General features: G+C 74.5%; 49 protein-coding genes (2 of these 49 only partly in view). 18 read left to right on the top strand and 31 right to left on the bottom strand.

The genetic code is table 11. From position 1 onward, the window contains the following. On the top strand, positions 1–585 hold the 3' portion of the coding sequence (locus ACI78S_RS11910) for an SDR family NAD(P)-dependent oxidoreductase (RefSeq protein ID WP_456973443.1). It extends 117 nt beyond the left edge of the window; the window shows 585 of its 702 coding nt (coding positions 118–702); its start codon lies off the left edge, out of view; the stop codon is at positions 583–585. A 167-nt stretch (positions 586–752) separates the two neighbouring features. Here the strand turns inward: ACI78S_RS11910 and ACI78S_RS11905 are convergent, their stop codons facing one another. The 6 genes from ACI78S_RS11905 to ACI78S_RS11880 all read right to left on the bottom strand — a co-directional run bounded on the left by ACI78S_RS11905 (position 753) and on the right by ACI78S_RS11880 (position 8,281). Next, entirely contained in the window at positions 753–2,024 is a 1,272-nt protein-coding gene (locus tag ACI78S_RS11905) for an LVIVD repeat-containing protein (protein WP_456973441.1), read from the bottom strand. A 1-nt stretch (position 2,025) separates the two neighbouring features. Beyond that, entirely contained in the window at positions 2,026–3,060 is a 1,035-nt protein-coding gene (locus ACI78S_RS11900; protein WP_456973439.1) for a zinc-dependent alcohol dehydrogenase, read from the bottom strand. Between the two features lie 127 nt (positions 3,061–3,187). Further along, positions 3,188–4,051, bottom strand: a complete 864-nt coding sequence (locus tag ACI78S_RS11895) for a sugar phosphate isomerase/epimerase family protein (protein ID WP_456973437.1) — start codon at positions 4,049–4,051, stop codon at positions 3,188–3,190. Between the two features lie 172 nt (positions 4,052–4,223). Beyond that, a complete protein-coding gene (locus tag ACI78S_RS11890) occupies positions 4,224–5,321 on the bottom strand; it encodes an ABC transporter permease (protein ID WP_456973435.1) in 1,098 nt (365 codons plus the stop codon). Next, positions 5,321–6,916 carry a sugar ABC transporter ATP-binding protein gene (locus ACI78S_RS11885; RefSeq protein ID WP_456973433.1) on the bottom strand — a complete coding sequence of 532 codons (1,596 nt, stop codon included), beginning with the start codon at positions 6,914–6,916 and terminating at the stop codon, positions 5,321–5,323. The genes ACI78S_RS11890 and ACI78S_RS11885 overlap by 1 nt, the downstream gene beginning before the upstream one ends. Positions 6,917–7,030: 114 nt before the next feature. After that, positions 7,031–8,281: a substrate-binding domain-containing protein gene (locus ACI78S_RS11880; RefSeq protein WP_456973431.1), complete on the bottom strand. Its 1,251-nt coding sequence runs from the start codon at positions 8,279–8,281 to the stop codon at positions 7,031–7,033. Positions 8,282–8,599: 318 nt separating this feature from the next. On the opposite strand from ACI78S_RS11880, the gene ACI78S_RS11875 reads away from it, so the two are divergent. Continuing rightward, the gene (locus tag ACI78S_RS11875) at positions 8,600–10,567 is read left to right on the top strand and encodes an AMP-binding protein (protein ID WP_456973429.1); all 1,968 of its coding nucleotides are present in this window, start codon (positions 8,600–8,602) and stop codon (positions 10,565–10,567) included. An 85-nt stretch (positions 10,568–10,652) separates the two neighbouring features. Continuing rightward, complete coding sequence (locus ACI78S_RS11870; RefSeq protein WP_456973427.1) at positions 10,653–12,545, top strand: helix-turn-helix domain-containing protein; 1,893 nt, start codon at positions 10,653–10,655, stop codon at positions 12,543–12,545. A 16-nt stretch (positions 12,546–12,561) separates the two neighbouring features. On the opposite strand, the gene ACI78S_RS11865 is transcribed toward ACI78S_RS11870, so the two are convergent. From ACI78S_RS11865 to ACI78S_RS11835, 7 genes are read right to left on the bottom strand one after another with little or no spacing between them, the layout of a single operon-like run. Next, on the bottom strand, positions 12,562–13,083 hold the full coding sequence (locus tag ACI78S_RS11865) for a pyridoxamine 5'-phosphate oxidase family protein (RefSeq protein WP_456973425.1): 522 nt from the start codon (positions 13,081–13,083) through the stop codon (positions 12,562–12,564). A 39-nt stretch (positions 13,084–13,122) separates the two neighbouring features. Then, a complete protein-coding gene (locus ACI78S_RS11860) occupies positions 13,123–14,121 on the bottom strand; it encodes an LLM class flavin-dependent oxidoreductase (RefSeq protein WP_456973423.1) in 999 nt (332 codons plus the stop codon). 53 nt (positions 14,122–14,174) lie between these two features. Then, the gene (locus ACI78S_RS11855; RefSeq protein WP_456973421.1) at positions 14,175–14,936 is read right to left on the bottom strand and encodes an ABC transporter ATP-binding protein; all 762 of its coding nucleotides are present in this window, start codon (positions 14,934–14,936) and stop codon (positions 14,175–14,177) included. Further along, on the bottom strand, positions 14,933–15,679 hold the full coding sequence (locus tag ACI78S_RS11850) for an ABC transporter ATP-binding protein (RefSeq protein ID WP_456973419.1): 747 nt from the start codon (positions 15,677–15,679) through the stop codon (positions 14,933–14,935). The genes ACI78S_RS11855 and ACI78S_RS11850 overlap by 4 nt, the downstream gene beginning before the upstream one ends. After that, complete coding sequence (locus ACI78S_RS11845) at positions 15,676–16,731, bottom strand: branched-chain amino acid ABC transporter permease (RefSeq protein WP_456973417.1); 1,056 nt, start codon at positions 16,729–16,731, stop codon at positions 15,676–15,678. The genes ACI78S_RS11850 and ACI78S_RS11845 overlap by 4 nt, the downstream gene beginning before the upstream one ends. Further along, positions 16,728–17,588, bottom strand: coding sequence for a branched-chain amino acid ABC transporter permease (locus tag ACI78S_RS11840; RefSeq protein ID WP_456973415.1), 861 nt, complete (start codon positions 17,586–17,588; stop codon positions 16,728–16,730). The genes ACI78S_RS11845 and ACI78S_RS11840 overlap by 4 nt, the downstream gene beginning before the upstream one ends. 33 nt (positions 17,589–17,621) lie before the next feature. Next, on the bottom strand, positions 17,622–18,881 hold the full coding sequence (locus ACI78S_RS11835) for an ABC transporter substrate-binding protein (RefSeq protein WP_456973414.1): 1,260 nt from the start codon (positions 18,879–18,881) through the stop codon (positions 17,622–17,624). A 183-nt stretch (positions 18,882–19,064) separates the two neighbouring features. On the opposite strand from ACI78S_RS11835, the gene ACI78S_RS11830 reads away from it, so the two are divergent. Then, positions 19,065–20,084 (top strand): LLM class flavin-dependent oxidoreductase, encoded by a 1,020-nt coding sequence (locus tag ACI78S_RS11830; protein WP_456973412.1) that lies wholly within the window; start codon positions 19,065–19,067, stop codon positions 20,082–20,084. Further along, a complete protein-coding gene (locus tag ACI78S_RS11825) occupies positions 20,081–20,926 on the top strand; it encodes an amidohydrolase family protein (RefSeq protein ID WP_456973410.1) in 846 nt (281 codons plus the stop codon). Before ACI78S_RS11830 ends, ACI78S_RS11825 begins: the two co-directional genes overlap by 4 nt. A gap of 5 nt (positions 20,927–20,931) precedes the next feature. Here ACI78S_RS11825 and ACI78S_RS11820 read toward each other — a convergent pair whose 3' ends face one another. Continuing rightward, positions 20,932–21,684, bottom strand: a complete 753-nt coding sequence (locus tag ACI78S_RS11820) for an SDR family oxidoreductase (RefSeq protein WP_456973408.1) — start codon at positions 21,682–21,684, stop codon at positions 20,932–20,934. Positions 21,685–21,803: 119 nt separating this feature from the next. On the opposite strand from ACI78S_RS11820, the gene ACI78S_RS11815 reads away from it, so the two are divergent. Next, positions 21,804–22,670, top strand: coding sequence for a hypothetical protein (locus tag ACI78S_RS11815; protein ID WP_456973406.1), 867 nt, complete (start codon positions 21,804–21,806; stop codon positions 22,668–22,670). 7 nt (positions 22,671–22,677) lie between these two features. On the opposite strand, the gene ACI78S_RS11810 is transcribed toward ACI78S_RS11815, so the two are convergent. Genes ACI78S_RS11810 through ACI78S_RS11800 form a run of 3 tightly spaced genes read right to left on the bottom strand, consistent with a single transcriptional unit; the run spans position 22,678 to position 25,659 of the window. Further along, complete coding sequence (locus ACI78S_RS11810; RefSeq protein WP_456973404.1) at positions 22,678–23,466, bottom strand: SDR family NAD(P)-dependent oxidoreductase; 789 nt, start codon at positions 23,464–23,466, stop codon at positions 22,678–22,680. After that, positions 23,463–24,443, bottom strand: coding sequence for a cyclase family protein (locus ACI78S_RS11805; RefSeq protein ID WP_456973402.1), 981 nt, complete (start codon positions 24,441–24,443; stop codon positions 23,463–23,465). The genes ACI78S_RS11810 and ACI78S_RS11805 overlap by 4 nt, the downstream gene beginning before the upstream one ends. A 16-nt stretch (positions 24,444–24,459) precedes the next feature. Next, positions 24,460–25,659 (bottom strand): FAD binding domain-containing protein, encoded by a 1,200-nt coding sequence (locus ACI78S_RS11800; protein ID WP_456973593.1) that lies wholly within the window; start codon positions 25,657–25,659, stop codon positions 24,460–24,462. A 146-nt stretch (positions 25,660–25,805) separates the two neighbouring features. Between ACI78S_RS11800 and ACI78S_RS11795 the strand changes: the two genes are divergently transcribed. Further along, positions 25,806–27,191, top strand: coding sequence for a PucR family transcriptional regulator (locus tag ACI78S_RS11795; protein WP_456973400.1), 1,386 nt, complete (start codon positions 25,806–25,808; stop codon positions 27,189–27,191). A 20-nt stretch (positions 27,192–27,211) separates the two neighbouring features. On the opposite strand, the gene ACI78S_RS11790 is transcribed toward ACI78S_RS11795, so the two are convergent. The 4 genes from ACI78S_RS11790 to ACI78S_RS11775 are packed head-to-tail and all read right to left on the bottom strand — an operon-like array spanning position 27,212 to position 30,579. Then, positions 27,212–28,198, bottom strand: coding sequence for an NAD(P)-dependent oxidoreductase (locus ACI78S_RS11790; protein WP_456973591.1), 987 nt, complete (start codon positions 28,196–28,198; stop codon positions 27,212–27,214). After that, complete coding sequence (locus ACI78S_RS11785) at positions 28,093–28,878, bottom strand: alpha/beta fold hydrolase (RefSeq protein ID WP_456973398.1); 786 nt, start codon at positions 28,876–28,878, stop codon at positions 28,093–28,095. Before ACI78S_RS11785 ends, ACI78S_RS11790 begins: the two co-directional genes overlap by 106 nt. Next, complete coding sequence (locus ACI78S_RS11780; protein ID WP_456973396.1) at positions 28,875–29,456, bottom strand: carboxymuconolactone decarboxylase family protein; 582 nt, start codon at positions 29,454–29,456, stop codon at positions 28,875–28,877. Before ACI78S_RS11780 ends, ACI78S_RS11785 begins: the two co-directional genes overlap by 4 nt. Position 29,457: 1 nt before the next feature. Further along, positions 29,458–30,579, bottom strand: coding sequence for an LLM class flavin-dependent oxidoreductase (locus tag ACI78S_RS11775; RefSeq protein ID WP_456973394.1), 1,122 nt, complete (start codon positions 30,577–30,579; stop codon positions 29,458–29,460). Positions 30,580–30,804: 225 nt separating this feature from the next. On the opposite strand from ACI78S_RS11775, the gene ACI78S_RS11770 reads away from it, so the two are divergent. Continuing rightward, positions 30,805–31,953 (top strand): flavin reductase, encoded by a 1,149-nt coding sequence (locus ACI78S_RS11770; protein ID WP_456973392.1) that lies wholly within the window; start codon positions 30,805–30,807, stop codon positions 31,951–31,953. Positions 31,954–31,964: 11 nt separating this feature from the next. Here the strand turns inward: ACI78S_RS11770 and ACI78S_RS11765 are convergent, their stop codons facing one another. Continuing rightward, positions 31,965–32,972, bottom strand: coding sequence for an asparaginase (locus ACI78S_RS11765; protein WP_456973390.1), 1,008 nt, complete (start codon positions 32,970–32,972; stop codon positions 31,965–31,967). Between the two features lie 86 nt (positions 32,973–33,058). Between ACI78S_RS11765 and ACI78S_RS11760 the strand changes: the two genes are divergently transcribed. The 5 genes from ACI78S_RS11760 to ACI78S_RS11740 are packed head-to-tail and all read left to right on the top strand — an operon-like array spanning position 33,059 to position 38,914. Further along, positions 33,059–34,441 (top strand): dihydroorotase, encoded by a 1,383-nt coding sequence (locus ACI78S_RS11760; protein WP_456973388.1) that lies wholly within the window; start codon positions 33,059–33,061, stop codon positions 34,439–34,441. Between the two features lie 57 nt (positions 34,442–34,498). Next, a complete protein-coding gene (locus ACI78S_RS11755; RefSeq protein WP_456973386.1) occupies positions 34,499–36,034 on the top strand; it encodes an aldehyde dehydrogenase in 1,536 nt (511 codons plus the stop codon). After that, positions 36,034–36,747: an enoyl-CoA hydratase/isomerase family protein gene (locus tag ACI78S_RS11750; RefSeq protein ID WP_456973384.1), complete on the top strand. Its 714-nt coding sequence runs from the start codon at positions 36,034–36,036 to the stop codon at positions 36,745–36,747. Before ACI78S_RS11755 ends, ACI78S_RS11750 begins: the two co-directional genes overlap by 1 nt. Further along, positions 36,744–38,237 (top strand): CoA-acylating methylmalonate-semialdehyde dehydrogenase, encoded by a 1,494-nt coding sequence (locus ACI78S_RS11745; RefSeq protein WP_456973382.1) that lies wholly within the window; start codon positions 36,744–36,746, stop codon positions 38,235–38,237. Before ACI78S_RS11750 ends, ACI78S_RS11745 begins: the two co-directional genes overlap by 4 nt. 2 nt (positions 38,238–38,239) lie before the next feature. Next, complete coding sequence (locus ACI78S_RS11740; RefSeq protein ID WP_456973380.1) at positions 38,240–38,914, top strand: GntR family transcriptional regulator; 675 nt, start codon at positions 38,240–38,242, stop codon at positions 38,912–38,914. A 24-nt stretch (positions 38,915–38,938) separates the two neighbouring features. Here ACI78S_RS11740 and ACI78S_RS11735 read toward each other — a convergent pair whose 3' ends face one another. Next, positions 38,939–39,979: a 3-isopropylmalate dehydrogenase gene (locus ACI78S_RS11735; RefSeq protein ID WP_456973378.1), complete on the bottom strand. Its 1,041-nt coding sequence runs from the start codon at positions 39,977–39,979 to the stop codon at positions 38,939–38,941. A gap of 15 nt (positions 39,980–39,994) precedes the next feature. After that, entirely contained in the window at positions 39,995–41,608 is a 1,614-nt protein-coding gene (serA, locus tag ACI78S_RS11730) for a phosphoglycerate dehydrogenase (protein ID WP_456973376.1), read from the bottom strand. A gap of 152 nt (positions 41,609–41,760) precedes the next feature. Here serA and ACI78S_RS11725 point away from each other — a divergent pair, with 152 nt between their 5' ends. Both ACI78S_RS11725 and ACI78S_RS11720 read left to right on the top strand, forming a co-directional pair. Then, the gene (locus tag ACI78S_RS11725; protein ID WP_456973374.1) at positions 41,761–42,426 is read left to right on the top strand and encodes a hypothetical protein; all 666 of its coding nucleotides are present in this window, start codon (positions 41,761–41,763) and stop codon (positions 42,424–42,426) included. A gap of 145 nt (positions 42,427–42,571) precedes the next feature. Further along, complete coding sequence (locus ACI78S_RS11720; protein WP_456973372.1) at positions 42,572–43,135, top strand: hypothetical protein; 564 nt, start codon at positions 42,572–42,574, stop codon at positions 43,133–43,135. A 113-nt stretch (positions 43,136–43,248) separates the two neighbouring features. On the opposite strand, the gene ilvC is transcribed toward ACI78S_RS11720, so the two are convergent. The 6 genes from ilvC to ilvD all read right to left on the bottom strand — a co-directional run bounded on the left by ilvC (position 43,249) and on the right by ilvD (position 54,280). Further along, positions 43,249–44,277: a ketol-acid reductoisomerase gene (gene ilvC, locus ACI78S_RS11715; RefSeq protein ID WP_456973370.1), complete on the bottom strand. Its 1,029-nt coding sequence runs from the start codon at positions 44,275–44,277 to the stop codon at positions 43,249–43,251. Positions 44,278–44,332: 55 nt separating this feature from the next. After that, positions 44,333–44,860 carry an acetolactate synthase small subunit gene (ilvN, locus tag ACI78S_RS11710; protein WP_456973368.1) on the bottom strand — a complete coding sequence of 176 codons (528 nt, stop codon included), beginning with the start codon at positions 44,858–44,860 and terminating at the stop codon, positions 44,333–44,335. Positions 44,861–44,956: 96 nt separating this feature from the next. Beyond that, the gene (locus ACI78S_RS11705; protein ID WP_456973366.1) at positions 44,957–46,825 is read right to left on the bottom strand and encodes an acetolactate synthase large subunit; all 1,869 of its coding nucleotides are present in this window, start codon (positions 46,823–46,825) and stop codon (positions 44,957–44,959) included. 220 nt (positions 46,826–47,045) lie between these two features. Beyond that, on the bottom strand, positions 47,046–49,745 hold the full coding sequence (locus tag ACI78S_RS11700; protein WP_456973364.1) for a putative bifunctional diguanylate cyclase/phosphodiesterase: 2,700 nt from the start codon (positions 49,743–49,745) through the stop codon (positions 47,046–47,048). Beyond that, complete coding sequence (locus ACI78S_RS11695; protein ID WP_456973362.1) at positions 49,742–52,303, bottom strand: putative bifunctional diguanylate cyclase/phosphodiesterase; 2,562 nt, start codon at positions 52,301–52,303, stop codon at positions 49,742–49,744. Before ACI78S_RS11695 ends, ACI78S_RS11700 begins: the two co-directional genes overlap by 4 nt. A 264-nt stretch (positions 52,304–52,567) precedes the next feature. Continuing rightward, positions 52,568–54,280, bottom strand: coding sequence for a dihydroxy-acid dehydratase (ilvD, locus tag ACI78S_RS11690; protein ID WP_456973360.1), 1,713 nt, complete (start codon positions 54,278–54,280; stop codon positions 52,568–52,570). A gap of 63 nt (positions 54,281–54,343) precedes the next feature. Here ilvD and ACI78S_RS11685 point away from each other — a divergent pair, with 63 nt between their 5' ends. After that, the gene (locus ACI78S_RS11685) at positions 54,344–54,715 is read left to right on the top strand and encodes a PH domain-containing protein (protein WP_456973358.1); all 372 of its coding nucleotides are present in this window, start codon (positions 54,344–54,346) and stop codon (positions 54,713–54,715) included. Here ACI78S_RS11685 and ACI78S_RS11680 read toward each other — a convergent pair. After that, positions 54,709–55,665 carry a 2-hydroxyacid dehydrogenase gene (locus tag ACI78S_RS11680; RefSeq protein ID WP_456973356.1) on the bottom strand — a complete coding sequence of 319 codons (957 nt, stop codon included), beginning with the start codon at positions 55,663–55,665 and terminating at the stop codon, positions 54,709–54,711. The two genes, ACI78S_RS11685 and ACI78S_RS11680, sit on opposite strands and share 7 nt — an antisense overlap. Before the next feature lie 63 nt (positions 55,666–55,728). Between ACI78S_RS11680 and ACI78S_RS11675 the strand changes: the two genes are divergently transcribed. Together ACI78S_RS11675 and ACI78S_RS11670 are read left to right on the top strand one after the other, a co-directional pair. Next, a complete protein-coding gene (locus ACI78S_RS11675; protein WP_456973354.1) occupies positions 55,729–56,211 on the top strand; it encodes a cation:proton antiporter regulatory subunit in 483 nt (160 codons plus the stop codon). After that, a protein-coding gene (locus ACI78S_RS11670; protein WP_456973352.1) for a cation:proton antiporter crosses the window boundary here: on the top strand, positions 56,208–56,565 show its beginning. The gene runs 857 nt beyond the window's last position; 358 of the gene's 1,215 nt are visible here — the first part of the coding sequence; it begins with the start codon at positions 56,208–56,210; the stop codon falls past the right edge of the window. The genes ACI78S_RS11675 and ACI78S_RS11670 overlap by 4 nt, the downstream gene beginning before the upstream one ends.

Raw genomic sequence — 56,565 nt, 5'->3', positions numbered from 1 at the left:
GAGGTGGCGGAGGCGACCGGGGCCCGGCCCCTCCGGGCCGACGTCACCGACCTCGACTCCGTCCGGGCGGCCGTCGAGGGCATCGAGTCCCTCGACGCCCTGGTGACCGCCGTGGGTGCCTGGCCCCAGCTGGAGATCGACGAGCTGACGATGGACGACTGGAACCAGCAGATCGCGATCAACCTGACCGGGGTCTTCGTCGCGGTCAAGGCGCTGCTCGGTCCCCTGCGCGCCGCCCGCGGCTCGGTCGTGAACTTCTCGTCGTCGGTCGCCCTGAAGGGCTACGCCGAGATGATCCCGTACGGCGCCGCGAAGGCCGGCGTCATCGGGTTGACCCGGTCGCTCGCCGTCTCGCTGGGCCGGGACGGGATCAACGTCAACACCGTGATCCCCGGCGGCATGCTGACCGAGAGCAACCACAACCTCTCCCCCGAGGTCCTCGAGGAGATGCGCACCGCGCGCGCCATCGCCCGCGACGGCTACGCCACCGACCTGGTCGGCGCCGTCCAGTTCTTCGCCTCCCCCGCGGCGGAGTTCGTCACCGGCCAGTCGCTGGTGGTCGACGGCGGGTTCCTCTTCCACTAGGCACCTCGCTCCCCGGATCGGACGACCGCCCGGGTGTCGGGATCGGTTCCCGGCGCCCGGGCGGTCGTCCCCCCGGGGCACCTGGCGCCGCTCCCCGGCAGCGGTCGGCCCCGCCGGCGCGTCGGCCCGGCGCGCACCGCTCCCCGGGGGTGCGGTCCGCCCGCGGGTCACAGGCAGGTGCGGCCGTCGAGCCCGAGGATGTGCAGGCCGGTGTTCTTCTCGGACACGTAGATGACCCCGCGGCGGTCCACGAGCACGTCCTCGACCTGGGTGACGAGCGTGCTCGGGAGGGGGCCCCGGCGGACCGGCGGGTCGTCCGGGATGTACGAGGCCGTGATGAAGGGGTCCCGCGGCTCGCTGATGTCGTAGATCTGCAGCCCCGCGTTGAAGTAGGTCAGGTACACCAGGTCCGAGGAGGGCTGCAGGCAGGGTTGTCCCTGGGGCTGGTGCTGGTTGTGCGGGCCGAACCGGCCGCCCCTGGCGCAGAAGGTCCGCGTCGGGTAGCCGTCGGGGACCCGTGGCTGCGGGAACAGCGAGATCAGCATCGGGTCGGACTCGTCGGAGACGTCGACGATGCCGGCGAAGTTGACCGGCTCGTCGCAGTTCTCCCGCAGCGCCTCGCTGTTGACCAGCACGAGGTCCCGGTCGGGCAGCGGCACGGCGGTGTGCAGGGCGATCGTGCTGCCCAGCGGTGGGTGGACCGGCAGGTGGGACACCATGGTGGGAGCGGTCTGGTCGGAGATGTCGAGGATGACCAGGCCGGCCCGCATCCACGGGCAGTAGGCCCGGTCCCCCGAGACGTAGGCCCCGCCGTGGAGGGAGAGGGCGTGCTGCTCGTGCCCGTGGGCCGGGAAGGGGTTGCCCCGGGTGATGCGGCGGCGATCCACCGGGCTGTAGGCCTCACCGCCGTCGCGGTGCTGGCCGGGCCACCACCACCGGCCGACGACGGCGGGGGCCTCCGGGTCGCTGATGTCGACGGCGACGTACAACTGGCCGTCGAAGCCGGGCAGCGCGCTCGTCGCGTGGACGATCGGCCCGCCCGCGTAGAAGTTGCGGTGGGTCCCGGTCGAGCCGCTCCGCCAGGTGCCGAGGCGGACGGGCTCGTCGGGGCAGGTGACGTCCCAGATGAGGAAGCCGTCACCGGGCACGGCGTCCGTCGGTCCGTTCGCCCACCCGGCGGGGATGTGCTCCATCCCCATGATCATCTTCCCGTCGGCCACCTGCACCTGGATCGTCCAGGTGTTCGGCGGGCCGTCCAGCCACCGGACGAGCTGGGGGCGCGTCGGGTCGGTCACGTCGAGGATCGACAGGCCCGGCTCCCACATCGCCGCCACGTAGATGAAGAAGCGCCCGTCCACCTCCTGCATGGCCAGCTTGAAGCCGGGACGGTCGGCCAGGTCGTGGTAGCCGATGAGCTCGGTCCCCCGCGTGAAGGGCATGTCAGGCACCCGCCGTCGCGCCGTCGTAGCTGAGGAGGACGCCCATCTCCTGCTCCGGGTGCTCGTCCAGCACGCGGTACGCCTCGGCGGCCTCCCCGAAGGGGACCCGGCGCGACACCGTGGTCTGCAGCCACGGCTGCGCGAGCAGGCCGAACACGGTCTCCATGCGCCGTTCCATGGTCCAGCGCGGCTGCAGCCCCGAGCCGATCGTGCTCACCTGCGAGCTGATGACCCGTTGCCGGCGGTAGTGGAACTCGGGGGACAGGACCAGCGGGACGGTCTTGCCGCCGAAGAAGGAGACCACGGCGACCGTCCCTTCCTGCCCGGTCGTCGAGATCGCGGCCTGGAGCGCCGCCGGAGCGCCGGACGCCTCGATGCTGATGTCGGCGCCCCGCCCCTTCGTGAGCTCGTCGATGACCCCGGCGGCGTCCTCCGGGGCGACGGCGGCGTCCGCCCCCCAGCCCAGCGCGTTCTCGCGCCGCCCGGGGATCGCGTCCACCACGACCAACGTCCCGGCGGTGCGTCGGGCCAGCTGCGCGCAGAAGCTGCCCACGACACCCTGCCCGTGCACCACCACGCAGTCGCCGTGCCGCACCGGCACGTCGAGGGTGCAGTTCAGCGCCACGTCGAGCAGGTTGGCGAACGCCGCGCGCTCGGGTGCCAGACCGTCAGGCACGTGGAACAGGAGGATCGGGTCGTTCCGCATGGTGAACAGGTCCTGGTGCGGGTGGCGGGCGAAGACGACCTGACCCGGCGAGTAGCCGGTCCCGGTGCCGGCGTCGACGACCTCCCCCACGACCTGGTAGGCGTACTTGACGGGAAAGCCGAAGCTCCCCCTGCAGGTCTCCAGCCCCAGGTCGTCCCCCGCGGGGATCTGCCCGCGGTACACGAGCATCTCCGTGCCCGCGCTCACCAGGGAGGTGAGGGCCCTGATGGTGACCTGGTCGGTGCTCGGCGGCGGGACGTCCTCGTCCAGCAATTCGGCCCGGCGGGCGGCCGTGAACCAGAGCGCCTTCGCACGGCGTGTCGTGGTCATCGCTCGTCTCCCATCTCCGATGTCGAGGGCGTCGGAACGGCGTCGGTCACCGGGACGGTGCGCCCGGCTCCCGTTCCGTCGGCCGGAGCGCACCGGCGTGGTCCGGGCGGGCCCCGGCCGACGCGGTTCAGGCGGCGTCGTGGCGCGTCCGCCACAACTCGAGCGTCTGCGCGACGGCGGCGCGGGACACCTCGTCGGCCGGGCGGTGCCACACCGAGTCGGGGTAGTCGTTGCCGAAGAGACCGTTGTCGGAGAAGACCTCGATGTCGTACCAGCCGTCGAACCCACCGGCCTCGAGCGCGCGGAACACCGCCCGCAGGTCGATGGTGCCGTCCCCGGGCAGGACGCGATCGCACCAGTTGCGCGTGGGCTCGCGCCAGTCGTTGAGCTGCACACCGACGAGCCGGTCGGCGTACTTCTCGAGGTCGGCGTGGATCCCGGGGATGTCCCAGAAGTGCCAGGTGTCCATGATGACCTGGACGTTGGGGGCGCCGATCTCGTCGACCATCTCCAGGGTCTCGACCAGCGTCGTGACCAGCGTCCCGGACGTCTGCCGGTAGGGCTCGAGGCCCAGGGTGATGCCGAGCTCGCCGGCGGTCTCGGCCACCTGCCGGACCCCGTCCACCACGATGCGACGCGCCTCGGCGGGGTCGTAGCCACCGGGCTCGCCGGTGGTCACGAGGATGCCCGCGGGCCGGAACCGCGCGAAGCGCCGCACGGCCTCCTTCATCGCCTCCACCCGCTGCCCGGGATCGGCCGGCTCGGCGAAGAACGGGTCCGGGATGACCGAGGGCACCTTGGCGCAGCACAGGGTCGCGACGAGGTCGTGCTCCTGCATGAGGTCGTGGACCGCCCCGTCGTCGCGGCCGTCGAGCTTGTACTCCCACAGGCCGATGCCCGTGGCTCCGGCCGCGTGGTAGTTGCGGATGTCCTCCTCGATCGTCGCCGTGTACGTGGTGGGACAGCTGATCGAGATCCTGGGTTCGGTCACGGAGCCCTCCTACGGGCACGTCGGACGGGTGCACGCGCCGGGCCTCGACGCCGTCGCCGGTTCGCCGGCGACCGCGCCGCGGGCGGCCCGGGCGGTGCGGGTGGGGGTGGTGCGGTGGTGGACGCGCGGGTGCGCACGTCGTGGCGGCAGGTCCGGATCGGACCGGCCCGTGTCAGGACCTGGTCGGCGCCTCGCTGGAGACGCCCGCTGCTCGATCGCCCGGCCCGCCGGGTGGTGCGTCCGGTTCGGCCGCGCGGTGCCGCCGGGTCACCGTCCGGGCGCTGAAGATGACGGCCGCGATGATGATGACGCCGCGGACCATGAGCTGCTCCGGGTTCGCCAGCCCGATGATGATCAGCCCGTTGTTGAGCGTCCCGATCAGCAGCGACCCGATCAGCGCCCCGACCACGCTGCCCTTGCCGCCGGCCAGCGACGTCCCGCCGATGATCACCGCCGCGATCACGGTGAGCAGATCGGAGGTGCCCAGGGTGTAGGAGGCCGCCGCGAACTGCCCCACGTAGAGCAGCCCGGCGAGGGCGCCCCCGCAGCCGCTGGCGACCATCACGCCGACCCGGAGCCGGCTCGTCCGGATGCCGGACAGCCGCGCGGCGTTCGGGTTGGCGCCGGTCGCCAGCACGCCGCGGCCCGTGGCGGTGTGGCTGAGCACGAAGTGCCCGACCGCCACCACGCCGACCGTCCAGAGGAGCAGCGAGGGGACCGGCCCGACGCTGCCCGACCCGAAGATCGCGAGGAACCGGCTGTCGGAGACGCTGACGGCGGCGCTGTTGGTGATGCGCAGCGAGAGCCCGGTCAGGATCCCCATCGTCCCCAGCGTCACGACGAACGACGGGATCTTGAAGATGACGGTGATCAGGCCGTTGACCAGCCCCACACCGATCCCCATCAGCAGCGACGCCGCGACGGCGACGACCACGCCCTGGCTCTCCATGACCAGCGCCGCGATGAAGCCCGACACGGGGACGACGGCGGCGAAGGAGAGGTCGAGCTCCCGCGCGGCGATGACGAACACCGTCGGGACCGCCATCACGGTGATCGCGGCGGTCTGCCGGACGATGCTCAGGAGGTTGTCGGCGCTCAGGTAGTTGGTGTCGCGCAGGTAGAAGGCGAACAGCCCGATCGTGACGATCACGATGGCGATGAGGACGCCGGAGTTCTCGCCCGCGTAGGCCTTCCAGAGGGTGTTCTTGACCGACTCCTTCACCCGGACCGCCAGGTCGGGTCGGGCGCTTCTCTCCGTGGCCGCGGTCATCACCTGGCGTCCTCCCGTGCTGGTGTCCGGCGTCGCTGCATGGCTTCGATGAAGTGCGCCTCGCTGAATCCCGGGTCGCCGCGGGCGATGACCTCGCGGATGGTGCCGTCGGCCACGACGAGGACCCGGTCGGCCACGGCGAGCAGCTCCTGGAGGTCCGACGTGGCCCAGAGGACGCCCTTGCCCTGCGCGGCCATGGCCCGCACGTGCCGGATGAGCTCCGCCGCCGCCCCGACGTCCACCCCGAAGGTGGGCTCGTCGAGCAGGAGCAGGTCGGCCCGGGTCGCGAGCGCCTTCGCCAGCACGACCTTCTGCTGGTTCCCGCCCGACAGCTCGCCGACCAGCTGGTCGGGGCCGCTCGCGCGCACGTTGAGGTCGGACATGAAGGAGCGCGTCAAGCTCCGCGCCCGCCCCATGCGGACCACGCGCGCGGAGGTCACGTCGCGCAGCACCGGCAGGATGACGTTCTCGACGATGGGCTCGCTCGGGACGAGCCCCTCGTCGGCGCGGTTCTCGGGGATGAGGAAGACGCGCCGGTCGATGGCTGCCCACGGTGTCCGGGGTGCGTACGGCCGTCCCTTCAGCTCGACGCGGCCGCCGGCGACGGGCACGGCGCCGAACAGCGCCTTCAGCAGCGTGGAGCGCCCGCTGCCGACGAGGCCGGCCACGCCGACGATCTCGCCCGGGGCCACGTCGAAGCTGATGCCGCCCGGGAACTTGCCGGTCACCGAGAGGTCCTGCACCGACAGCACCGGTACGGCATCCCGGTCGACCGGGCCCCGGGCTTCGGGCTCGGCCTCGATCGTCGACCTGCTCCTCCCGATCATCGCCTCGATCAGCGAGGGGATGTCGGTGCGGTCGGTAGCGGTGTGGAGGGTCACCCGCCCCTCGCGGAGGCAGGTCACCTCGTCGCTGACGGCGAAGACCTCGGCGAGGTGGTGGGTGATGAGGACGATCCCGGCGCCGAGCGAGGCGACCCGTCGGATAACGTCGAACAGCGCGTCGATCTCGCGATGGCTCAGCGGCGCGGTCGGCTCGTCCAGGACCAGGACGTTGGTCGCCAGGCGCACGGCCTTGGCGATCTCGACCATCTGCTGCTCGACGGCCGTCATGTCGGCGACCCGTCGGCCGAGCACGTCGTGGGAGATGCCCAGCCGGTCGCACAGCGAGGTGGCCTCCGCCAGTTCCGACCGCCGCTTGACGATGCGGGCCCGGCCGATGTGCTCGGCGTTGAGGAAGATGTTGTCGAGACCGTTCAGCGTCGGGATGAGGCTGCGCTCCTGCAGCACCATCCCGAGGCCCAGCCGTCGGGCCTCGGACGGTCGGGCCACCGTCAGGTCGTTGCCCGCGATGCGGACCAGCCCTTCCGTGGGCGCGTGGCCTCCCAGCGCGATCTTCATGAGGGTGGACTTGCCGGCACCGTTGTGCCCGACCAGCGCGTGGATCGATCCGCGCCGCACGAGGTAGTCGACGCCCCGGAGCACCGGGACGGCTCCGAAGGTCTTCGTGATGCCCCGCATCTCGAGCGCCAGCTCGGGGGCGGGGGCGGCTTCTGCCGGCTCGTCCCTGCGGTCGGAGGTGAGGGCCGCTTCCATTGCTGTCTCCCGGCTGTGGCGGTGACGGTCGGCGTCGGTGGCGGGCGACCCGCTCACGGTCGCGGCCGGGAGGGGCCGGCCGCGAGCGGGTCGCCGCGCCTCAGGGGGCTGCGGTCAGCCGCTGCAGCAGGGGTAGCTCGGTCCGTGCATGAAGTTCCACGCGTCCTCGAGGTTCTCGGACGTGCTGGCGAACGTGGGCACGATGACGAACGGCGGGGTGTCCTCGCCGATCTCCGCCAGCGCGGCGACCATCCCCTGGGCACGGCCACCGTCGTAGATGGACTGCGCCATGTCCACGGTGATGGGGCCGTCACCGGCCAGCTGCTCCGCACCGACGGTTCCCAGGTCCATCGTGACGATGTCGACCTCGTCCACGCGGTTGAGCCCCTCGAGCGCGGCCAGCATCCCGAGCGCCGGCGGGTCCTCCCACGGCGCGAACAGCACGTTGACCTCCGGGTGCCGCGTCAGGAAGGCCTGCGTGGCGCCCTGGGCCGCGTTCGGGTCGCTGAAGCCGCTCTCCGGGGACGCCGGGTCGGGCGCGCCACCGTCGGCGATGACCTGGACCTCCGGGCACTCCTCGGCCAGCCCGTCGAGCAGGCCCTGCTCCCGCAGGATGATCGACCGGAAGTTGTTGATCCAGTGGACGTAGCCGAGGGTGGCCCCGTCGGGGTACTGCTCGCAGACGGCGGTGGCCATCTGCCGACCCAGCGCGTAGAAGTCGTAGGCGACCATCGCGGTCAGGTCCTCGCCGGGGCCGGTGTTCCACTCCCGGGAGCCGACACCCCACGAGATGATCGAGATGTCCTGGGTGCGTGCCGGCCGGAGCAGCGCGGCGAACTGCGTCGGGTCCACGGTGCCGCCGGTGAAGATGATGTCGGGGTTCAGCGGGAGGACCGCAGCCAGGTTCCCGGCCAGGCCGTTGGGGTCGAAGCTGAAGCTGGACTCCCGCACCACCTCGATGCCGACCGCTTCCATCACGTCCTTGATGCCCGATCGCAGCACCTGGTTGTAGAGCACCTGGTCCCAGTCGAGGATCACCGCGGTCAGGTCCAGCTCACAGATCTCGCGGGCCTGCTCCTCCGTGATCTCGAGGGTGTTCCACCAGACCGGCTCCAGGCTCTCCTTGGTGCCCAGGTCGTCGGAGCGGATGGTCATCTCCGAGATGTCGGGCACCGAGGTGTCCGGGTTCAGCGAGTCCGGCACCTCCCGGTGCTCCAGCGCGGAGAGGTCCAGGTCGTCGCAACCGCCCGACCCCCCGCCGCCGTCGGCCGCGGTGGACCCTCCGTCGCCACAGGCCGAGACGCACAGCGCCAGGGCCGCCAGACCGGCCAGGGCGGAGCGCCTTGCTGGCTTTCCACGAGACATTCGCAACACCTCCGCGTAGGGCGGGACCAGAGTGGTGCGCGGCAGCGCATCGACGTGCCGGGCGTGCAGGTGGCGCAGACGCCCCGGCCCCTCGCCGAGGCGGCCGGTCGACGTGGACCCAACATATTATAGGTTGTAATGTGAGGTCAACCACATCCGGTGCGGCTCGCGGACCGAGCGGCGACGTCGGCCGAGGCTGGCGAACGCTACGGGGGGGGCGGGCGGAGCGGGCACGGGGATCGCCGACAGTCCTGCCCGGCGGTCGTTTGTCGCCGCGCACAAGCCCGGTGGCCCTCCGCCGACCCGATACTCGCCGTCATGCCCATCGACGAGCTCGAGTCCCTGGCCGTCGCCTGGAGCCCGCCACCGGGCGCGTTCGAGGGGTCCCCGGCCGGCCGCATGGCGGCCCGGCACGGCATCCGGGACGCCGCGGCGCTGGCCGCGCGGGCGGCCGCCGATCCCGCCTGGTACTGGGCCGCGGGCGTGGCCGACCTCGGCATCCCGTGGATGCGCCCCTACGACGGCGTCGTGGACCTCTCCCGCGGGGTCGAGCACCCGGTCTTCTTCCCCGGAGGGCTGCTCAACTGGGCCGACTTCGCCGTGGACCGCTGGGTGCGGGAGGGCCGCGGCGGGTCGCGCGCCGTCTGGTGGGAGGGCGACGACGGCGCATCCCTCACCCTGACCTACGCCGAGCTCCAGGCCCGGGTCGACGCGGCGGCCGGAGGCCTGCGCGCCCACGGCGTCGGCCGCGGCGACGTCGTCGCCGTCCTGCTCCCGATGGTCCCCGAGGCGATCGAGACCGTGCTGGCGGCCGCCAAGCTGGGCGCCGTCGTGATGCCTCTGTTCAGCGGGTACGGCGCGCCGGCCGTGCGCGCCCGGCTCGAGGACTCCGGCGCGACGCTGCTCGTGACGTGCGACGCGTTCCCGCGGCGCGGCCGCCCCGTGCCGCTCAAGGAGGTCGCCGACGAGGCGGTCCGCGACCTGCCGGGGCTGCGCCGCGTCCTCGTGGTCCGCCGGCTCGGCGTCGAGGTGCCCATGACCCCGGGTCGCGACCACTGGTGGCACGAGGCCTGCGCGGCGGCGACCCCGCTGACGGAGGCGGAACCGATGAGCTCCGACGCCCCGTGCCTGCTGCTCTACACCTCCGGCAGCACCGGCCGCCCGAAGGGGTGCGTGCACACCCACGCCGGCCTGCCGCTCAAGGTGGCCCTGGAGGCCCGGCACGCCATGGGCGTGGACGAGGACGCCGCGATGCTGTGGCTGACCGACATGGGCTGGATCATGGGCTCCTTCGTCATCACCGCCGCCCTGACCAACGGCGGGACCGCTGTGTTCTTCGAAGGGGTGCCCGACTGGCCGGAGCCCGACCGGCTGTGGGCGGTGGCCGGGCGCAGCGGGACCACCGTGCTGGGCGTCTCCCCCACCGTCGTCCGCGCCCTCATGGCGCACGGCGACGCCTGGCCGGACCGGCACGAGCTGCCCGCGCTGCGGGCCATCGGCTCCACCGGCGAGCCGTGGAACGTCGAGCCCTGGCTGTGGTGCGCCGAGCACGTCGGCAAGGGCCGCGTGCCCATCGTCAACATCTCCGGCGGCACCGAGATCGGCGGTTCGCTGGTGAGCGGGTCGATCTACGAGCCGGTCAAGCCGACCGCGTTCTGCGGCCCGACGCTGGGCGTCCGCACCGACGTGGTCGACGAGCGGGGCCGGTCGGTGCGCGGGGAGATCGGCGAGCTGGTGGTGCGCTCGGTGTGGCCGGGCATGACCCGGGGTTTCTGGCGCGACGAGGAGCGCTACCTCGACAGCTACTGGCGGCGCTTCCCCGGCACCTGGCACCACGGCGACCTGGCCTACGTCGACGCCGACGGCTACTGGTACCTGCTCGGCCGGTCCGACGACACGATCAAGGTGGCCGGCAAGCGGCTCGGCCCCGCCGAGGTCGAGTCGTTGCTGGTCGCCGACGGCCGGGTGGTGGAGGCCGCCGCGGTCGGCGTCCCCGACGACGTCAAGGGCGAGGTCCTGGTCTGCTTCGTCGTCCTCCGGGACGGCGAGGACCCCGGCGCGGCCGTGCCGGGCCTGCGCGACGTCCTCACGCGGGCGCTGGGCCGGGCGATGGCGCCCGCGGCGATCCACGTGGTCGACGCCCTGCCCAAGACCCGCAACGGCAAGATCCTGCGGCGGGTCGCCCGCGCCTCCTACGTCGGCGCCGCCCCCGGGGACCTCAGCTCGATGGAGGACACGTCCGTGCTGGACCGGTGGCCGCGGGCGGACCGTGCCCGCGTCGGGTGAACCGGGAGCGGTGGACCGCTCCGGACGGCCGCACTCCGTACAGTGGCCCCAGCCCGCGCACACCGGAGTGGAGGGGGCGTCGCTGGTGGTCCATCCCCCGCTCACGCCCCAAGACGTCCTCCTCGCCGGCGAGCCCGCCACCGCGGAGCTGAGCTCCTGGCTGGACGCGATCGCCGAGCTCACGCGGGCGGCGAACCGCGGCGGCCCGCTCGAGGAGCTGCTCGACCTCATCGCCGGCGCCACCGCCCGGCTGACCGGGTACGACTTCTGCGCCGTGTTCGTCGCCGACCAGGAGCGGCAGTGCCTCGTGATCCGCGGGTCCTACGGGTTGTCGCAGGAGTACGTCGACACCCTCAACGCGGAGAAGCCCATCCCGATCCGCGCCGGGAGCGCCGGCGAGGGGCCCTCGAGCCGGGCGTTCCGAGCCCAGCGCCCGACCACGGTCCTGGACATCCACGCGGACACGCCCTCCCGGCAGTGGGAGGCCGTCGCCGCCCAGCAGGGCTACTCGTCGCTGGTGTCGGTGCCCGTCGTCGCCTCCGGCGAGCCCTTCGGGCTGCTCAACTGCTACACCGTCGACAAGCACCCGTTCGGGGCGCGCGAGATCATCCTGCTCGAGAGCATGGCCAACCAGGCCGGCCTCGCCATCGAGACCACCCGCCGGCTCGCGGAGCTGCGCGGGTCGGCCGACCGCTCCGCCGCCGAGGCGGCCGCGCTGCGGGCCGACCTCGAGGCGCACCGGCAGGCCGACGAGCACCACCGCGCGCTGCTGCGCGCGCTCGAGGACGGCGGGCTCCCGGCCGTCGCCGCCTCGCTCGCGCGCACGCTGCGCTGCACCGTGGTGATCGACGACGCCGACGGCCGGCTGCTGGCGGCGGTCGGCCCGAGCGGGCGCCCGGGGTCCGCCGACGGCCGCGTCACGGCGGCCTACCAGCAGGCCCGCGAGTCCGTGACCGACGGCCCGGACCCCGACGTCGCCGGGACCGCGCCCGACCCCGGGTCGCGCGCCGGGGCGGACAGCCTGGTCGTCCCCGTCGTCCTGGACGAGGAGGTGGCGGGGCGGCTGTGGGCGCTGCAGCCCCGGGCGTCGTTCGGGCCGGCGGCCCGGCAGACGCTCACCCGCGCCGCCGCCGTCGTCGCCCTGGCCCTGGTCAAGGAGCGCACCGCGCAGGAGGTCGAGTGGCGGCTGTCCCGCGACTTCCTCGACGACCTCTTCGACGCCGACACCCCCAACGGCGAGGCGCTGCGCGCCCGAGCCCGCCAGCTCGGCACCGACCTGTCCCGTCCGCACACCGTGCTGGTGGTCCGGCGCGACGCGGCCGACTCCGGAACGGTGCACGAGGAGCGGGAGGCCTACGCGCAGCGCTCGCTGCTCTCCCTCGTCCAGCGGACCGGGGCGGCGTGGGGTGGCGCGACGCTGACCGCGACGCGCAGCGACCACGTGGTGGTGCTCTGGCACGACGGCGGGAGCACCCGCGGCGCCCAGGAGTTCGCCGAGCACCTCCGCCGCGAGATCCAGGCCTACGCCGGGGGCTGGACCGCGACGATCGCCATCGGCCCGACCTGCTCCGACATCCGGGAGTACGGGGACGCCTACCGCCTCGGCTGCGGCGTGCTGGACCTCGTGCAGCGGTCGGGTCGCAGCGACCGGGTGGTCTCCCTCGACTCCATCGGCGCCTACCGCCTGCTGCTGCAGGTCAAGCAGCCGCAGGAGCTGCAGCGCTTCGCGGAGTCGACGCTGGGCACCGTCCACGCGTACGACCGCCAGCACCAGACCCAGCTCGGCTCCACGCTGCGCTCGTACATGGCCCACCGGTGCAACGTCGCGGTCACCGCCAAAGGGCTGCACGTGCACCCGAACACGGTGGCCTACCGGCTGCGGCGGGTGGAGGAGCTCCTCGAGATCGACCTGGGCGACCCGCAGGCCATGCTGCACCTGCAGCTGGCCTTCATGATCGAGGGCGTGCTGGGCGACTGAGCCGCGGCCGGCGGCCTCAGGGCCGGCCGAAGGTGGCCACCGAGTCGACCCGGAGCTCGAAGAGCACCCGCCGCTCGTCCCGCCCCGGGTCGCGCAGCGCGTACGGCCCCTCCTGGCCGGTGTACTTCTTCCAGATCCGGTCCAGCTGCGCGGTCACCCGCGGCCCCTCGACCGGGTCGTCCTCCGACACCTCGCGGCTGACCGTCGCCTTGATGCTCAGCCAGTGGTAGGGGTTCTGCGGGTTCATGAGCAGGAACGTCGCCTGGGGGCTCTTCCGCAGCCAGTCGACCTTCTTGCGGTGGGTGGCGAGGTTGAGCAGCACCGTGCCGCCCTCGTAGTCGAACCACACGGGGGTGAGGTTGGCGCGCCCGGAGCCGCCGATCACCGCGACGACGGCGGTGATCGGCTCGTCCAGCAGCTGCCGGTACACCGGGTCCAGCTGGTCGAGCGACTGCACCCCGTCGTGGTCCCCCACCTGGAACTGGCCGGGCTGGGTGCCGTCCGCGACGTCCCGGAACCTCGCCACCGGTATGGACATGTCCGCCTCCTCGGATCGTGGGTGTGCTCGTGCTCCTGGTCAGTTCGGCGCCAGCGCCCGCAGGCAGCGCTCCACGCCGGCGACGTAGGTCTCCCCCGGCAGGACCGGGTGCGGCACCAGCGCGACCGTCGCCACGCCGGTGCCGTCCCAGCGGGCCAGCTGCTCGCGGCAGCGCCCCGAGGGCCCCACGAGGCAGTACTCGTCGATCAGCCGGTCGCTGATCGCGGCCCGCAGGGTCGCGGTGTCGCCGTCGCGGAAGGCGGCGGCGATGCGGGCGGCCTCGTCCTCGTAGCCGGCCCGGGCCAGCGCGCGGTTGTAGGCCGGTAGCCCGACCCAGTAGGCGAGGGAGGACCGGGCCGACTCCCGGGCGGCGTCGAGGTCGTCGCCGACGAACGCGTGCACGGAGGCCTCGACGGGCGGCGCGGCGCGCCCGCTGCGCTCCCCCGCCCGGCGGGCCGCCGCGACGAGCTCGCCGATGCCGGCGTGCGGGACGAGCCACACCATGAGGCCGTCGGACACGGCGGCCCCGGCCTCGGCCATCGCCGGGCCGACCGCCGCGGAGTAGACCGGCACGGGGTGCTCCGGCGTCCGGAAGTCCAGCACCCGCCCCTGGTAGCTCTGCGGCGGGAGGTCCGGGTAGCGCTGCCTGCCGCGGCCGGCGAGGACCTCCTTCACGTCCCGCACGTAGGCGGGCAGGTCGGCCGACGGCCGGCCGACCGCGACGCCGAGCGCCTCGAGCCGCACCTTGTGGCCGAGGCCCACGCCCAGCACGAACCGCCCGCCGGAGAGGTCGGACGCGACCGTCGCCATCTGCGCCGCGACGACCGGGTGCCGCAGGTAGCTGATGGTGACGAAGCTGCCCACCCGGATCCGCGACGTCCCGAGCAGGATCGCGAGGTCGATCGAGAGCGTGTCGGTCAGCGACTCGGTGGTGTAGCAGGCCGCGTAGCCCTGCTCTTCGGCACACCTCCCGAGCGACACGAAGTCGTGGGTGCGCGCCGGGGCGAACGTGAGCAGGGCGACCCCTCGCTCGGCCATGTCCTTCTCCCTCCCTCCCTCCCTGGATCGCGGCACCCGGCGCGGGACCGGGGTCACAGCTGCAGGTGCTCGGCCATCCAGGCGGGATCGGCGCGCAGCGCGGCGGCGTCCCCCGAGTGCACGACGACGCCCTGGTCGACCACGTACACGCGGTCGGCGATCTCGAGGGCCATCTGGGCGTTCTGCTCCACGAGCAGCACGCCGTGGCCGTCGTCGGCCACCCGCCGCAGCGTGCGGCCCATCTCGAGGGCGATGTTGGGCGCGAGCCCCTGCGTCACCTCGTCGACGAGCAGCAACCGGGTGCCGCCGATGAGGGCGCGACCGACGGCCACCATCTGCTGCTGCCCGCCCGACAGCCGGGAGGCGTCGCGGTCCAGGTGCTGCTCCAGCTGGGGGAACACCTCCAGTGCCCGTCGCTGCGCGGCCTGCTGCTCCGACTTCGGGGCGCGGGAGCCCAGGGCGGCCAGCCGGAAGTTCTCCCGCACCGTCAGGCCGGGGAACATGCGGCGGTCCTCCGGCACGTAGCCGATCCCGAACCGAGCGACGTCCTCGGTCGGCGACCCCACGACGTCGTGCCCGGAGCAGCGGATGCGGCCGCCGCGGACGGTCACGAGCCCCATGACCGACTTCACCGTGGTGGTCTTGCCGGCGCCGTTGCGGCCGAGCAGGGCGACCAGCTCGCCGGGCCGCACGGTGAGGTCGATGCCCTGCAGGACGTGCGCCAGCCCGTAGTAGGCGTGCACGTCCTCGAGCTCCAGCAGCGGCGCACCGCCCGCCGCGGCGTCCGCCCCGCCCGGCCGGGCCGCGGTGCTCACAGGCTCCCCGTCAGGTAGACCTCTTGGACCTTGGCGTGCGACCGCACCTCGTCCGGAGCCCCCTCGAACAGCTTCTCGCCCTGGTGCAGGACGGTGATGGTGGTCGCGATGCTCAGGATCACGTCCATCTTGTGCTCGATCATCAGGATGGTGACCTCGCGGTTGAGGTCGCGGACCAGCTCGACGGTCGCCGCGGTCTCGCTCGGGCTCATGCCCGCCGTGGGCTCGTCGAGCAGCAGCAGCCGGGGGCCGGTGGCCAGCGCGATCGCGAGGTCCAGCCGGCGCTGGTCCCCGTGGGACAGGTTGCCGGCGATCGAGTGCCGCAGGTCGGCCAGCCCGACCCGCTCGAGCACCTCCCCGGTGCGGCGGGTGACCGCCGAGAGGCTGTCGGCCGGGCGCCAGAACACGGCGGCGTGCGAGGCCGCCTGCGCCGCGATCCGCACGTTCTCGAAGACGGTGAGCAGCGGGAAGACGGTGGTGATCTGGTACGACTTCGCCAGCCCCCGCCGGACCACCTTGGCGTAGGGCATGCCGGTGATGTCGTGCCCGTCGAACTCGACGCGTCCCCGGGTCGGCCTGGTGTGGCCGGTCACCAGGTTGAACAGCGTGGTCTTGCCGGACCCGTTGGGCCCGATGATCGCGTGCAGCGCGCCGCGCGGGACCTCGAGCGACACGTCCTTGACCGCGTGGATGCCGCCGAAGGACCGGTCGAGGCCCTGCGCGCGCAGGATCAGGTCGCTCATCGCGCCCTCCGCAGCCGGCGGAACGCCCGCGGGAGCGTCGTCGTCACCAGGCCCCACAGCCCCTGCGGGAAGACCAGCACGCAGACGACGAAGATCGCGCCGACGAAGAACTGCCAGGAGTCGGTGTAGCGCGAGAGCGTGCTCTCCAGCAGCAGGTAGACCACGGCGCCGAGGAAGGGGCCGAAGAGGGACGACCGCCCGCCCAGGATCACCATGATCAGCACGACGCCGGACAGCAGCCAGTACGGTTGCAGGCCGACGAAGTTGTTCAGCATGGCGAACAGCGCTCCGGACAGGCCGGCCACGGCGCCGGCGACGACGAACGTCACCAGCTGGACGGCGCGGGTGTTGTACCCGCAGCCACGGGCCCGCTCCTCGCTCTCGCGGATGGCCTGCAGCACCCGGCCCATCGGCGACTCGGTGAACAGGATCAGCGCCGCGAACGCGAGCAGCACGACCACCGCGGTGACGACGAAGAAGGTCAGCGGGTCGCGCAGGCCGTTGAGCTCCAGCGTGGTGAACCCCAGCTCGAGCGTGGCCACCGGGATGCCGGCCATCCCGTCGTCGCCCCCGGTCACGGTGTTCCACTGCAGCGCGATGAAGAAGCCGAGCTGCGCGAACGCGAGCGTCAGCATGGAGAAGTAGACCTCGGTCCGGCGCAGGCAGACGGCGCCGACCAGGGCCGAGAGGACCGCCATGGCGACCGTGGCGACGAGCAGCGCGACCCACGCGCTCGTCGTCAGCTCCGTGAGCACCAGCCCCGCCGCGTACCCGCCCCACGCGAAGGGCAGGGCGTGCCCGAAGGACACCAGCCCTCCGTAGCCGACGAGCAGGTTCAGCCCCGCGGCCCACAGCCCGAAGATCAGCATCCCGATGGCCAGGCTCGGGTTCGGGACGGTGAACAGCACGACCACCGCGAGGACGACGAACAGGCCCAGCTGCCCCCACGTCCACCGGGCCGGAGCGGCCCCCGTGGCCCGCGCGACCGTCACCGCCGCGGCGGCGTCGGTCACGGGCGCGTCCTTGGCCTCGGCCCGGGTCACGTCGGTCATGTCGCCCCCAGGAGGCCGCGCGGCCGGAAGGTCATCACGAGGATCATCAGGACGAACGGCACGATCCCCGCGTAGACGCTGGCGTACAGGGTGGTCAGCGAGACGACGACGCCGATGAGCAGCCCGGCGACCACCGCGCCCCAGAAGCTGCCCATGCCGCCGACGACCACGACGACGAAGGCCAGGATCAGGATGTCGGCCCCCATCTCCGGGTAGACGCCGGTGATCGGGCCGGTGAGGACGCCGGCGATGCCGGCGACCGCGATGCCGATGGCGAAGACGAGCGTGCGGTAGCGGTCGAAGCGCACGCCCAGGGCCCGGATCATCACGTGGTCGCGGATGCCGGCCCGCACGATCAGCCCGACGTTGGTCTTCTGCAGGAACAGCCACAGCCCGCCGACGACGAGCGCGACCGCGACGACCACGAACAGCAGGTACGCCGGGACGGGCCGGCCCAGGCCGAGGTCGACCTGGAAGGCCAGCAGCTCGGGGGCCTGCACCCGGCGCCCGCCCGAGCCGGCGATCCAGCGCACGCCCTCGATGAGGATGTACGTCAGGCCGAAGGTGAGCAGCAGCGCGTCCACCTGGTCGCGCCCGTACATCGGCCGGATCACGGTCCGCTCCAGGGCGGCGCCGATCAGCGCCATGACGACCGGCACCACCAGCAGGGCGAGCCAGATGGTGCCGGTCGCCACCGCCAGGTAGGAGGTGAGGTACGCGCCGACCATGTAGAGCGCGCCGTGCGAGAAGTTGATGAACTCCAGCAGCCCGAAGATCAGGTTGAGCCCGAGCGCCAGCAGCACCAGCAGCGCGCCGCTGACGATCCCGAGGACGAGCTGGGAGAGCAGCTGGTCCACCCGAGAACCCCCTCTCGATCTCCCGCCGACCGGTCAGCCGACCCGCTGGAACTCCTCCTTGACCTCGTCGCAGGTGGGCGCGGTCTCCTCCGAGCCGGGCACGGTCTCGACCACCGCGCGCAGGCCGAACTCCGCGTCCCCGCCGCGGCTCTCCGCCTCGTCGGCGGCCAGGCCCTCGAGGATGTAGATCGGCGCCAGGACCTGGTGGTCGCACTCCCGGATCGTCATGTCGCCCTGGGCGAGGGCGACCTCGCGGCCCTCCATCCACTCCCGGAAGGCCTCCGGGGTGTCGTTGCCCTCCTCCACCGCCGAGGCGATGAGGTTGAGGGCGTTGTAGAGGTACACGCCGTAGCCGCCCGGCGGGGTGCCGTACTCCTCGCGGTAGGCCTCCACGTACTCCTGCACGCCCTCGTCGTCGACGTTCCACCAGAAGGCGGCCATCGAGTACGTGCCGTCGACCAGGTCGAAGCCGAGCTCCTGGTCGAAGCTGAGGTCCTCGATGGTGAGGAACGTCGGGATCTGGTCGGTGAGCCCGAACTGGTCGGCCTGGCGCAGGAAGCTCACCTGGTCCCGGCCGACGCCGCCGTAGACGAGCGCGTCGGCGCCGGAGCCCTCGATCGTCGGGATGAACGGGTTGAAGTCGGTGGTGCCGAGCGGGAAGTACGCCGTGCCGACGACGCTGCAGCCCGACTGCTCCGGGATCGCCGACACGTACGCCGCCTCCTGCTCGTGCCCGAAGGCGTAGTCCGGCAGCAGCAGGAAGACGCTCGTGCCCAGGTTCTCGCAGATGAACGGGGCGGCGGCGTTGATGCCCTGGGACGGGGTCGGGGCGAGGTGGTAGGTGACCGCCGGGTCGTAGTTCGGCGGCCGGTTGAGCTGCTCGGTCTGGCAGGTGCCGAGGTAGGGGACGCCGGCCTGGGCGGCGATCTGGTTGACCGCGAGCGTGGTGGCCGCGGAGACGCAGCCGGTCAGGAAGTCGACCTGCTCCTCCTGGACGAGGGCCTGGGCCTCGCGCAGCGCCACGTCGGGCTTGAGCTGGTCGTCGCGGACGACGAGCTCGATCGGGCGGTCCCCGGCCTGCCCCTCGAGCAGCTGCACCGCCAGCTCGGCGCCGTTGCGCTGCTCCTCCCCCAGCTGGACGTAGGCGCCGGTGAGCCCGGTGATGACCCCGACCTTGAGCGGCTCGGTCGAGCCGCCGTCACCGCCACCCCCGCCGCCGCTGCTCGCCACCGTGCCACCGCACGCCGAGACCAGGAGAGCGACGCCCGCCAGCAGTCCAGCCTTCGCCCGCATGGGACCTGCCTCTCGCCGTCGAAGGGGTCGGGTCGCAGGCACCATACGGATGCATCGTGATGCACATCTCATGCGCGACCACACATCGGGGGGCCTCGGGGTTGTGCGGCGGCACAAGCACGGGCCCCGTCCCCGTGCGGTTCGATTCCCCCCGGCGCCTTGCCGGAGGGAAGCGAGGGACGGATGCAGATCGGCCTGTTCCACTCGATCCAGTGGCCCGAGGGCAGCGACCAGGCCGACCGGTACGAGCAGGCGCTGACGCAGGCCTGCGCCGCCGACGACCTGGGCTTCGACTCGGTGTGGCTGACCGAGCACCACTTCAGCCGGCACGGGATCGTCTCCGACAGCCTGACCGTGCTCGGCCACCTCGCCGCGCGGACGAGCTCGGTGCGGTTGGGGACGGCGGTGTCGGTGCTGCCGCTGCACCACCCCCTGCGCTTCGCCGAGTCCGCGGCGACGGTCGACCAGCTCAGCGGGGGGCGCCTCGACCTCGGGATCGGCTTCGGCTACCAGCCGGGCGAGTTCGCCGGGTTCGGCGTCGACATCGCCGAGAAGCACGACCGGTTCGCCGAGGCGCTGGAGGTGCTCCGGCGGGTCTGGTCGACCGAGGACCCGGTCACGTTCGAGGGCAGGTTCTGGTCGTTCACCGACGCCGCGCCGCAACCGCGCCCGCGCCAGCGGCCGCACCCCCCGCTGTGGCTGGCCACGGCGAGCCCCGAGGGGCTGGCGACCTGCGCGGCCGAGGACTGGGGGGTGCTGCTGCCGCAGGGCACCACCCTGACGGTCACCGCCGAGCAGGTGAAGCGCTACCACGAGGCCCTGGCCGGAGCGGGCGTGGGCACCGACCGTGCCCGGGTGTACCTGGCCCGCGCCACGCACGTGGCGGCCACCGACGCGCAGGCCTGGGCGGAGGCGGAGGGCCCTTACAAGGACTTCCTCGGGTACGCCGACAAGCTGCGGCGGGCGCGGTCGGCCGGTGCCGCGGCCGGCGGCCGCAGCCCGTTCGACCTCGACGCCGACCTGCGCGACAGCGCCCTCTTCGGCAGCCCGGACACGGTGCTCGCACGGCTGCGGGACATCCACGAGCTGGGCATCGACCGCGTCATGCTCTTCCTGCACATGGGCGGGCTGCCGCACGAGGCGATCATGTCGTCGATGGACCTGCTCGCCCGCGAGGTCCTCCCGGTGGTCCGGGAGTGGTGACGGCCGGCCGCGCCCCGGTCGTGGACGCCCAGGTCCACGTCTGGCTCCCGGAGGGCCCGGACCGGCCCTGGCCGCCCGGCGGGGCGGAGCGGGCGAGGAGCATGCACCGGCACGAGCCGATCTCGGGCCCGGGGCTGCTCGCCGAGATGCGGGCGGCGGGCGTCGACGGCGCCGTGCTCGTGCCGCCCTTCTTCGAGGGCTACCGCAACGACTACGCCGTGGCGTGCGCCGAGCAGGCGCCCGACGCGTTCCGGGTCATGGCGCGGGTGGACCTGCGCACCGGCGACCCGGGCCCGGTGCGCGAGCTGCTGCGCAACCCCGTCGTCGCCGGGGTCCGCCTGGTGTTCCTGCCGGCCGACGCCGGCCGCGTCGACGACCCGGCGGCGGAGTGGCTGTGGGCCTTCGCCGAGCAGGAGGACGTCCCCGTCATGCTCCTGGCCTCCGGCCAGCTCGAGGCGCTCGGCGCGCTGGCGCGGGCCCACCCCGGGCTGCGCCTGGCCGTCGACCACCTCGGCCTCACCGGTCAGGCCACCGACGCGGCCGTCGCACCGGAGATCGCCGGCCTCGTGGCGCTCGCCGGGCTGCCGAACGTGTCGGTCAAGCTGACCGCCGTCCCGTGCTACAGCACCGAGCCCTACCCGTACCCGGCGCTGCACCCCTTCCTCCGGCAGCTCCACGAGGCCTACGGGCCGCAGCGGCTGTTCTGGGGCTCGGACCTGTCGCGGCTGCGGGGCGGCTACGCCGACCTCGTCCGGCTCTTCCGTGAGGACCTCGACTTCCTCCCGGCCGACGACGTCGACGCGATCCTGGGCCGCAGCGTGCGCGCCTGGCTGGGCTGGTAGCCGGCTCAGCGCAGCTCGGCCGACCAGTCGCGCTGCTCCGTCGGCTGCATCGTCAGCAGGTCGACGTTGACCCGCGGCGGCAGCGTCGCCACGAACAGCACCGCCGCGGCGACGTCCTCGGCCCGCAGCATCGTGGCCCGGGCGGCGTCGCTCGGCGGCGTCGGCCGGAACGCCAGGAACGGGGTGGCCACCTCCCCCGGGCAGACGGCGCAGGCCCGGATCCCGTGCCGGCGGTCGGCCATGTTGATCGACTCGGTGAAGGCGTTCACCCCGGCCTTGGCCGCGTTGTACGCCGGCCCGGTGAGCCGCATCGGGCGGTGGCCGGCGATCGAGGACACGTTGACCACCGTGCCCGACCGCTGCCGGCGCATGGTCGGCAGGGCCGCGCGGGTGACCAGGAACGTGCCGGTCAGGTTGCTCTGCACGACCGTGTGCCAGTCGGCCACCGACAGGCTCTCCAGGTCGCGGTCCGGCACGTTCGCGCCGGCGCTGTTCACCAGCACGTCCAGCCGCCCCCAGCGGTCCAGCACGTCGGCGACGACGTCCTCGGCGACGGCGGGATCGGTCACGTCGCCCGGCAGCGCCACCGCGGCCCGGCCCTCCGCGGCCAGGCCGGCGACGACCTCCGCCAGCGGTTCCCTGCGGCGGCCGACGACGGCCACGGCGGCCCCGGCGCGCGCGAGCGCGGCGGCCGAGGCCTGCCCGATGCCCGACCCTCCCCCGGTCACCAGGCACACCTGGCCGGCCAGCTGCTCCATGGGGCCACCGAAGCGGCACGGGCCGGGCCTTGTCGCTGTGGGCGGCCACAACCGACGCCGGCCCGATCTGTGCGCCGCGCCCAGAGGTCCGGCCCGGCGATGACCTAGCGTCGGCGCGGATGAGCGCCGTCGCCCTGGGCCTGCTGACCGCGGGCCTGTTCGGCGTGGCCGCCTACCTCGGTCCGGTGCTCGGCCGCGCCCACGGCCCGTCGGCGGTGCTGGCGTGGGGTCAGGTGGTCGCCGTCCCGGTGGCCGCCGTCGTCGTGGCCGTCCTGGGCGCCGCACCGCCCGGCGCCGGCGTCGTCGTCCTCGGGCTGCTCGCCGGGGTGGCGAACGGGCTGGCGCTGTCGGCCATGTTCGAGTGCGCGCGGCACCTGCAGGTCAGCGTCATGGCCCCGATCGGGGCGGCCGGGGGCGCGGTGCCGGTCGCGCTGGGCCTGCTGCTGGGCGAGCGGCCCGGGGCGTGGCAGCTGGTGGGCATGCCGCTGGCGCTCGTCGGCGCCGTCCTCGTGGCCGCGGGTCAGGGCCGCGGCTCGGGGACGCCGCCGCCGGCCGCGCACCGGGCCCGGGGGCTGTGGCTCGCCGGGACGTGGGCCCTGCTGTACGGGGTCTTCCTCAGCCTGTTCGCGGTCGCCGTGGGCAGCGGGGACGGCGTCGGCGGCGAGCTCTGGGCGGTGCTGACCAGCCGGGTCGCCCTGCTCGCCACGGTGCTGGCCGTGCCGCTGCTGCGCGGGACGCCCCTGCGCCTGCGCCCCGGCGCCGTCCCGCTGGCGGCGCTCAACGGGTTGCTCATCCTCGGCGGGGTCACCGCGTTCGCGGCGGCGACGTCGGCCGGCCTGGTCAGCGTGGTGTCGGTGCTCGCGACGCTGTCGCCGCTGGTGACGGTGGCGCTGGCCGGCGTCCTGCTGCGGGAACGGCTGGCCCGCAGCCAGCACGCCGGGCTGCTGGCCGCCACGGCGGGCACCGTGCTGCTGGCCGCCGGCTGACCGCGGCTCAGTACATGACCAGGCCGGCGGAGACGTTGACGTCGTCGCCGGTGATCGAGGCCGACCGCGGGGAGGCGAGGTAGGCCACCGCGTCGGCGACGTCGCCGGGCGGCACCAGGCGCTTGAGCGGCGAGCCGCTGGTGAAGTCGTCGCGCGCCTGCTCGAACGTGATCCCGCGGGCCGCGGCCTGCTGCTCCAGCACCCACTGGATGCGGGCACCCTCGACCGGGCCCGGGGACACCAGGTTCACCCGGACGCCGTGCGGCCCCACCTCCCACGCGAGCGTGCGGACCAGGCCGATGAGGGCGGTCTTGGACGCCGCGTAGGGCGTCCGGTTGACCAGCGGGCGCTTGCCGGTCATCGAGCCGATCACCACGACCGACCCCGAGCGCCGGTCGACCATCCCCGGCAGGAACGCCCGGCAGACGAGGAAGGTCCCGGTCACGTTGACCCGGAAGGTCTCCTCCCACTCCTCGGGGTCGATCTCCCACAGCGGGGCGCTCGGCCCGCCCACCCCGCTGTTGTTCACCAGCACGTCGACCCGGCCGAACTCCTCCTGCACCGCCTTGGCGGCGGCCTCGACCGACTCCTGCTCGCGCAGGTCCATGCGCACCACGGAGGCGCGCCGCCCGGCGGCCCGCACCTGCTCGGCGACCTCCTCCATCGGCCCCTCGGAGCGGCCGGTGAGCACCACGTCCGCGCCGTCGGCGGCCAGGCGCAGCGTGATCTCCCGGCCGATCCCGGTCCCCGCCCCGGTGACGACGGCGACCGCGCCGTCCAGCGGCGGCCCGCTCACTTGACCGCCACCGCGTTGAGCGGGGAGCCGGCCGCGCCGGTGATCGGCAGGGGCACCGCCGACAGGAGGAACTCGTGGACGCCGTCGGCCGCGCAGTCCTCGCCGAGCGCCTGCAGGTCCCAGATCTCGCCGAACGGGATGCCCATGTGCACCAGGGCGACGATGTGCAGCGGCTGGAACAGGTCCACCTCGTTGGGCCGGACCTCGCACCCCCACGTGTCGGTGGCGATGGCCGCGATGTCGTGCTCGTGCAGCCAGGGTGCGGTGTGCAGGGACAGCCCGGGCGCCGCGCCGCCGTTGTAGTCCCCCCACCGGCCGCGCCGGGTCTCGGTCATCCCCGTGCGGACGACGAGGGCGTCCCCGGTGCGGATCTCGACGCCCTGCGCCGCCGCCGTCGCGTCGAGCTCCTCCGCGGTGATGGCGTAGCCGGGCTCGAGGCAGTCCACGCCGCGGTACCGGGCGACGTCGAGCAGCACCCCGCGCATGACGAACCTGTCCCTGGCCACCTCGATGCCGCACTTCCCCGCGCCCTTGGCGGTCACGTGCCCGGCGTCGAAGCCGTTGTACATCCGGCCCTTCCAGAAGATGTGGGCCAGGCCGTCCCACTGGCTGCCCGACTGGTTGGGCGTCACCAGCACGTCGTCGGAGAAGCCGAAGCCCTTGGACGGGCCGAAGCCGCCGGGCAGCGGGTCCTGCTTGCCGGCCAGGTAGTCGGTGCCGGTCGCCGTCATCATGTTCAGCGGGTTGGCGCGGAAGCCGCCGGACTGCGGGCCGTTGAGGTCCAGCGGCAGCCCCAGCGAGATCACCTTGCCCTGGCGGACCAGCCGGGCCGCCGCGACGACCTGCTCGGGGCCGACGTGGTTGAGGGCGCCCAGCTGGTCGTCCTCACCCCACCTCCCCCAGTTCGAGAACCGGGTGATGTAGTCCTCGATGACGTCCTCGCCCCGGAAGGGCACGTGCTCGGCCGGCAGGGCCATGGGTCCTCCTTGGTCGTCAGCTGACGGTCATGTCGGCGGAATCGCCGGGCTCGCGCAGGCCGAAGGTGAGGGCCTTGTCGCCGGGCACCCAGTCGCCGCGGAACTGGGCGCCCTCGCCGAGGTCGCGGGTGCGGGCCAGCAGCGCGCGGCCGAGCTCCAAGCGGGCGGGCTCCCACCGGCGCAGCGCCTCGGGCACGTCGCCCCCGCTGCGCCGCAGGGCCTCGGCGAGCGCCCACACGTCGTCGGCGCCCTTGGCCGTGGCGGCCGCCGCGTGCGGGCGCACCGAGAAGGCGGCGTCGCCGACCAGGCAGACGCGGCCGAAGGCCATGCGCGGCACGTCGACGTCGACCATGACCTGGAGGAACGGCTCGGCCGTCCCGAGGGCGACCTCGGCGATCGCCGGCGGCAGGGTCGCGCGGGCGGTGTCCCGGAAGTCGGCGAGGTGCTCGTCGCGGACCGCCCCCGGCGGGAGGGACACCGCGCGCTGCCGGCCCGACCGGTCGGTGAGCAGGTCGTCCAGCGCCGGCCCCTCGGGCACGTTGCGGTACCAGACCAGGTTCATCAGGCGCCGGCCCGGCGCCACCGCGCCGTCGTAGTTGGGGATCGGGTAGGTCAGCGCGTGCGTGTTCTGCCCGGCGAAGTAGGTCAGCGAGTCGTCGAGCGCGGCGAAGGTCGCGGCGGTGAGGTCCCGCTCGTCGACGACGCCGCGCCAGGCGACGTAGCCGCCGTAGCGCGGCCGCACGTCGGGGACCATCGCGCGGCGGGCGAAGGAGGACACCCCGTCGGCGGCCACCAGCAGGTCCGCCCCCGTGCGGTCGCCGGAGGCGAACGTGACCTCGACCCGGTCGGCGGTCTGCGCGATGCCGGTGGCCTCGGAGTCGAGGTGGTAGCGCTCCCGGCCGAAGGCCTCCAGGAGGGTGCCGTAGAGGGTGTTGTAGCCGGTGAAGTGGTGCCGCCGGGCGGCCTCGGCCAGCACCGAGCCGTCGCGGGCCAGGTACCGGTGGACGGACGCGGAGGTGCTCACCGCGGTGAGGTCGAGCAGCCGGTGCTCGAGGAAGTACCGGACGGTGGCCGGGTGCAGCACGATGCCGACCCCGCGGCCCTCCAGCGGCACCCGCGACCGCTCGTAGACGTCGACGTCGCAGCCCAGGTCGCGGAGGACCAGGCCGGCGGTGAGGCCGATCATCGAGCCACCGAGCACGGCGACCTGGGGCATGCGGCTCACCGCGGGACCTCCTCGCCGTGGAGCCGCGACCCGGTGGCGCCGGCGCCGTATACGACGCGACCCGGGTCGCAGGTATCGTTCGCCCCGCTCGGGCGGGGCCCCGGTGGCCCCCCGGTGACGGGAGGAGGGGTGCTGCGGTGGGCGAACCGACCACCCGCGTGGCGCGGGCGGGAGCGCGAGCCGCGGACACCCCGCGGACGCCGTCCTGGGCGGACGCCCGCTCGACCCCCGATCCGGTCGTGGTCGAGCTGCCGGCCGCCGCCGGGTCCGCCGGGGCGCCCCGGGCCGACCGCGCCGCCGTCGAGCGGCCGGTGCTGCCCGGATGGGTCCGCGACCTGGCCGCGGACGTCGACCTCGAGGCGCTGTGCGAACGGGTCGTGGCCCGGGACATCGCGGTGGCCTTCCCGGAGCTGGCCGGGGACGAGGCGTTCGCCGACCACCTGCGGGCCAGCGTCCGGGAGAACCTGTCGCTGCTGCAGCAGGTGCTCACCGGCCGGCTCCCGCTGGCCGCCGTCCGGCTCGAGCAGCCGCTCGTCTTCGCGCGCATCCAGGCCGAGCTGAGGCTGCCGCAGACGGCGCTGCAGCGCTCCTACCGCGTGGGCTTCACCGCCATGTGGGAGGGCTGGGCCGAGCGGCTGGCGACCGTGGCCGCGGAGGAGGACGTCCCCCGCGACGAGGCGGTGCGCGGCCTGGCCGAGCTGACCACGGCGATCCTCGCCTACCAGGACCACGTGGCCAGCCAGGTCGCCGAGAGCTACGCCCGCGTGGACGACGCCCTCAGCCGGTCGCGCGCGTCGGTGCGCCAGGGCCTGGTCCGCCAGGTCCTGCGCGGCGAGGGGGCCACGCTGACCCCGTCCGACCTGATCACCCTCGACCACGACCTCTCCGCCCAGCACGTGGCGGTCGTGCTGCCGGCGGTCGCCGAGGGCGCGGCCGGCCAGCTGGTCATCGGGCTGCGGGCCGGCACCGGGGTGCGGCAGGCCCTCGTCCACCCGCTCGACCTCAGCCGCACCGCGGTGTGGCTGTCGTCCCCGTCCGGCTGGAGCCCCGACATGCTCCGCCGGCTGCGCGACACCCTCTCCGCGACCGGGGTCGAGGCGTCCACCGGCGAGGCGCTGTGGGGGGTCGAGGGATTCTGCGCCAGCTTCGAGCAGGCGCAGGACGTCGAGCGCGTCCGCCGGGCGTGGGGACGTGCGCAGGCGCCCCGCCTGCTCGACCACGGGGAGGTCGCGCTGGAGATCCTGCTGCTCCGCGACCCCGATCGCGCCGACCGCTTCGTCCGCGCCGAGCTCGGCCCGCTCGCCGAGGACACCGCGGAGGCAGCGCGGCTGCGCGAGACGCTCGAGGCCTCCTTCCGCCTGGGCAGCCACGTCGCCACCGCCGAGCACCTGCAGCTGCACGAGCACACGGTGCGCAACCGGCTGCACCGGGCCGAGCAGCACCTGGGCCGCCCCCTGGCCGACCGGCGCACGGAGCTGCAGGTGGCGCTGCGGCTGCAGCGCCTGCTCGCCGGCGGGTCCTGATCCGCCGGGCCGTCGGCGGCTCACTTCCCGGCGAGGCGCTCGAGGACGCCGTGGACGCAGGCGGTGTCCTCCTCGAGCCGGTCCTGCGCGACCGCCGCCTGGTACAGCACGCGGGTGGCCGAGAACAGCGGCGTGGGGCTGGCGACGCTGTCGGCGAAGGCCGCGATCAGGGCGTTGTCCTTGAGCATCGTCGCGACCGTCGCCGTTGCCGGGAGGTACCGGCCCTCGGCCATGAGCGGCCCGCGGACCTGGAGCATGCGCGACCCACCGGCCCCGTCACCGACCGCGGTGAGCACCTGCTGCAGGTCCAGCCCGGCCCGCTCCGCGAGCAGCAGCGCCTCGGCCGCCGCGGCGTTGTGCACCGCGACGAGCAGGTTGGCGATCAGCTTCACCGCCGTCCCGCGGCCGAAGGGCCCCAGGTCGTACTGCTCGCGGGTGAAGGCCGCCAGCACCGGGCGGGCCCGCTCCTTGGCCGCGTCCTCCCCGCTGAGGTAGGCGACGAGGTCGCCGTCGCGGGCCTGCTGGCCGGTGCCGCTCATCGGGCAGTCGAGCAGCGTGCCGCCCCACGCGGCGGCCCGGCGGCGCGCCTCCTCCTTGGTGTCGTGGCCCAGCGTGCTGGTCTCGACGACCACCAGCCCGGGGCGGGCACCGGCGTGCAGGCCGTCCTCGCCGTCGAGCACCGCCAGCAGCGCCGCGGCCGAGGGCAGCGAGGTGACGACGACGTCCGCGCCGCGGGCGACCTCGGCCGGGCCGGCGCAGACGACGCCGCCACGGGCCTCGTGCTCGGCGCGGCGGCCGGGGTCGACGTCGTAGCCCAGGACGGGGAACCCGGCCGCCAGCAGGTGGCCGCTCATCGCCGAGCCCATGACGCCGAGCCCCAGGAAGCCCACCGGCTCGCGGGTCATCGCGGCACCTCTTCCCGGTCGGGGGTCAGGAACCCGGTGAGCGCGGCGCGGAACTGCTCGGGTCGCTCCAGCACCCCGGCGTGCCGCGCCGGGGAGAGCCAGACGACCCGCCCGCCGGGGAGCCGCGCGGCCAGCTCGCGAGCCGCCGCCGTGAACGGCGGGGCGTCGTCCTCGCCGCACACGAGGAGGGTCGGCGCGGTGATCCGGTCGAGCACGCCGGTGACGTCGGCCTGCGCGAGCGCGCGGCAGGCCAGCGCGTAGCCGCGCGGGTCCGCGGTCTCCAGGCGCCGGCGGGCGGACTCGACCACGTCGCCGCCCCGGGCCAGCAGGTCGGCGGTGAACCAGAGCGCGAGGGTGGGGTCGACGAACGGCGCCATGCCCTCGTCCGCCGCGCGGGCGGCCCGCTCCCGCCACATCGCGCGCATCGGCTCGGGGTAGACGGCCACGGCGTCGACGACGACCAGCCGCCGCACCAGCTCGGGCGCGTCGGCCGCCAGCCGCTGGGCCACCAGCCCGCCCAGGGACACCCCGACGACGTCGACGCGGGCCTGGCCGGCGTCGGCCAGCAGGGCGCGCGCCTGGTCGGCGAGGTCCTCGACGGTGTACGGCTGCTCGGGGGCGGGCGTCTCCCCGTGCCCCGGGAAGTCGTAGGTCAGCACCTCGAAGCCCTCGAGCGCGGGCGCCACCGCGTTCCAGAACGACCGGTCGACGCCCAGCGGGTGCAGCAGCAGGACGGGGCGGCCCTCGCCCGTGCGGTGCAGAGCCGGGACGGGCAGGCTCATCGCCCCTCCCCGGCACCGACGGCGCGGACGTCGGGCAGCAGGGGCCCGCCCGGGGCGGGCGTGCGCGCGACGTTCATGACCGCGGCCAGCGTCGTGTAGTAGCCCGCGGTCGCCACGACCTCGACGACGCCGGCCTCGCCCAGCTGGGCGACGGCCGCGGCCCAGGTCGGGTCGGACACGGTGCGGGTGCCGAACAGCTCGTCCAGCACGCCCCACACCGCCGCCGCGGCGTCGTCCATGCCGTCGGGCCGGCGGTTCTCGGCGATGGCGTCGGCGACCGCGGGGTCGAGCCCCGCGGCCAGCGCCAGCGGGTGGTGGTAGCTCCACTCGAACTGCTGGTCCCACCACCGCGCGACCCAGAGGACGGTCATCTCGAACAGCCGCCGGTCCAGCGGGCTCTCGAAGCGGAGGTACTCGCCCACCTTCTGCAGCCGGGTCATCAGCTCGGGGCTGCGCAGCAGCGGCGCGAACGGGCCGATGATCGCGCCGCGCGGACCGGCGCTGATCTCGGCGGCCGCGGCGCGCTGCTCCGGGGTCATCTGCTCCTCGGTCAGCGGCGGGAGCCGGTCCTCCGCCACGTCAGCGCCCCGTCCCGGCGGCCGAGCCCGCTCCGAGGGCGGCGTTCACCTGCGGCATGACCTTCTCGGCCATGAGCTCCATGGACCGCTTGGCCAGGTCGGGGTCGACCCAGTCCAGCCCGGCGTAGACGAGCTCGCCGAAGTCACCGGTCCGCTCGCGCAGGGCGAGGACCTGCTCGGCCACGGAGTCCGGGGTGCCCGCGATCACCAGGTCGTCCAGGACCCCGTCGAGGGTGATCTCCTCGTCGGGCTGCTCGCGGGAGGTCTTGAACAGGCCGAGCCGGCCCAGCCGGCGCATCTTCCCCAGCATCTTCCCGAAGTAGTACCGGTAGGGGCTGTTCGCGTCGGCCCGCCCGTAGGCCTCGGCGACCCGGGCGTCGTCGGCCACGAACACGTTGCGCGCGATCCGCCAGTCGGCCGGGTCCGCCTCGGCGCCGGCCGACTGCTTGCCCTCGACGTAGTTCGGCCAGTGCGTGGCCACCCACTGCGGCAGCAGGAAGTTGGCCGACAGCGGGTGGAAGTCCTTGGCGCCCATCGCGACGACGCCCTTGGAGAAGGGCGCGACGACGGTCCCGACGATCTCCGGCCGCGGCTGCTGGAGGGGCTTGCCGACGATCCCCACGCCCATCTCGTCGTCGTAGGTCGAGGCGGTGGTGACCGTGAAGCGGTTGCCCGGCAGGTCGATCTCGTACGGCGGGTCGAGCTCCCAGAGCCGCGTGATGACGTCGATGGCCTCGGCGAACATCTGGTTCCGGTCCTCGGCGAGGATGCCGAGCAGCTCGGCGTCCGAGGGCAGCGCGCCGGGGCTGACACCGAGGATGAACCGGCCACCGGAGAGGTGGTCGAACATCGCGCTGTTCACCGCGACCAGCGCGGGGTGCATGTGCGAGAGGTTCGTCGTGCCCGTGCCCAGCCGGATCTGGCTGGTGTCGGAGATGAGCGTGGCGAGGAAGACCAGGCTGTTGGTGATGTTCTCGTGCCGGTCGGTGAGGTGCTCCCCGATGAACGCGTCGTGGAAGCCGAGCCGGTCGGCCAGGATCACCGCCTCCCGGTCCTCCTTCAGCGTGTCCGCCCACGAACGCCCCAGCGGGTGCAGCGGCATCGCGAAGTAGCCCAGTCTCACGACGATCTCCTCGGGGTCGCGGGTCGGCGGGGGCCGGCGGTCGGTGGACCGCGGCCGCTCGGGTCAGTGAAGAGCCACGACGCCCGCCGGGCAGTGACGGCGACCGTGAAGTTGGCGGGCCTCCGATGACGGCGCACGCCATCCCCCTGCGCTCGGGACGCGGGTGTACTCGGGCATCTGCCGCGGACGGCCCGTGCGCCGCGCTCCCGGAAAGGTTCGCCTCCCGTGACGACACCAGAGACGGCCGGACCCGCGGGGGTCGACGCCGCCACCTTCCGCCACGTGGTCGGCCACCTGCCCAGCGGCGTGTCGCTCGTGACCACCCGCACCGACGAGGGCGACTTCGGCATGACGGCGAGCTCGGTGACCTCGCTCTCGGTGGACCCCCCGATGATGCTGGCCTGCCTCAACCGGTCGTCGTCCACGTGCACCGCGGTCGCCACCGCCGGGGCCTACGTCGTCAACGTCCTGGGGCAGGGCCACGGGCACCTCGCCCAGCACTTCGCCACCCCGGGCGCCGACAAGTTCTCCGGGCTCCGGCTGACCCGCGGCGTGCGCGGCGCACCGGTCCTGGCCGACGCCCTGGCCCGGATCGAGTGCGAGGTGACCGAGGAGGTCAGCGCCGCCACCCACACCATCTTCCTCGGCCGGGTGGTGCGCGCCGAGGCCGCCGAGGGCGGCCCGCTGACCTACTTCCGCGGGGGCTTCGGCCGCTTCGAGTTCGCCCGGGACGACGAGGTCTACCTGCACGCCCGCCACCAGGTGCTCGAGCGCACGTACGCGCCCGACGCCGTGCTGCAGCTCGACGACCTCGCCCACCGGCTCGGCGTCGACAAGGCGGCGGCCTTCTACGCGCTGACCCGGCTCACGGCCGACGGGCTGGTGCGCCGCGACCCCCAGCGCGGCTACGTGGTCGTGCCCTTCGACGCCCGCACCTCCGACGCGACGTTCGACGCCCGCGCGGCGATCGAGCTGGGCGTGATCGACCAGGTCGTCGGCAAGGTGCCGGAGGGCGAGCTGGCCGATCTGCGGGCCCGGTTCGAGGCGATGGCGGCACTGCTGGTCGGGGACCGGTTCGTCGACTTCGACCGCTACCTCGACGCCAACTACGCCTTCCACGAGGGCCTGGTCTCGCTGGCCCACAGCGCGCCGCTGACGACGGCGTTCGCCCAGCTGCACATCAAGTCGGTGATGACCCGCAGCTTCGGGGTCACGCCGGTGACCTCGCAGAGCTTCGTCGAGGCCCAGCGCGGCATCACCGAAGGGGTGGAGCGGGGGGACAAGGACGCCGCCCGGGCCGCCGTCTACCGGTACACCGAGCTGGCCAAGCAGCGCGTGCGGCAGATCCTCGAGCAGACCGGCGGCCGGCTCTGACCCGCGGCGGGTCAGCCCACCGGACCGGTGGGCGCGGCGCCGCGGGCCCGCACGGTCCGCCGCACCTCGTCGGGCCCGGCGCCCCCGGCGAGCAGCGCCCACAGCAGCAGCCGGGCCTTGCGCGCGTCCAGCCAGCCCGCCGGCACCGCACCGCGGGCCAGCAGGTCCTGCTCCGAGCCGGCGAAGCCGTAGGTGCGGTGCAGCACCGGACCGGCGCCCGTGCGCCCGGCCAGGACGACGGGCCGGGTCGCGGCCGCCTCCTCGACCACGTCGGCCAGGGCCGCCGACACGTGCCCGGCGCCGAAGCCGGCCAGCACGACGCCGTCGTGGCCGGCCTCGGCCACCAGCCGCAGCAGCTCGCCGCGGTCGCCCAGGTGCGTCTCGAGCAGGGCCACCCGCGGGTCGGCGCCGGTCCGGGGGCCGGGCAGCGCCGGCCAGCGCGCCGCCGGCGCGGCGAAGGTGACCGTGCCCTCGTGCACCCGCCCGACCGGGCCGAACGACGGCGAGCCGAAGGCGTGCGGGGCGATCGCGTCGGTCTTGCGGACCAGGGCCGCGGCGTGCACGTCGTCGGCGAGGACGACGAGCGCCCCGCGCCCCCGGGCGGCCGGGGCGGCGGCCACGACGGCGGCGGCCAGCAGGTTGCCCGGCCCGTCGGCGCCCGCCGCGCCGGCCGGCCGCATCGCGCCCGTGACCACCAGGGGCTCCGGCCGGTCCCACAGCAGGTCCAGCAGGTAGGCGGTCTCCTCGATGGTGTCGGTGCCCTGGACGACGACGACCCCGTCGGCCCGCTGGTCCCGGGCCCACTCCGCGACCGCCACGACGTCGAGGGCGGTCAGCCACGCGCCGGGTTGGGTCCGCAGGGTGGTGGCCGCGAGGTCGGCGACGCCGTCCAGCCCGGGGACGGCGCGCACCAGGTCCTCCGCCGAGAGCGACGGCACGACCCCGGACCCGCCGGACCCCGGCGTCATCGTGATGGTGCCGCCCAGCGACGCCACCGCCACCCGCGCCCTGCTGCCCACCCGTCCGCACCTCCCGTCGCGCCGGCCGCCCCGGCGGGCGCCCACCGTACGGCCCGTCCGGGCCCGCCCCCGAGGAGGAGCCCCTCATGCCCGACCTCGACCTGCTGATCGCCGGTGGCACCGTCGTCTCGCCGACGGGACGGCGGCGGCTGTCGGTGGGCGTCCGCGACGGCGTCGTCGCGCACGTCGGGCCCGGCACGCCCGCCGCGCGCCGGACCGTCGACGCCGCCGGGCTGCTGGTCCTCCCGGGAGGGGTCGACACGCACGTGCACCTCATGGACCCGGGCAGCCCGGAGCGGGAGGACTTCCCGACCGGCACGTCGGCGGCCGCGGCCGCGGGCGTGACCACGATCGTGGAGCACACCCACGGCACGCCGGTGCGCACCGTCGACGACCTCCGGGAGAAGACCGCCCACCTGCGCGACCGGTCCGAGGTCGACTTCGGCCTCGCCGCGCACGCCTGGCCGGGCGCCGCCGGGGAGGTGGCCGCGCTCTGGGCGGCCGGCGTCACCTTCTTCAAGGTCTTCACCTGCACCACGCACGGCGTCCCGGGGCACGACGCGGCACGGCTGCACCAGCACCTGACGGCCACGGCGCAGGTCGGCGCGGTGAGCCTGCTGCACTGCGAGGACGAGTCCCTGACCGAGGCGGCCGAGAACCTCCTGCGCGCGGAGGGCCGGGTGGACGGCGGCGTCGTCCCCGACTGGCGCAGCCGCGACGCCGAGCTCGTCGCCGCGGCCGTCGCCGGCCTGCTCGTCCGGCGGACCGGCGCGCGGGCCGCGGTCGCGCACGTCAGCCACCCGGAGGTGGCCGACTACCTGCGGGGCGAGCGCGCCCGGGGCGCCGCACTGCACGCCGAGGGGTGCCCGCAGTACTTCCTGCTGCGCGAGGACGAGGTGCTCGAGCACGGGGCGCTGCGCAAGTTCACCCCGCCCGCCCGCGCCCGCACCGACGCGGACGAGGCGGAGATGTGGGCGCTGCTGCGCGGCGGCGTCCTCACCCACATGTCCACCGACCACGCGCCGTCGACGCTGGAGCAGAAGCGGGCCGGGGACATCTGGAACGTCCACTTCGGGCTGCCCGGGCTGGACAGCACGATGTCCCTGCTCCTCGACGCCGCGGCCCGCGGGCACCTGTCCTACGAGGACGTCGTCCGGGTCTACTGCGAGCGGCCGGCGCAGGTCTACGGGCTGTGGCCGCGCAAGGGGCGGATCGCCGTCGGCGCCGACGCCGACCTCGCCCTCGTCGACCCGGGCGCCGAGCGCACGCTGCGCTCCGCCGACGTGCTGTCCAAGGCCGGCTGGACCCCGTTCGACGGCCGCGAGGTGCGCGGACGGGTGGTGCGGACGTACCTGCGCGGCGTGCTCGTGGCCGAGGAGGGGCGCCCGCGCGGCGAGCGCGCCGGCCGCTTCCTGCCGGGCGGGGGTGCCCGCCCGGGGTCCTTGCGGGTGGGCGAGCCCCTGGCCTAGGGTCGTATCCATCGAGCCGTTGCTGTATACGGCACCGTCCGTCCCCCAGGAGTCCCCGTGACCCTCTCGTCCTCCCCCTCGGTGGTGGAGCTCCCGGTCGCCTCCCTCCCGACCGGCCTCCGGATCGGCGGCCGGCTGCTGCCCGGCCGGGCCGCGCCGCTCGACGTCGTCAACCCGGCGACCGGTGAGGTCTTCGCGTCGGTCGCCGCCGCCGACGCCGAGGACGTCGACGCCGCGGTGCGGGTGGCCGACGAGACGTTCCGGTCGGGGGTGTGGAGCCGGATGCCCATCCACGACCGCGCGCGGATCGTGCAGCGGTTCGCGGACGGCATCGAGGCTCGGATGGAGGACCTCTACAAGCTCGAGACGATGAACAACGGGCGGCCGATCACCGAGACCAAGGCGCAGATCACCCGCCTCTCGGAGTGGTACCGCTACAACGCCGCGCTGCTGCTGGCCGACCGCGACGCGGTCGTGCCGATGCGGGGCGACTACCACTCGTACACGAGCCGGTTCCCGCTGGGCGTGGTGGGCATCCTCGCGCCCTTCAACCACCCGATGATGATCGCCTCGAAGAGCCTCGCCCCGGCCCTGGCCACGGGCAACAGCGTGGTCCTCAAGCCCTCCGAGCAGACCCCGCTCACCGCGATGCTCCTCGCCGACATCGCCGCCGACGCCGGGATCCCGCCGGGCGTGCTCAACGTCATCAACGGCCTCGGCGCCACCGCCGGTGCCGCGCTGGCCGAGCACCCGCGGGTCGCGAAGATCGTCTTCACCGGCGGCACGGAGGTGGGCCGGGCCATCTCGCTGGCCGCCGCCGGGCGCTTCGCCAAGGCCACCCTCGAGCTGGGCGGCAAGTCGCCGGTGCTGGTCTTCGACGACACCCCGGTCGACACGGCCGCGCGCGGTGCGGCGTTCGCCGGCTTCATCGGCGCGGGCCAGACCTGCATCGCCGGCAGCCGCCTGCTGGTGCAGCGCGGCATCTACGACGACGTCGTCGACGGGCTCGCCACCCAGGCCCGGCAGATCCGGATCGGCGATCCCACGCTGGCCGGGACGCAGCTCGGCCCGGTCATCTCCGAGCGGGCCAGGACCCGCATCCTCGGCGCCGTCGAGCGCGGGGTCGCCGAGGGCGCCCGGCTGGTCACCGGCGGCCGGGCCGCCGACGTCCCCGGCCTGCCCGGCGGCTTCTTCCTCGAGCCGACCGTCCTCGCCGACGTGCGCAACGACATGGAGATCGCCCGGCAGGAGATCTTCGGCCCGGTCGTCGTGGTGATTCCCTTCGAGGACGAGGACGACGCGATCCGGCAGGCCAACGACTCGCCGTTCGCCCTCGGCTCGGCCATCTGGACGCGCGACGTCGCGCGGGCCCACCGGGTGGCGCAGCAGCTGGAGATGGGCATGGTGTGGGTCAACGACCACCACCGGCTCGACCCCTCCTCGCCGTGGGGCGGGCTCAAGGAGAGCGGCACCGGGCGCGAGGGCGGCTGGGAGTCCTTCCACGACTTCACCCACGTCCGGGCGGTCACCGTCCGCACCGCCGCCGACGACGTCGACTGGTACGGCGGCCGCGCCACGGGGCGGCTGAACTGATGGCCGGCTTCACGATCTCCCCGGTCCGCGACGGCGTCGCCGTCGCCGAGCTCGACCGCGGGCCGGAGAACCTGTTCACCCTGGCCGACCTGCGCGAGCTCACGGCGTACCTGACCGACCCGCCGGAGGACGCCCACGTGCTGCGGGTGCGCTCGGTCGGCGAGGCGTTCTGCCGGGGCCGCGAGCGGGGCGGGACCAGCACCGCGCCCGGCGTCGTGCGCGGCGAGGCCGAGACGCTGGTGGCCGCCACCCGCGCGTTCCGCGGCACCCGGCTGGTCACCGTGGCGGAGGTCCAGGGCGACGCGGCCGGCTTCGGCGTCGGCGTGGTCGCCGCCTGCGACGTGTCGGTGGCCGTCGCCGACGCCCGGTTCTCCTTCCCGGAGGTCTCCCTGGGGCTGGCCCCCGCGCTCGTGCTCGCCTGGCTGCCGCGGGTGGTCGGCGCGCGGCAGGCCTTCTGGCTCACCGCCACCGGCGAGCCGGTCCCCGCCGCCCGCGCCGTCGAGCTCGGCCTGCTCAACGCCGTAGTCGGCTCCGCCGAGGAGCTGGCCAAGGACGTCGACGAGCGGGTCGCCCAGCTGCGCGCCCGCAGCCCGCGCGTGCACGCCGAGATCCGCGACATGCTGCGGGCGTTCGCCGCGGTGGGCGACGACCAGGCGCTGGACATGAGCATCGACCGGCTGGTGGTCGGCTCGCTGCGCCGTGGTGAATCATGAGCCCGGTGCGCACCCTCGACCACTGGATCGGCGGCAAGCCGACCGCCGGCAGCCCCGGCGGCACCGCGCCCGTCTGGGACCCGGCCACCGGCGCCCAGCAGGCCGAGGTGGTGCTGGGGACGCCGGCCGACGTCGAGGAGGCGGTGCGGGTCGCCGCCACCGCCTTCCAAGAGTGGTCGCAGTCCTCGCTCTCCCGGCGGGCGAAGGTGCTCTTCGCCTTCCGCGAGCTGGTGGCCGCGCGCGTCGGCGAGCTCGCCGAGCTGATCAGCGCCGAGCACGGCAAGGTCCTCTCCGACGCGCGCGGCGAGGTGGAGCGGGGGCTGGAGGTCGTGGAGTTCGCCTGCGGCATCCCGCACCTGCTCAAGGGCTCGTACTCCGACCAGGCCTCGACCGACGTCGACGTCTTCTCGTTCCGCCAGCCGCTGGGCGTCGTCGCGGGGATCACGCCGTTCAACTTCCCGGTGATGGTGCCGATGTGGATGCACCCCGTCGCCATCGCCTGCGGCAACACGTTCGTGCTCAAGCCCAGCGAGCGCGACCCCTCCCCCTCGCTGCTGGTGGCCGAGCTGTGGCAGGAGGCGGGGCTGCCCGACGGCGTCTTCAACGTCGTCCAGGGCGGCAAGGAGGTCGTCGACGCCCTGCTCGACCACCCGGGCGTCGCCGCCGTCTCCTTCGTCGGCTCCACGCCCATCGCCCGCTACGTGCACGCGCGCGGCACCGCGGCCGGCAAGCGGGTGCAGGCCCTCGGCGGCGCCAAGAACCACGCGGTGGTGCTGCCCGACGCCGACGTCGAGCACGCCTCCGACCACCTGGTCGCGGCCGCCTTCGGCTCGGCCGGCGAGCGGTGCATGGCGATCTCGGCCGCGGTGACCGTGGGCCGGGCGGGCGACGCGCTCGTCGAGGCCGTCTCGGCGAAGGCCGCGGCGGTCACGGTGGGCCCGGGCCGCGACCCGGCGAGCGAGATGGGCCCGATCGTCACCCGCGAGGCGCGGGACCGGATCGCCGGCTACGTCGAGGCCGGCCTGCGGCAGGGCGCGCGGGTGGCCGTCGACGGGCGCGGCCTGGTGGTGCCCGGGCACGAGGACGGGTTCTTCATCGGCCCGAGCGTCCTCGACCACGTGACGCCGGCGATGGACGCCTACCGCGACGAGATCTTCGGCCCGGTGCTGTCCGTCGTCCGCGCGGGGACGGTCGACGAGGCGATCGCGCTGATCAACGCCAACCCCTACGGCAACGGCACGGCGATCTTCACGTCCAGCGGCGCCGCCGCCCGCCGGTTCCAGCGCGAGGTGACGGTCGGCATGATCGGCGTCAACGTGCCGATCCCCGTGCCCATGGCCTACTACTCGTTCGGCGGCTGGAAGGACTCGCTGTTCGGGCAGAGCCGGATCCACGGTCCGGACGGCGTCGACTTCTACACCCGCACCAAGGTCGTGACCGAGCGCTGGCCGGCGGTCGCGGCCAGCTACCACTTCCCCACGTCGAGCTGACGATGAGCGAGCAGTCAGCCGGCAACCGGGTCGCGGAGGGGCTGCGCGACCGGCTGCGGACCGGCGCGCTGGCCCCGGGCACGCTGCTGTCCCAGTCCGACATCGCGGCGGAGTACGGCGTCAGCCGGATCCCGGTGCGGGACGCCCTGCGCGTGCTGGCCGCGGAGGGGCTCGTCGAGCTCGGCGTCTCCGGCGCGGTCGTGACGGGGCTGTCGATCCGGGAGCTGCAGGAGCTCTACGAGATGCGCGAGGCGATCGAGCCGGTGGTCACGGCCATCGCCGTGCCGAACGTCGGCCGGGCGGAGACCACCCAGATGGCCGCGCTGCTGCGCCGCATGGAGGCCGAGGACATCGGGCCGGCGGAGTGGCTGGAGGCCAACGCGGCCTTCCACGCGCTGGTCTACACCCGCGCCGACCGCCCGCGGATGGTGGAGCTGACCGAGCAGCTGCGCCGGCTCACCGACCGCTACGTCTACCTGCACCTCGAGGTCATCGGCGACGTCGAGCACCTGCACGAGGAGCACCGGCAGATCCTCGCCGCCGTCCACCGCGGGGACCCCCGCGAGGTGGCCGACCTGACCCGCGCGCACCTGGAGACCTCGCACGACTTCATCCTCAGGTACCTGCTGCGGACGTCGGCCGCCGACGAGGGCCCGGCCCGCAGCGCCGCGGGCTGATCCGGCACGGCGGCCGCGCGCGGGTCAGGCGCGCGCCGCTTCTCCCCCGCCGACCAGCGCCGCCAGCCGGTCGCCCACCTCGGCGGTGCGCACCGGGCCCCTCGACGCGCGGGTGGACAGCTCGAAGGCGACCGCGGCGTTGACCTTGCGGGCCTCGTCGGCGCGGCCCAGGTGCTCCAGCAGCAGGCCGACCGAGAGCACCGTGGCGGTGGGGTCGGCCGTGCCCGCGCCGGCGATGTCGGGAGCCGAGCCGTGCACCGGCTCGAACATGCTCGGGTGGGTGCCGGACACGTCGAGGTTGCCGCTGGCCGCCAGCCCGATGCCGCCGGTGACCGCCGCGGCGACGTCGGTGACGATGTCGCCGAACAGGTTGTCGGTCACGATCACGTCGTAGCGGCCCGGGTCGGTGATGAAGAACATCGACGCCGCGTCGACGTGCTGGTACGCCACGGTGACCTCGGGGAACTCCACCGCGACCTCCTCCACCGTCCGCGACCAGAGGCCGCCGGCGTGGGTGAGCACGTTCGTCTTGTGGATCAGCGTCAGGTGCTTGCGCGGCCGGGCCACGGCCCGCTCGAACGCGTACCGGACGACGCGCTCGACCCCGAACGCGGTGTTGACGCTGACCTCGGTCGCGATCTCCTGCGGGGTGTCGCGGCGCAGCACGCCGCCGGTGCCGGCGTAGAGCCCCTCGGTGCCCTCGCGGATGCAGAGCATGTCGATCGACCCCGGGTCGGCGAGCGGGCTCTCCACCCCGTCGAACAGCCGCGCCGGGCGCAGGTTGACGTGGTGGTCGAGCTCGAAGCGCAGCCGGAGCAGCAGGCCGCGCTCGAGGATGCCGCTGGGCACGCCCGGGTCGCCGATCGCGCCGAGCAGGATCGCGTCGTGCTGGCGCAGCTCGTCGAGCACCGTGTCGGGCAGCAGCTCACCGGTGCGCTGCCAGCGGGCCGCCCCGAGGTCGTAGTCGGTGGTCTCGACGTCGGGCACCACCTCGCGGAGGACCTTGAGGCCCTCGGCCACCACCTCCGGGCCGATGCCGTCTCCAGGGATCACTGCCAGGCGCATGGTCGAGACCCTAGGTCAGGAGGTCGTGAGGTCTGCGGCACGGGCCTCGCGCGCGCCGATGCGGCCGGCGATGTCGGCCAGCAGGTCGCCGGGCACCGGGTTGTCGACGGTGACCGCCATGAGCGCCTCCCCGCCGCGCGTCGTCCGGCTGACCTGCGCGCCGGCGATGTTCACGCCCGCCTCGCCCAGGGCGGCGCCGACCGCGCCGACCACGCCGGGCCGGTCGGTGTAGACGAAGAACAGCAGGTAGCCCGACGCCTCGAGGTCGATCTCGAACCCGCCCACCTCGGTCAGCCGCGGCACCTGGTTCTTGCCGTAGAGCGTCCCGGAGACGGCGACCTGCGTGCCGTCGGCCATCGCGCCGCGGACGGTGACCAGGTTGCGGAAGGTGGGGCTCTCCAGGTCGCTGGTCAGCGCGACCTCCAGGCCCCGCTGCTCGGCGAGCAGCGGCGCGTTGACGTAGGTGACCTGCTCCTCGACGACGTCGGAGAACACGCCCTTGAGGACGGCGAGCTGCAGGACCGAGTCGTCGAACTCGGCGAGCTTGCCGCGCACCTCGACGTTCACCGACTGGGCCAGCCCGCCGGCGACCGCGGTGAACAGCCGGCCCAGCTTCTCGGCCAGCGGCAGCCCGGGGCGGACGTCCTCGGCCACCACCCCGCCGGCCTGGACGTTGACCGCGTCGGGCACGAACTCGCCCTGCAGCGCCAGGCGCACCGAGCGCGCGACCGCCTTGCCGGCCTTGTCCTGCGCCTCGGTCGTCGACGCCCCGAGGTGCGGCGTGACCACGGTGTTCGGCAGCTCGAACAGCGGGCTGTCGGTGCACGGCTCCTTGGCGTACACGTCGATGCCGGCCGCGCCGACCTGACCGGCCTTGAGCGCGTCGACCAGGGCCGCCTCGTCGACCAGCCCGCCGCGGGCGGCGTTGACGATGATCACGCCGCGCTTGGTCGTGGCCAGCTCGGCGGCGCCGATCAGCCCGACGGTCTCCGGTGTCTTGGGCAGGTGGATGGTGATGAAGTCGGCGGTGCGCAGCAGCTCCTCGAGCGGGACCAGCCGCACGCCCAGCTGCGCGGCGCGGCCGGGCTGGATGTAGGGGTCGTAGGCGATCAGCTCGACGCCGAAGGCGGCCAGCCGCTGCGCGACGAGGACGCCGATGCGGCCGAGGCCCACCACGCCGACGACCTTCTCGGTGACCTCGACGCCGGTGAACTTCGACCGCTTCCACTGGCCCTCGCGCAGCGAGGCGTCGGCCGCGGGGATGTGCCGCGCGGCGGCGAGCAGCAGCGCGACGGCGTGCTCGGCGGCGCTGACGATGTTCGACGTCGGCGCGTTGACCACCATGACGCCGCGCTCGGTGGCCGCGGCGACGTCGACGTTGTCCAGCCCGATGCCGGCGCGGGCGACGACCTTCAGGTTCGGCGCGGCGGTCAGGGCCTCGGCGTCGATCTGCGTGGCGCTGCGGATCATCACCGCCGCGGCGTCGGCCAGGGCCGGCAGGAGGGCGGCCCGGTCGGCCCCGTCGACGTGCCGGATCTCCACCTCGTCGCCGAGCACCTCGAGGACGCTGGGGGCGAGCTCTTCGGCGATCAGGACGACGGGCGCGGTCCCGGACTGGGTGGCTGTCACGGGAGGACAGCCTAGGGAGGCCGCTCGTGCGGGCGCCCGGGGGTACCTGGAGCGACACCACCCTCGTGGGGTGACGCCTGCTTGCCCTGGGGTGGACCGACCCCCATCCTGGCCGCCGGAGAGTCGGCACCCCCCCGCCGACGGAGGAGATCATGACCGAGCAGAACAACCCGTACGGGCAGCAGCCGTCGTACGGCCAGCCCCAGCACGGCCAGCAGCCCCAGTACGGGCAGCAGCCCGCCTACGGCCAGCAGCCCCAGTACCAGGCCGCCCCCTACGGGCAGCAGCAGCCCGCCGCCTACGGCGCCCCGGGGTCGCCGCAGCCCTACGGCCAGTACTCCGGCGGCCGGCCGGCCAAGCCCGGCGGCGTCACCACCGCCGCCGTCTTCGGCTTCATCTTCGGCGCCCTCGGCGCCCTCGTCACCGTCCTGTTCGTATTCGCGGGCGCCCTCTTCGGGGGCGCGGCCGGCGACGCCGACGAGGCGCTGCCCGGTTTCGGGGACCTCGTCGGTGCCGCCGCCGGCATCGCGATCGTCTTCGGGATCCTCGCGCTCGCGTGGACCGTCGTCATGTTCTGGGGCTCGGCCTGGGCGCTGTCCGGCCGCAGCCGCGTGCTGCTGATCGTGGGCGGCTCCATCGCCATCGCGACCACCGGGTTCTTCTTCTTCGGCAGCCTGGCCAGCGTCGACGAGAGCGGCGCCGGCGGGGTCGTGCTGTTCCTGGTCCTGTTCGTGATCTCGATCCTGATCGTCGTCCTGCTGTCGAACCGGGCGGCGAGCTCGTTCTTCCAGGCGTCCCGGGCGCAGCGCGGCCGGTGAGCACCCCCGGCGCTGCCGGCGCCCCGCGGTGGGTCACGGCCGCGTCACGCACAGCGCGCATCGCTCCACGGCGGTGCGCGTCCCCCTACACTCCGCCGCCGACCGCCCGACCGGGCGGCTGCACGTCCCAGGAGGAAACGACCAGATGACCACCCCCACCCCCGGTTCCGACCCGAACTACCCGCAGGGGGGTGCTCCTCAGGGTCAGCCCGGCTGGGGCGCTCCGCAGCAGGGCGGCTACCAGCCGCAGGGCTACCAGCCCCAGGGCTACCAGCCGGCGCCCGCCTACACCGGCGGTCCGGCGGGTTACGGCGCCCCCACCGGTCAGCGCCCCGGCATGGTGACCGCGGCAGCGGTCGTCGGCATCGTCTGGGGCGGCCTGGGCGCGCTCTTCGGCCTGATCGCGCTGAGCGTGGCCTTCGCCCTCTCGGGTCTGCTCGGCCTCGTCATCCTGCTGTCGCTGCTGCTGTCGATCGGCCTGCTCGTCGGCGGCATCTTCGTGCTCACCGGCAAGCCGCCGAAGCTGCTGCTCTACATCTGCTACGCCGCCGTCGTGATCAACCTGATCTCGCTGATCATCTCGATCGCCCAGGACGGCGGCTCGGCGTTCAGCGGCGTCCTCGGCTTCATCCTGCCCGGCGTCATCATCGCCCTGCTGATGCAGCCGGCGTCCAAGCAGTACTTCGCCGCTCGGGGCCAGAGCTACTGAGAGGACCCCGTCCTCCCCACCCTGGCGAGCTCGGGGTGGGCCCCGGACGGGCCGCTCCACCGAGAAGGGCCCCCGCTGCGGGTCGGCAGCGGGGGCCCTTCTCGTGCGCTCGCTCAGTGGCGGGCGGCGGTCCCGGTGTAGTCGTCGGACGCCGACACCCAGCTCATCAGGCCGCGCAGCTTGCGCCCCGTCTCCTCGATCGGGTGCGCCTCGGCCTCGGCCCGGCGGCGCTTGAAGTCCGGCGCGCCGGCGTCCTGGTCGGCGATGAACGACGCGGCCCACGAGCCGTCCTTGATGGCGGCGAGGACGTCCTGCATCGTCGCCTTGACGTGCTCGTCGATGATCTTCGGGCCGGTGGTGTAGTCGCCGTACTCGGCGGTGTCCGACACCGACCAGCGCTGCTTGGCGATGCCGCCCTCGTACATGAGGTCGACGATCAGCTTCAGCTCGTGCAGGCACTCGAAGTAGGCGACCTCCGGCTGGTAGCCGGCCTCGGTGAGGGTCTCGAAGCCCGCGGCGACCAGCGCCGACATGCCGCCGCACAGCACGGCCTGCTCGCCGAACAGGTCGGTCTCGGTCTCCTCGGCGAAGGTGGTCTTGATGACGCCGGCGCGGGTGCCGCCGATCGCCTTGGCGTACGACAGCGCCAGCTGCAGCGCCGACCCGCTCGCGTCCTGCTCGACGGCGACCAGGCAGGGCACGCCCTTGCCGTTCTCGAACTCGCGCCGCACCAGGTGGCCGGGGCCCTTGGGGGCGACCATCGCGACGTCCACGCCCGCCGGCGGCTTGATGTAGCCGAAGCGGATGTTGAAGCCGTGCCCGAAGAAGAGGGCGTCGCCGTCCTGCAGGTTGGGCTCGACGGCCTCGGCGTACACGTGCCGCTGCACGTGGTCGGGCACGAGGATCATGATCAGGTCGGCCTCGGCGGCCGCCTCGGCCGGCGTGACCACGCGCAGGCCCTCGGCCTCGGCCTTGGCGCGGCTCGAGGAGCCCTCGGGGAGGCCGACGCGGACGTCGACCCCGGAGTCGCGCAGCGACAGGGCGTGCGCGTGCCCCTGGCTGCCGTAGCCCAGGACGGCGACGGTGCGCCCCTGGATGATCGAGAGGTCGGCGTCGTCGTCGTAGAAGATCTCGGCGGCCATGCGGTGGTGCTCTCCTTCGGTGGGTGCGTGCGCGTTGACGCGGGGGTGTTCGGCTTCAGGCGGTGCGTTCGACCGGGCGCAAGGTACCGGCGCCCGACATCGAGCGCGGACCCCGGCCCAGGGCGACGGTGCCCGACTGCGCCATCTCCTTGATCCCGAGCGGGGCCAGGACGGCCAGCAGCGCCTGGAGCTTGTCGGGGGTGCCGGTGGCCTCGAGGGTCACCGTGTCGGTGTTGACGTCGACCACGCGGGCCCGGAAGAGCTCGGCGGTCTGCAGCACCTGGGTGCGGTCGGCCAGCGGTGCGCGGACCTTGACCAGCAGCAGTTCGCGCTGGACGGCGGCGCCCTCCTCCAGCTCGACGATCTTGATCACCTCGATCAGCTTGTTGAGCTGCTTGGTGATCTGCTCCAGCGGCGCCGACTCGGCGTCGGCGACGATCGTCATGCGGGAGAGGTCGGGGTTCTCCGTCGGCCCGACGGCCAGCGACTCGATGTTGAAGCCGCGGCGGCTGAACAGCGCCGAGACGCGGGCCAGGACGCCGGACTTGTTCTCGACGAGGACCGACAACGTGTGGCGGGTCATGTGCCAACGTTCCTTTCGAAGCGCATCGCCAGCAGCGGCGGCCCCCTCCCAGGGGCCCGCCCCCGAGCTCGCGAGGGGGTGGGGAGGAAGGGGTCCTTACACCTGGTCGTCGCCGAAGACCGGGCGCACGTCGCGCGCGGCCAGGATGTCGTCGTTGCTGGCGCCGGCGGCGACCATCGGCCAGACCTGCGCGTCGTGACCGACGACGAAGTCGATGACGACCGGGGCGTCGTCGATCGCCATCGCCTTCTCGATGACGGCGTCGACGTCGTCCTTGCTCTCGCAGCGCAGGCCCACGCAGCCCATCGCCTCGGCCAGGAGCACGAAGTCCGGGATCCGGACCGGGCGCGGCCTGCCGTGCTCGTCCTGCACGTGCAGCTTCGTGTTGGAGTAGCGGCCCTCGTAGAAGAGGGTCTGCCACTGGCGGACCATGCCGAGGTTGCCGTTGTTGATGATCGCGACCTTGACCGGGATGCCCTCGATCGCGCAGGTGGCCAGCTCCTGGTTGGTCATCTGGAAGCAGCCGTCGCCGTCGATGGCCCACACGGTGGTGTCCGGGCGGCCGTACTTGGCGCCCATCGCGGCGGGGACGGCGTAGCCCATCGTCCCGAGACCGCCGCTGTTGAGCCACGTGCCGGGCTTCTCGTAGGAGATGAACTGCGCGGCCCACATCTGGTGCTGGCCGACGCCGGCGGCGTAGATCGCGTCCGGCCCGGCGATCCGGCCCAGCCGCTCGATGACGTACTGCGGCGACAGCGAGCCGTCCTCCGGCCAGTCGTAGCCGAGCGGGTACTTCTCCCGCCAGCTGTCCAGCTGGGCCCACCAGCCGGCGAGGTCGGGCGTGCGCCCGGCCGCGTGCTCGGCGCGCAGCGCGTCGACGAGCTGGGCGATCGTCTCCTTGGCGTCGCCGACGATCGGGACGTCGGCCTTGCGGTTCTTGCCGATCTCGGCCGGGTCGATGTCGGCGTGCACCACCAGCGCGCCGGGCGCGAAGCTCGCCAGGTTGCCGGTCACCCGGTCGTCGAAGCGGGCGCCGAGGGCGACGATGACGTCGGCCTTCTGCAGCGCGGTGACCGCGGCGACCGTGCCGTGCATGCCCGGCATGCCCAGGTGCTGGCGGTTGCTGTCGGGGAACGCCCCGCGCGCCATCAGCGTGGTCACGACCGGCGCCCCCGTGAGCTCGGCCAGCTCGGCCAGCTCCGCGGTGGCGTGCGCCTTGAGCACGCCCCCGCCGACGTAGAGCACGGGCCGGCGGGCCGCGGCGATCAGCTGCGCCGCCTCGCGGACCTGCTTGCCGTGCGGCCGGGTCGTCGGCTTGTACCCGGGCAGCTCCAGCCGGGGCGGCCAGGAGAAGTCCGTCGTCCCCTGCAGGGCGTCCTTGGAGATGTCGACCAGGACGGGACCGGGCCGGCCGGTGGCCGCCAGGTGGAACGCCTCGGCGATCCGCTGCGGGATCTCGTCGGGGTCGGTGACCAGGAAGTTGTGCTTGGTGACCGGCATCGTGATGCCGCGGATGTCGGCTTCCTGGAAGGCGTCGGTGCCGATGGCGCCGCTGGGCACCTGGCCGGTGATGGCCACGACCGGCACCGAGTCCATGTGCGCGTCGGCCAGCGGGGTGACCAGGTTGGTCGCGCCCGGCCCGGAGGTCGCCATGCAGACGCCGACCCGGCCGGTGGCCTGGGCGTAACCGGTGGCGGCGTGCCCGGCGCCCTGCTCGTGCCGGACCAGCACGTGCCGCACCGAGGAGTCGAACAGCGGGTCGTACGCGGGCAGGATCGCGCCGCCCGGGATGCCGAAGATCACCTCGACCCCGACGGCCTCGAGAGAGCGGACGAGGCTCTGCGCCCCGGTGATGCCGCTCATCGGCTCCGGCGTCCGGTCCGCCGGCCTGGCCGTCGTCTCGACGCCGGCCAGGGACGCGGCTGCGTCGCGGCTGGCGGACTCGCTGGGGGTGGTGGTGCTCATCGCGGCGATTCTCCTGGGGCGCGGGCCGTGCGGTGTGCGGGTGGATGCGGCCGGCCGGGTGCGGGGCGCCCCCGGCCAACAAAAAACCCCTCGTGCCGCGGGCACGAAGGGTCAGCGCGTCGGTCGCGGGGACCGACGCGCTAGGCGACTACGAGGCGGGCAGGGCGCACCCCGACACTGTGCGCCCTGGAGGGTGCGCCCGTCAACCAGGCCGTCCCACTCAGTGGACAGCCAGCGCCTGATCCGTGAGACCGGCGCCGGGTCGGAGCACGTCGGCGTCGAAGCCGTCGATCACCGCGCGCAGCTGCTCGGACGGCACCGGCGCGCCGAGCAGGTAGCCCTGGAGGAACCGGCAGCCCAGCGCGCGCAGCGCGTCGAGCTGCCCCTGGGTCTCCACGCCCTCGGCGACGACGTCCATGCCCAGGGTCCGGCCCAGCTCGACGACGCTGCCGACCAGCGCGGCGCTGCGGGGGTCGTCGACGATGTGCCCCACGAAGGCGCTGTCCATCTTGATCACGTCCACGGGCAGGCGGGCGAGGCGGGCCAGCGAGGAGTAGCCCTTGCCGAAGTCGTCCAGCGAGATGACCACGCCCATGTCCCGCAGCGTCGACAGGTCGCCCTCGAAGCGGTCCTCGGCGCTCATGAGCACCGACTCGGTGAGCTCGACCATGAGCCGGTGGGGCGGCACACCGCTCTCCGCGAGCGCCCGCGCCACGTCGGCGGCCAGCGAGCCGGCCTGGAGGTGCCGGATCGAGACGTTGAGCCCCAGCTTGAGGTCGCGGCCCTCGGCGAGCAGCGGGGCCACGGTGCCGGTCGCCTCGCGCAGCACCCACCGCTGCAGCGGGACGACCAGCCCGTCGGCCTCGGCCAGGGAGATGAACTCGTGCGGCGGGACGGTGCCCAGCTCCGGGTGCTCCCAGCGCACCAGCGCCTCGAGCCCGAGCACCCGGCCCTCGGCCACGCCGACGACCGGCTGGAAGACCAGGCGCAGCTGGCCCCGCTCGATCGCCGCCGGCAGGTCGCGGGCCAGCACCGCCCGCCGTCCGGCCGCGTCGTCGGGCGTGTCCACGTACCGGCGCACGCAGCTCTTCCCGGCCAGCTTGGCCGCGCGCAGCGCCAGGTCCGCGTGCCGCAGCGTCGTCGCGACGTCCTCGGCCGGGTCGAGCTCGGCCACCCCCACGCTGCCCGAGACGTCGAAGACCAGCTCGTCGCCGTGCCCGCCGGCCGGCGCGGTGGGCCGCAGGTCGCGCAGCTCGGCGACGATGCGCTCGGCGAGGGCGGTGGCCTCGTCGGCCCCCGACCGCACCAGCACGGCGAACTCGTCGCCGCCCAGCCGGCCGACCAGGTCGCGGTCGCGCACGGTCCGCCGCAGCCGCGTGGCCACCTGGACCAGCAGGTCGTCCCCGGCGTCGTGGCCGGCGACGTCGTTGACCGGCTTGAAGCCGTCGAGGTCGATCATGAGCACGCAGGCCTCGGCGCCCGAGCCCGCCCGGTCGCGGGCCGCCTCCAGCGCCGACAGCAGGCGCGGGCGGTTCGGCAGGCCGGTGAGGTGGTCGGTGTAGGCGAGCCGCTCCAGCTCCAGCGCGGACCGGCGCGCCGGCCCGAGCGCGCGCACGTGCAGCACCAGCCCGTGCGGGCCGGGCGCCGCGGAGGCGATCTCCACGTGCCGCCACGCGCCCCGCGGCGGGTACACCCGGACCGCGGCCGGCAGCAGCTGCGCCAGCTCTCCCCCGTCGCGGTACGCGGCGAGCAGGCCGGCCGCGGCCGCGCGGTCGCCGACGTGCACCAGCGAGGACAGGAACCGGCCGATCAGCTCCTGCTCGGCCCAGCCGATCCGGTCGCGCACGTCGCCCGACGCCCAGGTGATCCGGCCGCTGCCGTCGACGACCACGGTGACGTCCCCGCCGCTGTGGACCAGCGCGCGGAAGTGCGCCTCGGCCCGCTGCAGCCGGCCGGTCAGCCGGCGGGCGTCGGCCCCCCACAGGAGGCTGCGCACCAGCGTGAGCACCAGCAGCACGGCCATCTCGGCGGCGCCGGCGGCGGGGAAGGGCCGGTCCAGCACCAGCCAGGCGATCACCGCCAGCGAGACCGCCGAGGCCGTGCAGTGGCTGGTCACGACCCCGACGAGGGGCAGCCGGGGCGGCTCGGCCGGGCCGCGCTCGGCGGCCGGGCCGTCGACGGCGGCGGCGCGGACGGCGAGGCCGGCCATGCCGAGCCAGGCCACCCCGGTGACCACGTCGAGCACCGTGCTGTCGTGCGCCACGGCCACGGCGCCGCTCACCGCCACGACGGTCAGCGCGACGAAGGCGCCGAGCAGCCGCACGGCCGCGGGCCGCCGCCCGGGCGGGACGGCGGTCACCACGGCGAGACCGAGGCCGCACAGCACGCCACCGACCGCCGGGTAGCCGACGGAGATCAGCCCCTCGACGACGATCGCGGTCGCGGCGACCGCGTCGGTGAGCAGCAGCTGGGCCAGCACGACCACGGCGAGGACGACGATGCCGCCGTCGAGCAGGGCGCGCGTGCGGAAGCCGGGCACCGGGTCCGCCGGGGGCAGCATGCGCAGGCACGCCACGACCGCCACCGGGACCGCGGCCACCAGCGGGAGGTCCTGCACGCCCCCGACGCCGGTGTTGACCCCGGCGGCGTGGACGGCGCTGAGGGCCTGCCCCGCGCCGAGCAGCACCGCCACGGCGGTGAGCAGCTGCCACGGCCGGCGCGCCGGTGCGGGGAGCCGCCGGCACCGCCGCGCCAGCGCGCCCGCCGCGAGCCAGGTGGCCACGGCCAGCACCGCCGGGGACAGGCGCGGCGCCGCGCCGGGGAGCAGGAGCTCGACGGCGGCGACGGCGGTCGAGCCGGCCAGCACGCCGGTCGCCGTCCGGACCGCCGCGGCCCTGCCCGGTGGGGTCGAGCCGCTCACCGCTGCCCCACCATGCCCGGCCAGAGCTGCCCGGCCCGGTCGCGCAGCAGCGCGATCAGCCCGGCGAGCGGCAGCGGGCGCGAGATCAGGAAGCCCTGGGCGAAGCCGCAGGACAGGCTGCACAGGGTGGCCAGCTGCGCCGGCGTCTCCACGCCCTCGGCGACGACGTCGACGCCGAGCGCGCGGCCGATGCCGACGACCGACTCGCACAGCGCGCGGTCCTGCGGGTCGCGGTCGAGGCGGGCCAGCAGCGACCGGTCCAGCTTGAGGATGTCCACGGGCAGCCGGGTGAGGCTGGCCAGCGACGACCGGCCGGCACCGAAGCGGTCGAGCGCGACGTGCACGCCCATCAGCCGGACGCTGGCGATGTCGAGCGCGATGCGCTCGTCGTCGGCGACCGCCGTCGCCTCGGGGACCTCCAGGACCAGCCGCTCGGGCGCCAGGCCGGAGCGGTGCAGCGCGTTCTCCACGTCGGTCACGAGCGTGCCGCCCGCGACGTAGGACGCGGCGAGGTCGACGCCCAGGCGCAGCGCGGTGCCGCCGGTGCCCGGCAGGCCGGCGGCCACCCGCGTCGCCTCGTCCAGGGCCCACCGCTGCAGCTCCCCCACCAGGCCGGCGCGCTCGGCGACGGGGAGGAACTCGGCGGCCTCGAGGTCGCCGAGCTCGGGGTGCCGCCAGCCCAGCAGCGCCTCGACGCCGGTCACCCGCTGCTCCTCCAGCGAGACGATCGGCGAGAACAGCAGGAACAGCTCGCCGCGGGCCGTCGCGCCGTGCAGGTCGTCGAGCAGCCGCTGCCGGCGCGCGGCGGCCTCGCCGAGGGCCGGCGTGTAGCGCGCCGACGCCCCGGGCCCGGTGGCCCGCGCCGCGCGGACGGCGAGCTCCCCGCGGGCGAGCAGCTCGTCGACCTCGACGTCGGGCGCCAGGACGACGAGGCCGACGCTCGCGGTCAGGTCGACGATGCCGGCGGTGGTCGCGATCGGCTGCTCGACCACGGCGAGGCAGCGGTCGGCGAGCTGGTCGGCCTCGGTGCCCGCGCTGCGCGCCAGGACGCCGAAGCCGCCGAAGCCCATCCGGGCGACGACGTCCTCGGCCCGGACCGTCGCCCGCAAACGCCGGCCCACCTCGGCCTCCACGGCGGTGACGACGTGCCGCCCGGCGTACTCCCGGACCTCGGCGAGGCCCTCCAGCTCGATCAGCAGCAGCGTGCTCCCGGCCCCGTCGTCCTCCGGCTCGGCGAGCGCGCCCTGCAGCGCCCGCTCGAGGCCCGCGGAGTTCGGCAGGCCGGTCATCGGGTCGGTGTAGGCGACGCCGCGCAGGGCCGCCTCGCGGGCCTCGCGCTCGGTGACGTCGCGGCAGTGCAGCACGACCGCGCCCACGTCGGGGTCGCGGCGCAGGTCGGAGACGCTCGCCTCCAGGCTGCGCCACCGGCCGGCGGAGTCGGCCATGCGCAGCAGCAGGACGCCGCCGCGCTCCTCGTCCCCGGCGGTCCCCGACGGGACCGCGGCGGCGAGCGCGTCGGCGTCGTCGGGGTGGACGACGTCGAGCAGCGCGCGACCGGGCAGCGGCACCGCCGCGGCGCCCAGCATGCGCTCGAGCGCCGGGGACGCCCAGACCAGGCGCAGCTCGGCGTCGAGGATCACGGCGGCGTCGGCGCCGGAGGCGACCAGGGAGCGGAAGTAGGCCTCGTTGCGCCGGATGTGCGCGCTCAGCCGCTGCTCCTCGCGAGCGGTGACCCACCGGTGGACGCCGGTCAGGACGATGCACGCCGTCCCGCCGACGTAGCTGATCCCGCTGGGCTGGTGGCCGAACACCGCGGCGGTGCCGACCGTGGTGACGGCGACGACCATCGCGGCGTGCGGCAGCACCTGGCCCAGCTCGGTGGTCCGGCCGGCCCGCCCCCGCGCCCGGCGCCCGGTGGTCCCCTGGCCGGGATCGGCGAAGGCGCTCAGCACCACGAGGGTGAGGCCGCCGACGACGAGGAACTGGCTCACGACGGCGACGCCGTGCGCGGTGAACAGCAGCGCCGCGGTGGACAGCCCGCGGCCGACGGTGAGCACGAAGGCGCCGCCGAGCAGCACCACCGCCATGCGCTGCCGGTGCGCCTCCACGACACCGAGCAGGGTGAGCCCGGCGGCCATGGTCAGCGAGGTGGCGACGACGGCGGCGGCCAGGACGAGCCGCTGCCCGAGCTCCAGCGACGACCAGCGGCCGCCCGGCCCGATGATCAGCAGCTGGACGACCACCAGGCAGGCGGTGACGAACAGCGCCAGCTCCACGGCTCCGCGCAGCCCGGCGCGCAGCCGGCGGCGGTCGACCAGGGTCAGGATGCCGGCGATCGCGACCAGGTAGCCGGGCACCGTGGGCAGCCACCGGAGGACGGCCACCTCGAGCGGGCTCGACGGCCGGGCGACGGCCGCCAGCAGCGCGCCCAGGACGGGGAACAGGAGGGCGACGGCGATGAGGCGCCACCCCCGGCGCGGGGGCGACTGCCTGCGCCCGACGGTCCAGAGGACGCCGCTGCCGGCCAGGCCGAGCACCGCCACCGCGCCGTAGGCCACCGGGACCAGCGCAGGCCGGACCGCCGCGGCAGCGCAGGCAGCACCCGCGAGCGCGGCGACCGCGAGCAGCGCTCGCCTCAGCCTCTCCACACGGCAGGTGTCGGCAGCCCCGCCCCGCGTGTGGAGGCGCTCCGGCGGCCCGTCACCCGTTCGGGGGGTGCGCCGTCCCGGCCGGCCGCCGAGAAGGCACTCCGTGCACGCGACACGCGCCGCCACGCCGGCAGGCCGTGCACGGAGTGCCTTCTCGGCGGGACCGAGCCGGCCTCAGCCGCAGATGGCGCCCTGCGCGGCCGAGCCGACGAGCTTGGCGTACTTGGCCAGCACACCGCGGGTGTAGCGCGGCGCGGGCGCGGCCCAGCCCTCCTTGCGGCGGGCCAGCTCGTCGTCGTCCACCAGCAGGTCGAGCGTGCGGGTGCGCAGGTCCAGCCGGATCGCGTCGCCGTCGCGGACGAACGCGATCGGCCCGCCGTCGGTGGCCTCCGGCGCGACGTGGCCGATGCACAGCCCCGTCGTCCCGCCCGAGAAGCGACCGTCGGTGAGCAGCAGGACGTCCTTGCCGAGGCCGGCGCCCTTGATCGCGCCGGTGACGGCGAGCATCTCGCGCATGCCCGGTCCGCCCTTGGGGCCCTCGTAGCGGATGACGACGACGTCCCCGGGCTTCAGCGTGCCCTCGGTGACGGCGTCCATGGCGCCCTGCTCGCCGTCGAACACGCGAGCGGTGCCCTCGAAGACGTCGGCGTCGAAGCCGGCCGACTTCACCACCGCGCCCTCCGGCGCCAGCGAGCCGCGCAGGATCGTCAGCCCGCCGGTCTTGTGGATCGGGTTGTTCATCGCGTGGACGATCGTGCCGTCGAGGTCGGGCGGGGCGATCTCGGCGAGGTTCTCGGCCATGGTCTTCCCGGTGACGGTGAGCGTGTCGCCGTGCAGCAGGCCGGCGTCGAGCAGGGCGCGCAGCACGACCGGGACGCCGCCGACGCGGTCGATGTCGGTCATGACGAAGCGGCCGAAGGGCTTGACGTCGGCCAGGTGCGGGGTGCGGTCGCCGATCCGGTTGAAGTCGTCGAGGGTCAGGTCGACCTCGGCCTCGTGCGCGATGGCCATCAGGTGCAGGACGGCGTTGGTGGAGCCGCCGAGCGCCATGACCACGGTGATCGCGTTCTCGAAGGCCTCCTTCGTCATGATCTGGCGCGCGGTGATGCCCTTGCGCAGCAGGTTGACCACGGCCTCGCCGGAGGCGACGGCGAAGGCGTCGCGGCGGCTGTCGGGCGCGGGCGGCGCGGCCGAACCGGGCAGCGCCATGCCGAGCGCCTCGGCGACGCTGGCCATCGTGTTGGCGGTGTACATGCCCCCGCACGAGCCCTGGCCGGGGCAGGCGGCCTTCTCGATCGCGTCGAGCTCCTCGCGGCTGATGAGACCGCGGGCGCAGGCGCCGACGCCCTCGAAGACGTCGATGATCGTCAGGTTGTCGCGGTCCCCGAGCCGTCCGGGCAGGATCGAGCCCGAGTAGAGGAAGACGCTGGCCAGGTCGAGGCGGGCGGCGGCCATGAGCATGCCGGGCAGCGACTTGTCGCAGCCGGCCAGCAGCACCGAGCCGTCGAGCCGCTCGGCGAACATCACCGTCTCCACGGAGTCGGCGATGACCTCGCGGGACACCAGCGAGGCCCGCATGCCCTCGTGCCCCATCGAGATGCCGTCGGAGACCGAGATCGTGCCGAACTCCAGCGGGTAGCCGCCCGCGGCGTGCACGCCCTCCTTGGCCCGCTTGGCCAGCCGGTCGAGGGAGAGGTTGCAGGGGGTGATCTCGTTCCACGACGAGGCGACGCCGATCTGCGGCTTGTCCCAGTCGTCGTCGCCCATGCCGACGGCCCGCAGCATCGCCCGCTGCGGTGCCCGGGTGATGCCGTCGGTCACCTCGCGGCTGCGCGGCTTGAGGTCGGCGGTCTCGCTGCTGGTGGGTCGGTCCTCGACGCTCGTCACGAGCGGAAAGGGTAGGCCCGCCTCGCGCCGAGGGGGTGAGGACGTCTGGGACCATGGGTTCTCGTGGCTGTCCCCGCACGCTTCCGGCTGGGCCGGACGGCGTACCTGCCGGTCGTCGTCCTGCTGATCTGCGTCCTCCCCCTGGCGGCGGCCGCGAGCCCGTGGGGCCTGCTGGCGCTGCTGCTCCCCCTCGCCGCCGCCGCGTACGTGCTCCGGGCGGGGGTGGACGTCGGCGACGAGGGCATCACCGCCCGCTCGGCCGTCGCCTCGCGCACCGTGCCGTGGAGCGAGCTGGCCGCCGTCCGGCTCGGCGAGCGCGGCAGCCTGTGGCTGGTCACCACGGGGGGCACCGAGGTGCGCCTGCCGGTGGTGCGCACCCGCGACCTGCCCCGGATCGCCGAGCTCTCCGGCGGGCGGATCCCCCAGCCTCAGTAGTCCGTCACCACGTTGACCAGCGGCCGGCCGTCCAGCACCCGCCGCAGCTGGTCGGTGACCGCCGCCGTGGCCCGCTCCTCGGTCCCCGGCACGGCCCCCGCCACGTGCGGGGTGAGCAGCAACCCCGGCGCCGACCACAGCGGGTGCCCCGGCGGCAAGGGCTCGGGGTCGGTCACGTCGAGCGCGGCCCGCAGCCGCCCCGACCGCAGCTCGGCGAGCAGCGCCTCGGTGTCGACGACCACCCCGCGCGCGGCGTTGACCAGCAGGGCGCCGTCCCGCATCGCGCCGAGGAACGCCGCGTCCACCATCCCGGTCGTCTCCGGCGTCACCGGGACGACGAGGACGACGACGTCGGCCCCGGGCAGCAGCCGCGGCAGGTCGTCGGTGGACCGGACGCCGTCGCGGGCGGTGCGGGCGACGTAGGTCAGCTCGACGTCGAAGCCGGCCATCATGCGGCCGATCGCCCGGCCGATGTCGCCGGCGCCGACGACGAGCACCCGGGCGCCCACCAGCGAGGAGTGCGTGCCCGGCGACCACCGGCCGGCGTCCTGCTCGCGGACGAAGGCCGGGATCCCGCGCAGCGCGGCCAGCGTGACCGTGACCGCCCACTCGGCGGTCGACGGGGTGTGCGCGCCACGGGCGTTGCACAGGACGACGCCCTCGGGCAGCCGGCCGACGAACCGCTCCGCGCCCGCGCTCATCAGCTGGACCAGCCGCAGCCGGGGCAGCGCGGCGAGCACGTCGGCCGGCAGCTCGCCGCCGCCCCGGGGGACGACGACCTGCGACCGGGTCGCCTCGCCGGTGGGCACGCCGTCGGTCGGGTGGAACCGGTGCGCGCGCACGCGGGGCGAGAGCGCCTCGACGGCGCGGGCGAGCGCCGTCGAGGGGACGAGCACGTGCAGGGTCTCGTCCGGGCCGAGGACGTCGGCGCCGGTGGTCGGCTCGCGCACGGCTGCCGAAGGTAACCGGCGCGCCTCGCCCGCCTAACCTGAGGGCCGGACAGGGAGGGATTCGTGGAGATCGAGGAGACGCGGCTGCCGGGCATCGGCCTGCGGCACGACTTCGTCACCGCCCAGGGCCGGCGGATCGGCGTCCTCTCCCAGCGCAACGGCGCCCGGCAGATCGCCGTCTACGACCGTTTCGACCCGGACGCCTGCTCCGACGCCGTCGACCTCACCCCCGAGGAGGCCGAGGTGCTCGCCGAGCTGCTCGGCGCGCCCCGGATCACCGAGCGGCTGGCCCGGCTGCGCGAGCAGGTCGCGGCGCTGGCCACCGAGGGCATCCCGATCGAGCCCGGCTCGGCCTACGTGGGGTCGACGCTCGGCGACACGGCGATCCGCACGCGCACCGGCGCCTCGGTCGTGGCCGTCCTGCGCGGTGACGAGATGCTGGTCTCCCCCACCCCGGAGTTCCGGTTCCAGGCCGACGACCGGCTGGTCGTGGTCGGCACCCGGACCGGGGTCGAGGCCGTCCGCGAGCTGCTCTCCGCCCCTTGAACGAGACCGCACAGCTGCTCCTGGAGATCGGCGCCGTCCTCTTCGGTCTCGGTGTCGTCGGCCGGCTCGCGGGGCGCATGGGGTTCTCCCCGATCCCGCTGTACCTGCTCGCCGGGCTGGCGTTCGGCACCGGCGGGCTGCTGCCGCTGCAGGCGCCGGAGAACTTCTTCGACGCCGGCGCCGAGATCGGCGTGGTCCTGCTGCTGCTCGTGCTCGGCCTGGAGTACACACCCGACGAGCTGCGGCACAGCCTGCGCACGCAGGCGCCGGTCGGCGTGCTCGACCTGCTGCTCAACGGCCTGCCCGGGGCGGCGCTGGCGCTGCTGCTCGGCTGGGGGCCGGTGGCCGCGCTGG

It is taken from the genome of Geodermatophilus sp. SYSU D00815 (assembly GCF_054050035.1).
This window is presented reverse-complemented; position numbering and strand designations above follow the sequence as displayed.

Excerpts from the sequence above, each read along its gene's own strand:
- ACI78S_RS11905 (WP_456973441.1), bottom strand. The coding sequence starts at position 2,024 with ATGCCCTTCACGCGGGGGACCGAGCTCATCGGCTACCACGACCTGGCC.
- ACI78S_RS11900 (WP_456973439.1), bottom strand. The coding sequence starts at position 3,060 with ATGACCACGACACGCCGTGCGAAGGCGCTCTGGTTCACGGCCGCCCGC.
- ACI78S_RS11890 (WP_456973435.1), bottom strand. The coding sequence starts at position 5,321 with ATGACCGCGGCCACGGAGAGAAGCGCCCGACCCGACCTGGCGGTCCGG.
- ACI78S_RS11885 (WP_456973433.1), bottom strand. The coding sequence starts at position 6,916 with ATGGAAGCGGCCCTCACCTCCGACCGCAGGGACGAGCCGGCAGAAGCC.
- ACI78S_RS11880 (WP_456973431.1), bottom strand. The coding sequence starts at position 8,281 with ATGTCTCGTGGAAAGCCAGCAAGGCGCTCCGCCCTGGCCGGTCTGGCG.
- ACI78S_RS11875 (WP_456973429.1), top strand. The coding sequence starts at position 8,600 with ATGCCCATCGACGAGCTCGAGTCCCTGGCCGTCGCCTGGAGCCCGCCA.
- ACI78S_RS11865 (WP_456973425.1), bottom strand. The coding sequence starts at position 13,083 with ATGTCCATACCGGTGGCGAGGTTCCGGGACGTCGCGGACGGCACCCAG.
- ACI78S_RS11860 (WP_456973423.1), bottom strand. The coding sequence starts at position 14,121 with ATGGCCGAGCGAGGGGTCGCCCTGCTCACGTTCGCCCCGGCGCGCACC.
- ACI78S_RS11850 (WP_456973419.1), bottom strand. The coding sequence starts at position 15,679 with ATGAGCGACCTGATCCTGCGCGCGCAGGGCCTCGACCGGTCCTTCGGC.
- ACI78S_RS11845 (WP_456973417.1), bottom strand. The coding sequence starts at position 16,731 with ATGACCGACGTGACCCGGGCCGAGGCCAAGGACGCGCCCGTGACCGAC.
- ACI78S_RS11835 (WP_456973414.1), bottom strand. The coding sequence starts at position 18,881 with ATGCGGGCGAAGGCTGGACTGCTGGCGGGCGTCGCTCTCCTGGTCTCG.
- ACI78S_RS11830 (WP_456973412.1), top strand. The coding sequence starts at position 19,065 with ATGCAGATCGGCCTGTTCCACTCGATCCAGTGGCCCGAGGGCAGCGAC.
- ACI78S_RS11820 (WP_456973408.1), bottom strand. The coding sequence starts at position 21,684 with ATGGAGCAGCTGGCCGGCCAGGTGTGCCTGGTGACCGGGGGAGGGTCG.
- ACI78S_RS11815 (WP_456973406.1), top strand. The coding sequence starts at position 21,804 with ATGAGCGCCGTCGCCCTGGGCCTGCTGACCGCGGGCCTGTTCGGCGTG.
- ACI78S_RS11805 (WP_456973402.1), bottom strand. The coding sequence starts at position 24,443 with ATGGCCCTGCCGGCCGAGCACGTGCCCTTCCGGGGCGAGGACGTCATC.
- ACI78S_RS11800 (WP_456973593.1), bottom strand. The coding sequence starts at position 25,659 with ATGCCCCAGGTCGCCGTGCTCGGTGGCTCGATGATCGGCCTCACCGCC.
- ACI78S_RS11785 (WP_456973398.1), bottom strand. The coding sequence starts at position 28,878 with ATGAGCCTGCCCGTCCCGGCTCTGCACCGCACGGGCGAGGGCCGCCCC.
- ACI78S_RS11760 (WP_456973388.1), top strand. The coding sequence starts at position 33,059 with ATGCCCGACCTCGACCTGCTGATCGCCGGTGGCACCGTCGTCTCGCCG.
- ACI78S_RS11750 (WP_456973384.1), top strand. The coding sequence starts at position 36,034 with ATGGCCGGCTTCACGATCTCCCCGGTCCGCGACGGCGTCGCCGTCGCC.
- ACI78S_RS11745 (WP_456973382.1), top strand. The coding sequence starts at position 36,744 with ATGAGCCCGGTGCGCACCCTCGACCACTGGATCGGCGGCAAGCCGACC.
- ACI78S_RS11740 (WP_456973380.1), top strand. The coding sequence starts at position 38,240 with ATGAGCGAGCAGTCAGCCGGCAACCGGGTCGCGGAGGGGCTGCGCGAC.
- ACI78S_RS11735 (WP_456973378.1), bottom strand. The coding sequence starts at position 39,979 with ATGCGCCTGGCAGTGATCCCTGGAGACGGCATCGGCCCGGAGGTGGTG.
- ACI78S_RS11725 (WP_456973374.1), top strand. The coding sequence starts at position 41,761 with ATGACCGAGCAGAACAACCCGTACGGGCAGCAGCCGTCGTACGGCCAG.
- ACI78S_RS11720 (WP_456973372.1), top strand. The coding sequence starts at position 42,572 with ATGACCACCCCCACCCCCGGTTCCGACCCGAACTACCCGCAGGGGGGT.
- ilvC (WP_456973370.1), bottom strand. The coding sequence starts at position 44,277 with ATGGCCGCCGAGATCTTCTACGACGACGACGCCGACCTCTCGATCATC.
- ilvN (WP_456973368.1), bottom strand. The coding sequence starts at position 44,860 with ATGACCCGCCACACGTTGTCGGTCCTCGTCGAGAACAAGTCCGGCGTC.
- ACI78S_RS11705 (WP_456973366.1), bottom strand. The coding sequence starts at position 46,825 with ATGAGCACCACCACCCCCAGCGAGTCCGCCAGCCGCGACGCAGCCGCG.